The 56313-nt window shown below is 66.8% G+C and carries 50 protein-coding genes and 1 pseudogene (1 of these 51 only partly in view); 23 read left to right on the forward strand and 28 right to left on the reverse strand.

All coding sequences use genetic code 11. From position 1 onward, the window contains the following. A partial coding sequence (locus QGG75_10760; protein MDP6067713.1) for an exodeoxyribonuclease III occupies positions 1 to 343 on the forward strand: 343 nt, incomplete at its 5' end. Here the strand turns inward: QGG75_10760 and QGG75_10765 are convergent. The 6 genes from QGG75_10765 to QGG75_10790 are packed head-to-tail and all read right to left on the reverse strand — an operon-like array spanning position 340 to position 9787. Next, positions 340 to 939 (reverse strand): HAD-IA family hydrolase, encoded by a 600-nt coding sequence (locus QGG75_10765; GenBank protein ID MDP6067714.1) that lies wholly within the window; start codon positions 937 to 939, stop codon positions 340 to 342. The two genes, QGG75_10760 and QGG75_10765, sit on opposite strands and share 4 nt — an antisense overlap. Next, positions 939 to 2783 carry a dihydroxy-acid dehydratase gene (ilvD, locus tag QGG75_10770; protein MDP6067715.1) on the reverse strand — a complete coding sequence of 615 codons (1845 nt, stop codon included), beginning with the start codon at positions 2781 to 2783 and terminating at the stop codon, positions 939 to 941. Before ilvD ends, QGG75_10765 begins: the two co-directional genes overlap by 1 nt. A 29-nt stretch (positions 2784 to 2812) precedes the next feature. Next, positions 2813 to 3706, reverse strand: a complete 894-nt coding sequence (locus QGG75_10775; GenBank protein ID MDP6067716.1) for an alpha/beta hydrolase — start codon at positions 3704 to 3706, stop codon at positions 2813 to 2815. Beyond that, a complete protein-coding gene (locus tag QGG75_10780; protein MDP6067717.1) occupies positions 3703 to 5181 on the reverse strand; it encodes a tetratricopeptide repeat-containing glycosyltransferase family protein in 1479 nt (492 codons plus the stop codon). The genes QGG75_10775 and QGG75_10780 overlap by 4 nt, the downstream gene beginning before the upstream one ends. Further along, positions 5182 to 6273 (reverse strand): histidinol-phosphate transaminase, encoded by a 1092-nt coding sequence (hisC, locus tag QGG75_10785; protein ID MDP6067718.1) that lies wholly within the window; start codon positions 6271 to 6273, stop codon positions 5182 to 5184. A gap of 46 nt (positions 6274 to 6319) precedes the next feature. Further along, positions 6320 to 9787, reverse strand: coding sequence for an indolepyruvate ferredoxin oxidoreductase family protein (locus QGG75_10790; GenBank protein ID MDP6067719.1), 3468 nt, complete (start codon positions 9785 to 9787; stop codon positions 6320 to 6322). A gap of 190 nt (positions 9788 to 9977) precedes the next feature. On the opposite strand from QGG75_10790, the gene QGG75_10795 reads away from it, so the two are divergent. The 6 genes from QGG75_10795 (at position 9978) to QGG75_10820 (ending at position 15674) form a co-directional block, all read left to right on the forward strand. Further along, complete coding sequence (locus QGG75_10795; GenBank protein MDP6067720.1) at positions 9978 to 10460, forward strand: Lrp/AsnC family transcriptional regulator; 483 nt, start codon at positions 9978 to 9980, stop codon at positions 10458 to 10460. 317 nt (positions 10461 to 10777) lie between these two features. After that, positions 10778 to 11506 (forward strand): Crp/Fnr family transcriptional regulator, encoded by a 729-nt coding sequence (locus tag QGG75_10800; GenBank protein ID MDP6067721.1) that lies wholly within the window; start codon positions 10778 to 10780, stop codon positions 11504 to 11506. 195 nt (positions 11507 to 11701) lie between these two features. Beyond that, on the forward strand, positions 11702 to 12451 hold the full coding sequence (locus QGG75_10805) for a putative metalloprotease CJM1_0395 family protein (GenBank protein MDP6067722.1): 750 nt from the start codon (positions 11702 to 11704) through the stop codon (positions 12449 to 12451). A gap of 106 nt (positions 12452 to 12557) precedes the next feature. After that, positions 12558 to 13355, forward strand: coding sequence for a glycosyltransferase family 2 protein (locus QGG75_10810; GenBank protein MDP6067723.1), 798 nt, complete (start codon positions 12558 to 12560; stop codon positions 13353 to 13355). Next, positions 13330 to 14049 (forward strand): VTT domain-containing protein, encoded by a 720-nt coding sequence (locus tag QGG75_10815; GenBank protein MDP6067724.1) that lies wholly within the window; start codon positions 13330 to 13332, stop codon positions 14047 to 14049. Before QGG75_10810 ends, QGG75_10815 begins: the two co-directional genes overlap by 26 nt. Continuing rightward, complete coding sequence (locus tag QGG75_10820; protein ID MDP6067725.1) at positions 14046 to 15674, forward strand: glycosyltransferase family 39 protein; 1629 nt, start codon at positions 14046 to 14048, stop codon at positions 15672 to 15674. The genes QGG75_10815 and QGG75_10820 overlap by 4 nt, the downstream gene beginning before the upstream one ends. A gap of 216 nt (positions 15675 to 15890) precedes the next feature. On the opposite strand, the gene QGG75_10825 is transcribed toward QGG75_10820, so the two are convergent. Then, positions 15891 to 16397 carry a tetratricopeptide repeat protein gene (locus tag QGG75_10825; protein ID MDP6067726.1) on the reverse strand — a complete coding sequence of 169 codons (507 nt, stop codon included), beginning with the start codon at positions 16395 to 16397 and terminating at the stop codon, positions 15891 to 15893. A gap of 176 nt (positions 16398 to 16573) precedes the next feature. Between QGG75_10825 and QGG75_10830 the strand changes: the two genes are divergently transcribed. Further along, positions 16574 to 17260 (forward strand): DUF502 domain-containing protein, encoded by a 687-nt coding sequence (locus QGG75_10830; GenBank protein MDP6067727.1) that lies wholly within the window; start codon positions 16574 to 16576, stop codon positions 17258 to 17260. Here QGG75_10830 and recG read toward each other — a convergent pair. Further along, positions 17242 to 19326 carry an ATP-dependent DNA helicase RecG gene (recG, locus tag QGG75_10835; GenBank protein MDP6067728.1) on the reverse strand — a complete coding sequence of 695 codons (2085 nt, stop codon included), beginning with the start codon at positions 19324 to 19326 and terminating at the stop codon, positions 17242 to 17244. The two genes, QGG75_10830 and recG, sit on opposite strands and share 19 nt — an antisense overlap. 131 nt (positions 19327 to 19457) lie before the next feature. On the opposite strand from recG, the gene QGG75_10840 reads away from it, so the two are divergent. Beyond that, a complete protein-coding gene (locus QGG75_10840) occupies positions 19458 to 19745 on the forward strand; it encodes a succinate dehydrogenase assembly factor 2 (protein MDP6067729.1) in 288 nt (95 codons plus the stop codon). A 74-nt stretch (positions 19746 to 19819) separates the two neighbouring features. Then, complete coding sequence (gene mfd / locus QGG75_10845; GenBank protein MDP6067730.1) at positions 19820 to 23224, forward strand: transcription-repair coupling factor; 3405 nt, start codon at positions 19820 to 19822, stop codon at positions 23222 to 23224. Between the two features lie 30 nt (positions 23225 to 23254). On the opposite strand, the gene QGG75_10850 is transcribed toward mfd, so the two are convergent. Together QGG75_10850 and QGG75_10855 are read right to left on the reverse strand one after the other, a co-directional pair. After that, a complete protein-coding gene (locus tag QGG75_10850; protein ID MDP6067731.1) occupies positions 23255 to 23932 on the reverse strand; it encodes a DsbA family oxidoreductase in 678 nt (225 codons plus the stop codon). A gap of 21 nt (positions 23933 to 23953) precedes the next feature. Continuing rightward, positions 23954 to 25288: a diguanylate cyclase gene (locus tag QGG75_10855; GenBank protein MDP6067732.1), complete on the reverse strand. Its 1335-nt coding sequence runs from the start codon at positions 25286 to 25288 to the stop codon at positions 23954 to 23956. Positions 25289 to 25458: 170 nt separating this feature from the next. On the opposite strand from QGG75_10855, the gene QGG75_10860 reads away from it, so the two are divergent. Then, positions 25459 to 26223 (forward strand): glucose 1-dehydrogenase, encoded by a 765-nt coding sequence (locus QGG75_10860; GenBank protein ID MDP6067733.1) that lies wholly within the window; start codon positions 25459 to 25461, stop codon positions 26221 to 26223. Between the two features lie 28 nt (positions 26224 to 26251). Here the strand turns inward: QGG75_10860 and QGG75_10865 are convergent, their stop codons facing one another. The 3 genes from QGG75_10865 to QGG75_10875 all read right to left on the reverse strand — a co-directional run bounded on the left by QGG75_10865 (position 26252) and on the right by QGG75_10875 (position 29844). Continuing rightward, complete coding sequence (locus QGG75_10865; protein MDP6067734.1) at positions 26252 to 26884, reverse strand: alanine racemase; 633 nt, start codon at positions 26882 to 26884, stop codon at positions 26252 to 26254. A gap of 553 nt (positions 26885 to 27437) precedes the next feature. Next, positions 27438 to 28865, reverse strand: coding sequence for an amidase family protein (locus QGG75_10870; GenBank protein ID MDP6067735.1), 1428 nt, complete (start codon positions 28863 to 28865; stop codon positions 27438 to 27440). 100 nt (positions 28866 to 28965) lie between these two features. Beyond that, positions 28966 to 29844, reverse strand: a complete 879-nt coding sequence (locus QGG75_10875; protein ID MDP6067736.1) for a polysaccharide deacetylase — start codon at positions 29842 to 29844, stop codon at positions 28966 to 28968. 83 nt (positions 29845 to 29927) lie between these two features. Here QGG75_10875 and QGG75_10880 point away from each other — a divergent pair, with 83 nt between their 5' ends. Continuing rightward, positions 29928 to 30155: a hypothetical protein gene (locus QGG75_10880; protein MDP6067737.1), complete on the forward strand. Its 228-nt coding sequence runs from the start codon at positions 29928 to 29930 to the stop codon at positions 30153 to 30155. Positions 30156 to 30162: 7 nt separating this feature from the next. Here QGG75_10880 and QGG75_10885 read toward each other — a convergent pair whose 3' ends face one another. Next, positions 30163 to 31005 (reverse strand): methylated-DNA--[protein]-cysteine S-methyltransferase, encoded by an 843-nt coding sequence (locus QGG75_10885; protein MDP6067738.1) that lies wholly within the window; start codon positions 31003 to 31005, stop codon positions 30163 to 30165. Between the two features lie 137 nt (positions 31006 to 31142). Between QGG75_10885 and QGG75_10890 the strand changes: the two genes are divergently transcribed. The 4 genes from QGG75_10890 (at position 31143) to QGG75_10905 (ending at position 35276) form a co-directional block, all read left to right on the forward strand. Next, on the forward strand, positions 31143 to 31601 hold the full coding sequence (locus QGG75_10890) for a MarR family transcriptional regulator (GenBank protein ID MDP6067739.1): 459 nt from the start codon (positions 31143 to 31145) through the stop codon (positions 31599 to 31601). Between the two features lie 102 nt (positions 31602 to 31703). Continuing rightward, on the forward strand, positions 31704 to 32702 hold the full coding sequence (locus QGG75_10895; protein ID MDP6067740.1) for an HlyD family secretion protein: 999 nt from the start codon (positions 31704 to 31706) through the stop codon (positions 32700 to 32702). Further along, on the forward strand, positions 32699 to 34216 hold the full coding sequence (locus QGG75_10900) for a DHA2 family efflux MFS transporter permease subunit (protein MDP6067741.1): 1518 nt from the start codon (positions 32699 to 32701) through the stop codon (positions 34214 to 34216). The genes QGG75_10895 and QGG75_10900 overlap by 4 nt, the downstream gene beginning before the upstream one ends. A 28-nt stretch (positions 34217 to 34244) precedes the next feature. Then, positions 34245 to 35276, forward strand: coding sequence for an aryldialkylphosphatase (locus QGG75_10905; GenBank protein ID MDP6067742.1), 1032 nt, complete (start codon positions 34245 to 34247; stop codon positions 35274 to 35276). 10 nt (positions 35277 to 35286) lie between these two features. Here QGG75_10905 and QGG75_10910 read toward each other — a convergent pair whose 3' ends face one another. Continuing rightward, positions 35287 to 36138 (reverse strand): LysR family transcriptional regulator, encoded by an 852-nt coding sequence (locus QGG75_10910; protein ID MDP6067743.1) that lies wholly within the window; start codon positions 36136 to 36138, stop codon positions 35287 to 35289. A gap of 144 nt (positions 36139 to 36282) precedes the next feature. Here QGG75_10910 and QGG75_10915 point away from each other — a divergent pair, with 144 nt between their 5' ends. Further along, complete coding sequence (locus QGG75_10915) at positions 36283 to 36591, forward strand: hypothetical protein (protein ID MDP6067744.1); 309 nt, start codon at positions 36283 to 36285, stop codon at positions 36589 to 36591. Between the two features lie 98 nt (positions 36592 to 36689). On the opposite strand, the gene QGG75_10920 is transcribed toward QGG75_10915, so the two are convergent. After that, positions 36690 to 37904, reverse strand: coding sequence for an NADP-dependent isocitrate dehydrogenase (locus QGG75_10920; protein ID MDP6067745.1), 1215 nt, complete (start codon positions 37902 to 37904; stop codon positions 36690 to 36692). A 58-nt stretch (positions 37905 to 37962) separates the two neighbouring features. Next, a complete protein-coding gene (locus tag QGG75_10925; protein MDP6067746.1) occupies positions 37963 to 38544 on the reverse strand; it encodes a TIGR00730 family Rossman fold protein in 582 nt (193 codons plus the stop codon). Between QGG75_10925 and QGG75_10930 the strand changes: the two genes are divergently transcribed. The 5 genes and pseudogenes from QGG75_10930 to pssA all read left to right on the forward strand — a co-directional run bounded on the left by QGG75_10930 (position 38534) and on the right by pssA (position 43706). Beyond that, positions 38534 to 38920, forward strand: coding sequence for a hypothetical protein (locus tag QGG75_10930; GenBank protein MDP6067747.1), 387 nt, complete (start codon positions 38534 to 38536; stop codon positions 38918 to 38920). The two genes, QGG75_10925 and QGG75_10930, sit on opposite strands and share 11 nt — an antisense overlap. 89 nt (positions 38921 to 39009) lie before the next feature. Next, complete coding sequence (locus QGG75_10935) at positions 39010 to 40107, forward strand: Ig-like domain-containing protein (protein MDP6067748.1); 1098 nt, start codon at positions 39010 to 39012, stop codon at positions 40105 to 40107. Positions 40108 to 40256: 149 nt separating this feature from the next. Beyond that, positions 40257 to 42113 carry an ABC transporter ATP-binding protein/permease gene (locus tag QGG75_10940; GenBank protein MDP6067749.1) on the forward strand — a complete coding sequence of 619 codons (1857 nt, stop codon included), beginning with the start codon at positions 40257 to 40259 and terminating at the stop codon, positions 42111 to 42113. A gap of 46 nt (positions 42114 to 42159) precedes the next feature. Beyond that, positions 42160 to 42885, forward strand: a pseudogene (locus QGG75_10945) (phosphatidylserine decarboxylase). A gap of 2 nt (positions 42886 to 42887) precedes the next feature. Beyond that, positions 42888 to 43706, forward strand: a complete 819-nt coding sequence (gene pssA, locus QGG75_10950) for a CDP-diacylglycerol--serine O-phosphatidyltransferase (GenBank protein ID MDP6067750.1) — start codon at positions 42888 to 42890, stop codon at positions 43704 to 43706. Here the strand turns inward: pssA and QGG75_10955 are convergent. The 7 genes from QGG75_10955 to QGG75_10985 all read right to left on the reverse strand — a co-directional run bounded on the left by QGG75_10955 (position 43703) and on the right by QGG75_10985 (position 52152). Then, on the reverse strand, positions 43703 to 46864 hold the full coding sequence (locus QGG75_10955; protein MDP6067751.1) for an efflux RND transporter permease subunit: 3162 nt from the start codon (positions 46862 to 46864) through the stop codon (positions 43703 to 43705). The two genes, pssA and QGG75_10955, sit on opposite strands and share 4 nt — an antisense overlap. After that, the gene (locus tag QGG75_10960) at positions 46861 to 47961 is read right to left on the reverse strand and encodes an efflux RND transporter periplasmic adaptor subunit (GenBank protein ID MDP6067752.1); all 1101 of its coding nucleotides are present in this window, start codon (positions 47959 to 47961) and stop codon (positions 46861 to 46863) included. The genes QGG75_10955 and QGG75_10960 overlap by 4 nt, the downstream gene beginning before the upstream one ends. Positions 47962 to 47995: 34 nt before the next feature. After that, positions 47996 to 48532, reverse strand: a complete 537-nt coding sequence (locus tag QGG75_10965) for a PadR family transcriptional regulator (protein MDP6067753.1) — start codon at positions 48530 to 48532, stop codon at positions 47996 to 47998. Between the two features lie 90 nt (positions 48533 to 48622). Beyond that, positions 48623 to 49438, reverse strand: a complete 816-nt coding sequence (locus tag QGG75_10970) for a methyltransferase domain-containing protein (GenBank protein MDP6067754.1) — start codon at positions 49436 to 49438, stop codon at positions 48623 to 48625. Further along, a complete protein-coding gene (locus tag QGG75_10975) occupies positions 49435 to 50313 on the reverse strand; it encodes a hypothetical protein (GenBank protein ID MDP6067755.1) in 879 nt (292 codons plus the stop codon). Before QGG75_10975 ends, QGG75_10970 begins: the two co-directional genes overlap by 4 nt. 2 nt (positions 50314 to 50315) lie before the next feature. After that, positions 50316 to 51998: a gamma-glutamyltransferase gene (gene ggt / locus QGG75_10980; GenBank protein ID MDP6067756.1), complete on the reverse strand. Its 1683-nt coding sequence runs from the start codon at positions 51996 to 51998 to the stop codon at positions 50316 to 50318. 10 nt (positions 51999 to 52008) lie between these two features. After that, positions 52009 to 52152 carry a hypothetical protein gene (locus tag QGG75_10985; protein ID MDP6067757.1) on the reverse strand — a complete coding sequence of 48 codons (144 nt, stop codon included), beginning with the start codon at positions 52150 to 52152 and terminating at the stop codon, positions 52009 to 52011. Between the two features lie 136 nt (positions 52153 to 52288). Here QGG75_10985 and QGG75_10990 point away from each other — a divergent pair, with 136 nt between their 5' ends. After that, positions 52289 to 53422 (forward strand): uroporphyrinogen decarboxylase family protein, encoded by a 1134-nt coding sequence (locus QGG75_10990; GenBank protein ID MDP6067758.1) that lies wholly within the window; start codon positions 52289 to 52291, stop codon positions 53420 to 53422. A gap of 12 nt (positions 53423 to 53434) precedes the next feature. Here the strand turns inward: QGG75_10990 and QGG75_10995 are convergent, their stop codons facing one another. The 4 genes in view from QGG75_10995 to QGG75_11010 are tightly spaced (at most 3 nt apart) and all read right to left on the reverse strand, a layout consistent with a single transcriptional unit that may run on beyond the window. Then, complete coding sequence (locus tag QGG75_10995) at positions 53435 to 54094, reverse strand: HAD hydrolase-like protein (GenBank protein ID MDP6067759.1); 660 nt, start codon at positions 54092 to 54094, stop codon at positions 53435 to 53437. Beyond that, a complete protein-coding gene (gene aat / locus QGG75_11000; GenBank protein MDP6067760.1) occupies positions 54091 to 54756 on the reverse strand; it encodes a leucyl/phenylalanyl-tRNA--protein transferase in 666 nt (221 codons plus the stop codon). Before aat ends, QGG75_10995 begins: the two co-directional genes overlap by 4 nt. Further along, entirely contained in the window at positions 54753 to 56099 is a 1347-nt protein-coding gene (gene accC, locus QGG75_11005; protein ID MDP6067761.1) for an acetyl-CoA carboxylase biotin carboxylase subunit, read from the reverse strand. Before accC ends, aat begins: the two co-directional genes overlap by 4 nt. A 3-nt stretch (positions 56100 to 56102) precedes the next feature. Next, positions 56103 to 56313: the end of an acetyl-CoA carboxylase biotin carboxyl carrier protein subunit gene (locus QGG75_11010; protein ID MDP6067762.1), read on the reverse strand. The gene runs 227 nt beyond the window's last position; 211 of the gene's 438 nt are visible here — the last part of the coding sequence; the start codon falls outside the window, past its right edge; the stop codon is at positions 56103 to 56105.

Below are 56313 nucleotides of genomic sequence, written 5' to 3' on the forward strand. Positions count from 1 at the left end.
GCTGGGCGGCGACTATAACGTGGCACCCCGCGACGGCGATGTGTGCGAGCCGGCCAACTGGGCTGATGATGCCCTTTGCCGGCCGGACACCAGGGCGGCCTGGCGCAAGATCAAATATCTCGGCCTGACCGACGCCCTGGAGGCGCTGCATCCTGAAGCCGGGCGCTATAGCTGGTGGGATTACCGGGGCGGCGGCTATGCCAGGGACAAGGGACTGCGCATCGATCATTTGCTGCTCTCGCCGCAGGCCGCCGACCGATTGAGCGAGGCAGGCATCGACCGCAACCCAAGGGGCTGGGAGAAGCCGTCCGATCACACGCCGGTCTGGTGCGAGTTGGATTAGATTAGGCCGTATTCCCGGAGCGCGCCCCGCGCCTCCTCCAGCCCTTCCACCTGATGGGCATCGAACCCGGCGGCCCGGGCGCCCTCCACGTTCAGACGGTTGTCATCCAGGAAAAGAATATGCTCCGGCACCATGCCCAGGCTTGCAGCCACATGATCGAAGGCCTCCCGGTCAGGCTTCACCAGGCCCATTTCGAAAGACAGAAAACGGGTCTCGAACATTTCCTCCAAGCCCCAGTCCTGGGCCTGGCGGCGCCAGTGCAGCTCGCAGGTATTGGAGAAACAGCCATAGGGAATGCGCTTTCCCACCTGGGCCAGAAGCTCCGCCGTCCCGGAAGAGAGCTTCTTGGTCCAGCTTTCATAGGTCTTCAGAAATTCATCGGGGGAGACGGAAAGCTTGTGGCTCTCCACCATGCGCCGGCCAAAATCCGCAGTGGAACAAAAGCCCCGTTCGTAATCCCGGATCACCGGCGAGGCCAGCCATTCGGCCCAGATGGCGTCCATATCCGTGCGCCCGGCGAACAGGCCGACTTCCGCCGTGCCGCCCAGTTCGATCAGCACCCCGCCAAGATCGAAGAGCAGAAATTGAGGGGCCACTAATCCTCCACCTGGCTCACATCGCGGACGGCACCCTTGGCCGCCGATGTAGTCAGGGCGGCATATGCCCGGAGCGCCGGGCTGACGGCGCGGGCGCGGGGCTGGGCCGGTTTCCAACCCTTGGCCTCCATGGCGGTCCGGCGTTTGTCCAGCTCGGCTTCGTCCACGGCCAGATTGATTTTTCGGTTGGGGATGTCGATTTCGATCATATCGCCCGCCTCGATCAAACCGATCATACCGCCCTCGGCGGCCTCCGGTGACACATGCCCGATGGACAGGCCCGATGTGCCGCCCGAAAAGCGACCGTCGGTGATCAGGGCGCAGGCCTTGCCCAGCCCCATGGATTTGAGATAGCTGGTGGGATAGAGCATTTCCTGCATGCCGGGGCCGCCCTTGGGTCCTTCATAGCGGATGATCAACACCTCGCCGGCCTTCACGTCACGCCCGAGAATCCCGGCGACCGCATCGTCCTGGTTTTCGTATATGCGCGCCGGGCCGGAAAAGCTGAGCAGGTCTCCATCGACCCCGGCCGTTTTGACGATGCAGCCATCCAGGGCGATATTGCCAAACAGAACCGCCAGCCCCCCATCCTTGGAATAGGCGTGACCCACATCCCGGATGCAGCCTTCCTCCCGGTCCAGATCCAGGCTTTCGTAATGGCGGGACTGGGTGAAAGCCTCGGTCGAGGGCGCGCCCCCCGGCCCGGCCCGGAACAATGTCTGAACATTATCGCCGACGCCCCGCCCCACATCCCAGGCACCAAGTGCTTCGCCCAAGGATGCACTGTGAACGGTGGAGACGCTTGTATCGATCAGCCCTGCCCGGTCCAATTCGCCCAGAATTGAAAAAATACCGCCGGCCCGGTGCACGTCTTCCAGGTGATAGATCGGGGTGGACGGCGCCACCTTGCAGATATTGGGCACCTTGCGCGACAGGCGGTCGATATCCTCCATGGTGAAATCAACGTCCGCTTCCTGGGCGATGGCCAGGAGATGCAAGACGGTGTTGGTCGAGCCGCCCATGGCAATATCCACGGCCATGGCGTTCTCGAAGCCCTTGAAATCTGCTATTGCCCGGGGCAGAACGCTTTCATCTCCATCCCGGTAATAGCGGTTGGCCAAGGTAACAGCACTGCGGCCAGCCTCCAGGAACAATTCACGCCGGGCGCCGTGGGTGGCGACCAGGGTGCCGTTGCCGGGCAATGCCAGACCAAGTGCTTCGGCCAGGCAATTCATTGAATTGGCCGTGAACATGCCGGCGCAGGAGCCGCAGGTGGGGCAGGCGCCGCGTTCCAACTCCAGCAATTCCTCGTCGCTGATGTCGGGGTTGCTGCCAGCCACCAGGGCATCGGCGGCGTCGAAGGTGGTACTTTCGCCGTCGACCACCCTGAGTCCGGCCTCCATGGGCCCGCCCGAAACCATCACCGCCGGGATGTCGAGCCTGAGCATGGCCATCAGCATGCCGGGCGTGATCTTGTCGCAATTCGTGATGCAAATGAGGCCATCCGCGCAGTGCGCGTTGGCCATGTATTCCACCGAATCGGCGATCAGGTCGCGCGACGGCAGGCTGTAGAGCATGCCCTCGTGACCCATGGCCAGGCCGTCGTCGATGGCGATGGTGTTGAATTCCTTGGCGATGCCGCCGGCAGCCTGGATGGCCCGGGCCACCAGCTTGCCGACCGCGTCGAGATTAACGTGGCCGGGCACAAACTGGGTGTAGGAATTGGCCACCGCGATGACCGGTTTGCCGAAGTCCTCCTCGGCCGTGCCGGTGGCGCGCCACAGCGCCCGCTGGGCGGCATTGCCGCGGCCCACTGTGTTGGTGTCGGAGCGATAGGCAGGCATGGCGTTCCTCGGGATTGGGTTGATGGGTTTCAGGCGGCGCTGTGGCAGTGCTCGACGATGGCCGCGACCAGCAGCGGTACCACGTCGGGGCTCTGGATCTCGTGGCTCCAGCCCTCGATAAGGTGAAGTTTAGCACCCCGGATGCGGCGCACCAGATCTTCGGCGTGAGCCAGCGGCAGCACCGGATCGGCGGCGCCGTGCAGCACCAGCGTGGGCTGCTTGATATTGGCCAGGTCGTAGTGAAAGGGCGGCGCCGCGATCATCGCCACCATGTTGCGCAGGTAGCCCTCGATGCCGGGGCTGCGGTCGAAGGCCGCCTCAAGGCCCAGGCGCACGGCCTTGGCGTCGAACTTGAAGCCCGGGCTCTTGAGTGCCCTGGCGATCTTCATGCCGTTGGCCACGTAGCTTTTGCGGCTCGAGGGATCATCGGGCGGCGTCATCAGCGTCGCCATCACCTCGGCGTCACCGGGCGGCAGCTTGGTATCGCCGGACGTCGTCATCATGGCGCACAAGCTGGCCAGGCGGCCGGGCTGGCGCAGCGCCAGGCGCTGGGCGATGCGCCCGCCCATGGACATGCCCACGACGTGGGCCTTCTCGATCCCCAGCCCGGCTATCAGGCCGGCCACGTCGTCGGCCATGTCGTCTTCGTCGTAGGCGTAGTCGAAGGGCAGCCCGGCGGTGCGGGCGGCGAAAACCGAGGCCACGTCGGGCGGGCCGGCGTCGGGGAAACGCTGCGACAGCCCGGTGTCGCGGTTGTCGAAGCGGATGACGCGAAAGCCGGCCTCGACCAGGCCGTCGACCAGGGCCCGGGGCCAGGCGATGAGCTGCAGGCCAAAACCGATGATGAAGACGATGGCGGGGTCGCCGGCACGGCCGGCGGATTGGTATTCCAGTCGGATGCCGTTGGCGGTGATTTCTGTCATGCCCCAGTCATTGCCGAGGGGCGGGGCAAAATCAAGTCCGGCAAAAGCCTGCGAGTTCCCTGCCGACGCGCCCCACCAGTTCCGTCCAGTCGCCGGGCCGGCGCTGGCGGAAGAGCCTGAGTGTTGGGATACCAGGGTGAGGTCTCACCCTCGAGCCGCCAGCGCCAGTCCGGATCCTGGTGCAGCAACAGCCAGGTCGGCCGGCCCAAGGCGCCGGCCAGGTGGGCGACCACGGTGTCGGTGGTGATCACCAGATCGAGGCCGGCCAGCGCCGTGGCGCTCTGCTCGAAATCCTGCCACTCGGCCGCCAAGTCGACGAAGCGTCCGCTCTCGGCAAAAAGCGCCAGATCTTCGCCCGAAGCATCCTTTTTCAGGCCGTAGAACGTCGCACCGGTGCCTTGCAGCAGCGCGGCGAACAGCGCCGCCGGGCAGGAACGGGCCTGGTTGCGCGAAAACTCGGGATTGCCGGCCCAGCAAATGCCGATGGCCGGTTGCCCGGGCAGCGAGGCGGTTTCGCGGGGGTGCAAATAAGGCACCTCGGCCGGCAGTTTTTCCAACGTCGTGCCCAGCAGGCCGGGCAGGCTGAGCAGTGGCACATGGCCATGGGCCGGGGGTAGCGGATCCTCGAAGCCCAGCACCTCGAGGGCCAGGGAGCGGCGAAACAAGCCCAGCAGCGAGCGCTGGCAGAGCAGCGTCACCCGCTCGGCCCGGGCCGCCAGCTGGGGCACGAAACGCACGAACTGGATGGCGTCGCCCAGGCCCTGCTCGGCGTGCACGAGAAGGTGCCTGGCGCCGGCCTCGCTGCCGTCCCAGGGCGTCTCGGCAAAGCGCCGAGCCGGGGCCTCGGGGTGCTGCCAGCGCGCTTCGTAGAGCGGCCAGCCGGCGGCCAGACGGCCCAGACGCAGGTAGTGGAATCCGAGGTTGAAGCGTGCCGAAGCGTTTTCCGGATCCACAGCCAGCAGACGTTCAAGCAGGCCGCAGGCCTCTTCGCTGCGGCCCATCTCGCCCCGCACGGTGGCCAATTGGAAAAGCGTGTCGGTTTGGTCGGGTTGGCGTCTCAGGGCTTCCACGAACGCCGTTTCCGCCGCTTCCAGGCGGCCCAGGCGGCGCAGGCATTCGCCCCAGCGGAAGGCGTTGACGGCGTCTTTCGGGTCAAGCGCCACGGCCTTCGCAAACAGGCCCTCGGCTTCCTCCAGGCGCTCTTGTCGAAGCCGCACCATACCCAGGCTGGAGTGGCCGGCGGCGCTGGCGGGATGGTCGGCGAGCACAACCTCGAGGCAGCCTTCGGCCACATCCAAGGCGCCGCGGGCCCGGGCGCAGGCGGCTCGCGCCAGGTTGGCGGTCAGATGCCGGGGTGCCGCCGCCAGGGCTTCCCGGGCCAGGGCTTCGGCCTCGTCGAAGCGCTGCCGGCCGATCATCTCGACGGCCCGGGCGGCCAGATCGTCGGCTGACGGCGGCTCCGCGTTGCCGCTCATTCAGTCCTGCATGAACTCGGCCAGTGCGGCCAGGGTGGCGCGCATCTCGTCTTCAGTGCCGATGCTGACGCGCAAGCAATCCGACAAGCCGACCGGGTCCTGGGTGCGCACGATAATGCCGCGACTGCGCAAAAAGGCATCGGCCTCGTGGGCCGTGCGGCCGGCTTCGTCGGCAAAGCGCAGCAGCACGAAATTGCCGACGCTGTCGGTCGTTTGCAGTCCCAGCTTGGTGGCCTCGGCGGTCAGCCAGTTGCGCCACTGGATGGTGTGGGCGCGGGTGCGATCCGCATGTTCGCGGTCGGCCAGCGCCGCCAGGCCGGCGGCCTGGGCCGGGCCGGCGACGTTGAAGGGCGCCCGGATGCGGTCGAGCACGTCGGCCACCGCGGTGGGGCAGTAAGCCCAGCCCAGCCGGATCTGGGCCAGGGCGTGGAGTTTCGAGAAGGTCCGCGTCATGACCGCGTTTTCCGCCGCCTCGACCAATTCGGCGCCGTCGGAATACCAGTCGTCTTCGATGTATTCGGCGTAGGCACCGTCCAGCACCAGCAGCACGTCCTCGGGCAGGCCCGCCTGCAGGCGTTCGATTTCCTGGTGCGGGAGCACCGTACCGGTGGGGTTGTTGGGGTTGGCCAGGAAAAGGATACGGCACTTGGGGCCGACGGCCGCCAGCAGGTTGTCGACGTTGGCCGTGAGCTCAACTTCGGGCGCCGCCACCGGTGTGGCGCCGGAGGCGCGCGTCGTCAGGGCGTACCACATGAAGCCGTGGGCGCTATGAACCACCTCGTCGCCGGGGCCGGCAAAGGCGCGGCAGAGCTGGCTCAAGAGCTCGTCCGAGCCGGCGCCGCAGACGATGCGCGCGACATCGAGGCCGTGGTGTTCGGCCAGGGCCTGGCGCATGGCCTTGGCGCCGCCGTCGGGATAGCGGTGCAACTCGGGCCCTATGGCCTCAAGCGCCGCCATGGCTTTGGGACTGGGGCCCAAGGCCCCTTCGTTGGAAGCCAGCCGAATGGGCTCCGCGAAGCCCTCCAGCGTGGCGTCGCCACCCTTGTAGGGACGCAATTCCATGATCCCCTGGCGGGGTTCAGGTGCCGTCATGACGATCCTCCCCGGCTACGCCGTCCGTTTAGCCATTATATACAGTCTATTCGGCGGCGGCAGCCTGGCCGCGCCGGCGGTAGAGGGCCATCAGGCTCTCGTGCTCGGCCTCGAAACGCGCTATGGCGCGCTGCTTGACCGGGCCGAAGCCGCGGATGGCCTGGGGCAGGCGGGCGATGTCGACGGCCTGGGCCAGGTTGGCGCCATCGAGTCCGGCCAGCAACTCCTCGATGGTGGCTTCGAACTCCGCCACCAACTGGCGCTCGCGGCGCCGTTCGGCCTGCCAGGCAAAAACGTCGAGGGGTCCCGCGCGCAGGCCGCGCAAACGGGCCAGCAGGCCAAACAGCGTCAATACCCAGGGGCCGAAGCTAGTCTTCAGTCGGGCCCCGCTATGGCGGTCACGGGGCGCCAGCCAGGGCGGCGAGAGGTGGAAGCGCAGGCGGTAATTGCCGCTGAAGCGGGCCGCCAGTTGCTCCCGGAAGTCACCTTCGGCGTAAAGCCTGGCCACTTCCCATTCGTCCTTCACCGCCAGCAGCTTGAAGTAACTCTCGGCGGCGGCGGCGCCGAGGTGGCGTTCGCCGCCCAGCCCGGCTTCGGCCGCTTCGACGCGGGACACCAGGGCCCGGAAGCGCTCGGCCAGGGCGGCGTTCTGGTAATCCGCGAGGAACGCGGCACGCCGCGCCACCAGATCCGCCAGGCTCTCGCCGGCGCTGTCGCTTGCTTCGTCGGCCAGCCCCACCAGGGTCAGGGCGGCGGCCGGGTCGTGGGCCGCCAGGCGGCCCAGCGCCAGGCAGCGCTTGTTGTCCTCGACGGCGACGCCGTTGAGCTCGATGGCGCGCTCGAGGGCGGCCAACGATAGCGGCATCGCGCCCGACTGCAGGGCATGGCCCAGCAGCACCATGTTGGCGGCCACCGAGTTGCCCGCCATACGTTCCGCGAGACGCGTCGCCGGCAGGGCGGCCAAATTGGCGCTGCCCACCACTTCCTCGATCTGGTGGCGCAGCAGGCTGTCGTCGATCTCGGCCCGAGGGTCGATGACCATGGCGGCGGTCATGGCCACGGTGCTGTCGACCACGGCCCGGCTGGCAGGGCCCAGGCGCGAGCGCACCTCGGGGCCGGTGCTCACCACCAGGTCGCCGCCGAGCAGCAGGTCGGCGCCGCCCAACGGCACGCGGGCGCCAAGGATGTCGGCTGGCTGGGGCGCCAGCCGTACGTGGGTGACGACGCCGCCGCCGCGCTGGGCCAGGCCGGTGAAATCCATCACCGAGACACCGCGTTCGTCGATGTGGGCGGCCATGCCGATGATCTGGCCGGTGGTGATGACGCCGCTGCCGCCGATGCCGGTAACCAGAATGCCGTAGGGTTTCTCGACCAGCGCGGCCGGCGGTGCCGGCAGCTGGGCCGCGAAATCGGCGCCGGTCGAGGCGGCCAGCCGCCTGGGCTCGGCGCCCTCCAGGCTGACCAGGGCGGGGCAGAAACCCTGGAGGCAGGAAAGATCGCTGTTGCAGGTCGACTGGTCGATCTCGCGCTTGCGCCCCAGCGGCGTCTCGAGGGGCACCACCGAGATGCAGTTCGACTGCACCGAACAGTCGCCGCAGCCCTCGCAGACGGCACTGTTGATAAAGACCCGCGTGGTGGCCGGGGCGGCCTCGCCGCGCTTGCGCCGGCGCCGGAGTTCGGTGGCGCAAACCTGGTCGTAGACGATCACCGAGACGCCCGCGAGCTCGCGCATCTCGTGCTGCAGGGCATCAAGCTCGTCGCGGCCATGGACGCTGGTGCCGGGCGCGAAGCCGACGTCGCCGGGGTACTTGTCGGCATCGTCGCTGACCACGGCGATGCGGCGCACGCCCTCGTGATAGACCTGCTGGGTGATCTGCGGCACCGTCAGGCCGCCCTCGAAGGGCTGGCCGCCGGTCATGGCCACGGCGTCGTTGTAGAGGATCTTGTAGGTGATGTTGACGCCGGCGGCCAGGGCCTGGCGGATGGCCAGGCTGCCCGAATGGTTGTAGGTGCCGTCGCCCAGGTTCTGGAAGATGTGCGGCGCCGCCACGTAGGGGCTGTGACCGATCCAGTTGCAGCCCTCGGCGCCCATGTGCAAAAAGCTCGAGGTCTCGCGGTTCATCAGCGCCGCCATCAGATGGCAACCGGTGCCGGCCAGCGCCCGACTGCCCTCGGGCACCCGGGTCGAGGTGTTGTGCGGGCAGCCGGAGCAGAAAAAGGGCGTGCGAACCGTGTCGCTGGGGCTTTGGCTGAGGCCGCGTAGCTGCTGCTGGCCCTCCAGTTGGGCCGCGGCGCGGCGTTCGAGCTCGGCATCGCCCAGCCGCGCCACCAGGGCCCGGGCCAAAAGGTCGGCATCCAACTCGCCGTTGCTGGGCAGCAGCGGCCGGCCCTCGGGGTCGGTCTTGCCACTGACCCTGGGGCGGCGCTCGGCGGCCAGATTGTAGAGCGCCTCCTTGAGCTGGGTTTCCACGAAGGGGCGTTTCTCCTCGATCACCAGGACTTCCTCGAAACCGGCGGCAAAGTCGGTCGCGCCGATGCTTTCGAGGGGGTAGGACATCACCACCTTGTAGACCCCCAGGCCCAGCGCGAAGGCCTGCTTGTCGTCGATGCCGAGAGCGAAAAGCGCCTGCATCAGATCGAGGTGCGACTTGCCGGTGCTGATTATCCCCAAGCGACCGCGTTCGGGCCCCAGGACGCGGCGGTCGAGCCGATTGGCCCGGGCGAAGGCGCGGGCCGCCGGTAAGCGGTGGTATTGCAGCCGCTCCTCCTGGGCCAGTTGGGGATCGGGCCAACGGATGTGCAGGCCGTCCGGCGGCATCTCGAAATCCTCGGGCAGGACGATCTCCGGCAACCCCGGCGTGACCTGTATCGAGGCTGCCGATTCCACCGTTTCCGAGACCGCCTTGAAGCCGACGTAGCAGCCCGAGAAGCGCGAGAGCGCAAAGCCATAGAGGCCGAGGTCGAGGTATTCCAGCAGGCTCGATGGATTGAAGACCGGCATCATCCACGACTGCATGAGCTGCTCGCACTGATGTGCCATGCTCGACGAAACCGCGCCGTGATCGTCGCCCACCACCACCAGGGCGCCGCCGTGGCGCGAGGAGCCATAGGAGTTGCAGTGCTTGAGCGCATCGCCGGCGCGGTCGAGGCCGGGTCCCTTGCCGTACCAGATGGCGAAGACGCCGTCGTATTGGAAATCCGGGTAGACCGAGGCCTGCTGCGTGCCCAGCACCGCCGTCGCCGCCAGTTCCTCGTTGAGGCCGGGGTGGAAGCGGATGTCGTGCTCGTCGAGCAGGGTCTTGGCGCTCCACAGCGCCCGGTCGTAGCCGCCGAGCGGCGAGCCGCGGTAGCCCGAAATGAAGCCGCCGGTCTTGAGGCCGGCGGCCCGGTCGCGGCGGCGCTGCTCAATGGGCAGGCGTACCAGGGCCTGGACGCCGGTGAGATAGATGCGGCCGACGGTGGCGCTGTAGGCGTCGTCCAACGAGATGTCGCTGAGGATCTTGTTGCCAGTCATGCCGGATCTCCCTGGGCCGGTTTCCCGGATTTGGAGCGCGGTGCCCAAAACTCCCACCTCGCCAGGCGCGCTCCGGCTGGATTGGATGATACACCCAGAAAAATGAGAAGATCATTGCCATTTGGCCGCGGTATTTGTAGAAACATAAAAAATTCATCTAAAATTTTGTGAATTCAGAGAAAGAAAGCCTATGGAAAGTCTGGATACACAGGATTGCCGCATCCTCGACGAGCTGCAGCGCGACGGCCGCTTGTCGATCGCCGAGTTGGCCGAGCGCATCGGCCTCTCGACGACGCCGTGTTGGCGCCGCGTGCGCCGCTTGCAAGAGGCGGGCGTCATCCGGCGCTACGTGGCGCAGCTCGATCCCCAGCAGCTCGGCATCGGCCTCGACGTCTTCGTCAACGTCACCATCGACATGCACCGGGCTCAGGAATTCGAAAGCGAAATCCGCCGCCGCGACGAAGTGGTGGAGGGCTACGCCATCACCGGTGAACGCGACTACTTGCTGCACATCATGGTGGCCGACATCCGGGCTTTCGAGGTTTTCGTGCAAAACGACCTGATTCGCATGCCGGGTGTCGACCGGGTCACCACCAGCCTGGTTCTCAAGACGGTCAAGGACGGCGCGGCGGTTCCGCTGCGCTATGCCCGAGAGCGGGCCGGGCAGGTTTGAGGATGTCACGATAACAGAAAAAACAATCATTGTCAGTCATTTAGCAATTATTTTTAATAAAATAGGTGGGGTTTGACGATTAATGACGAAGGCTGCTTGGAATGAGGTGGTTCCGCTTCGTTGGACAGCTCGGCGGCCTTGCCAGGGTGTATTCCTCGGCCCTGTCATGCGGGCTAGAAGCCAACTGGATTTGCTCGTTGTCGCCCCTGTACCGGGCCGATAAATCCGCTATCATGGGTACCAAGACCGGGCTCGACCGGCGCTCGCCGCTGCAACTCGCTGTCGAGTGATAGGTGGGCAAAATCTGGGGGGTGACGATGACGGCGGATTGGCAACCCGATAACTTGCAGACGGAGATCCCGCCGGACCGGGAGAAGAGCCTCCGTGGCACGGCCTTGTTGCTGGAGATGCCGCCGGCGACGATAGCCGAGCTGGAAAACCTCAGCACCTGGTACTGGTTTCCCGAGGGCGTGCAGATCTTCGATCGCAGCGACAATCACACCGACGTTTTTTTCATTGCCGAAGGCACGGTGCGGGTGGTCGACCATGCCGCCTCGGGCCAGGAGGTGGCGTTCTCCGACCTCGAGGCCGGAGCCGTGCTGGGCGAGTTATCGGCCATCGACGGCGAGGCCCGCTCGGCCACCGTCTTTGCCGCCGAAGATACCTTGCTGGCCAAGGTCGAAGCGGCCGCGTTCGTTGACTTTCTGGCCCGCCATCCCGACGTTGGCAGGCGCCTGATGCTTTATTTCGTCAGCACCATCCGGGGGCTCAATTCCCGCGTCGTCGGTCTTTCCTCGATGTCCAGTGTGCAGCGCGTCTACGGCGAGCTGTTGCAGATGTCGGAGCCCGATCCCGAGGGCGAGGGCCGCTGGAAGATCAATTCCATGCCGCAACACAAGGAGATCGCGGTGTGGGCCGGCACGACGCCCGAGACCGTGGCTCGGGCCATTGGCGAGCTGCTCAAGGCGGAAGTCGTCAAGCGCCGCCACAAGACGCTGCTCATCCTCGACCGTCAGCGCCTGCATGAGTTGGCGACGGCCAGCTAGTAACCACTGGGGCAGCCTGGAATCGCTTGAAATTTTATGGTGTTTGTTGTAATATCAAGGCCTTAGCTCAGTCCCGCCGTTTACCGTTTGTTAGCGGCACGGGGCTAGGATTAGAGCCGGGTCCAGAAGGCCCGCTTCAAGCTCCCGACAGACGATAGAATTTCGCTCTCCGGGACGGCAGTCAGGGGTCACGATGTGACGACCGTTGATACCGTCACCGCGGCAAATAGCTTTTTCGCCAGCGCCGGCAAGCCGTCCGCGCCGGCCTCCACTCAGGCTGCGGCCGTCGAAGGCGCGGTTACCCCCACTGCCATTACCCCGCCAGCCCGGGCCGCGCGGGGCGATTCCCACCCCAAACACGGCAATCCCGGTGCCCACCGCCAGGGCGCCTCGCTGATTGATTTCGCGACCTTGCGGGCGGCCCAAGAATCTGCCAGCGACGGCAAGACCGGCAAATCCGCCAGCAATCCCGGGGGCCTCAGCGAGGCCGAGCTGAAACTGGTGGCCGAGCTCAAAGCCCGCGATGCCGAGGTGAGGCGCCATGAACAAGCCCACGCCAACGCCGGCGGGCAATATTCCGGTCAACCCAGCTATAGCTACCAGCGCGGCCCCGACGGCCGCAACTACGCCGTCGACGGCTCGACGCCCATCGATGTCAGTCCGGTAGCCGGCAATCCCGAAGCCACGGTGCGCAAGATGGAGGTCGTAAAGCGGGCCGCCATGGCACCGGCCGAACCTTCGGGCCAGGATCGCGCCGTGGCCTCGCGGGCCCAGGCCGAACAGTCGAAGGCCCGGGCCGAGGCCGCGGCCCAGCGGGGCGAGGAGGCCGCCGCCGCGGCCGAGGACTCCAGCCCCAGCCAGCCCGGCGACGCCGGCAACGCCGCCGCCACGGCCTATGGCCATGAATCCGCTGGCCAGCCGCCGACCTTGCTGGCCGTCGCCTGACATAGCAAACTCTTCTTGTGAGGGCCGGCCCGCGGTATTACCTTCGGGCACCTCCGCGCTGGCGCCGCGAGCCGCCGCGGCACCACCACCGCCACTGCGATACGGCATGGGCCACGATCCGATCGATAGCGCCGCCGCAGCGACCGACAAGCAGCACGATCTGCCGCTTTCGGTCGTTATCCCGGTGCACGACGAAGCGGCCAACATCGGGTCGCTGATCGACGAGGTGGCGGCGGCTCTCGATGGTCTGCTGGCTTTCGAGCTTGTCGTGGTCGACGATTGCAGCGCCGACGACACCGCCGCGGTACTGGCCGCCGCGGCCGCCTCACGACCCTGGCTCAGGCGCTTCCGGCACCAGAGCAACGCCGGTCAAAGCGCGGCCTTGCGCAGCGGTATCGAGGCGGCGCGCGGGCGCTGGATAGCCACCCTCGATGGCGATGGCCAAAACGATCCCGCCGATCTGCCTAAGCTGCTGGCCCTGGTCGATCTCGAGGCCCCGGTGCCGGTTCGGGAGCTCATCACCGGCCATCGCCGCCGCCGCCACGACAGCTGGCTGAAAAGGTTTTCCTCGAAAGTGGCCAACGCCGTGCGCCGGCGCCTGCTGCGCGACGGTACCCCGGACACCGGCTGCGGCCTCAAGCTTTTCGAACGCCGGCTTTTTCTCAGCCTGCCGCTTTTCGATCACTTCCATCGCTTCCTGCCGGCCCTGGTGCGCCTGCGTGGCGCCAAAGTGACCTCGGTCGAGGTCAACCACCGGCCGCGCCGTGGGGGGCGCTCGCACTATGGCGTCGGCGATCGCTTGTGGGTCGGCATCGTCGATATCTGCGGCGTCATGTGGCTGGCCCGGCGCAGCCGCTTGCCGGTCGTCGAAGAACTGCATGACGGTCCACGAGATGGCGGCTAAGAAGGATCTTCGGGGGCTCGCGCGCGGTGGTTTGCTGCTGCTGGCGCTGCTTGCCATCGGCTTTGCCGTCAAGGAAAGCGGCCTGGCGGCGGCTTTCAGCACCGACTGGATCGACAGTCAGGTGCGTGGTCAGGGCTTGCTTGGCGAGGCTATTTTCGTGGCCGCCGCGGCACTTTTTACCACCTTCGGGCTGCCCCGTCAGATCGTCGGCTTCCTCGCCGGCTATGCCTTCGGCGTCGTCGTGGGCACGGCGCTGGCGCTGTTGGCCACCGTCATCGGCTGCGTCGTGACTTTCTCGTATGCCCGGCTTGCGGGCCGGTCCGTGGTGCTGGCCCGGGCGCCGGCGCGGCTGCGTCGCATCGATGCTTTTCTGGCCCAGAACCCCTTCGCCATGGCCCTGGTGATCCGGCTGTTGCCGGTGGGCAGCAACCTGTTGACCAACCTGGCGGCCGGTGTCTCCACCATCGGCGGCTTGGCTTTCGTGCTGGGCTCGGCGCTCGGCTACCTGCCCCAGACCATCATCTTCGCCCTTGTTGGCTCGGGCGTCTCCATCGCTTCGGAGACTCAGATCGCCATCAGCGTCGGCCTTTTCGCGCTCTCGGCCGGGCTCGGCGTATGGCTCTTCCGGCGCTACGGCCGCTCCAGCGGTTTGGCTGGCGAGGAGGAGGGCGAGGAGGGGGGCAGCGGCTCATGAGGCGCGCCATCGTCCCGGCTCTGCCTTGGCTGGCCGCCTGGTTGTTATTGGTCGGCCTGGCGCTCGGGGCCCGGCCGCTGACGCCGGTCGACGAGACGCGCTATCTGGCGGTGGCCTGGGAGATGTGGGTCAGTGGCGATGCCCTGGTGCCGCACCTCAACGGCGAGCCCTACAGCCACAAGCCGCCGCTGCTGTTTTGGCTGATCAATCTGGGCTGGGCGGTGGCTGGCGTCAGCGAGTGGTGGGCCCGGCTGGTGGCGCCGCTCTGTGGCCTGGGGGCGCTCTTTGCCGCCAGGGCGCTGGCCGCCAAGCTCTGGCCCGAGCGCCCGGAAATCTCCGAACTCGTGCCTTGGCTGCTGCTGGGCAGTCTGTTTTGGGCCGCTTTCGCCAGCCTCACCATGTTCGACATGCTGCTGACGCTGATCAGCACGGTCGGCCTCTTGGCCCTGGTCGTGGCCTGGCGCGGCCGGTTGGTGACGGGTTTCGCCGGCCTGGCCCTGGCGCTCGGGCTCGGCGTGCTGGCCAAGGGGCCGGTGATCGCGCTCTACCTCTTGCCGCCGGCCCTGCTGGCACCCTGGTGGGCCTCGGCCCAGCCACCGGCTCAGGCGGTTTCTTGGCGGCGCTGGTATGGCGGCCTGGCGTTGGCGGTGTTGGTTGCCGCGGCGGCGGCGCTGGCCTGGGCTCTGCCGGCGGCGCGGGCTGGCGGACCGACCTATGGCGACGCCATCCTGTGGGGCCAGACGGCGGGCCGCATGAGCCAGTCCTTTGCCCATGACCGGCCTTTCTGGTGGTACCTGCCGCTGCTGCCGTTGCTGCTCTTTCCCTGGTTTTTTTGGCCGCCGCTGTGGCGCGGTGCCTGGCGCAATCGGGCCGGGATGTGGGGCGAAACTGGCCCGCGCCTGGCCCTCGCCACCATGGTGCCGGCCTTTGTTGTGTTTTCGCTGATCAGCGGCAAGCAGCCCCACTACATGTTGCCGCTGTTCCCGCCGCTGATGCTGATCGCCGCCCGGGCCTTGCCGCAAATCCCGGAGGGGCGATGGTCGCTGCTGCCGCCGGCGCTGATAGTGCTGCTGGCCGGGCTGGCTCTGGTGCTGTTCGGCGGCCTGGGCCAGGGCCCGCCGGAAGGCCATCCGGGATCGTTGCCGAGCTGGCTGGGGGCGGCGGAGCCATTGGGTTTCGCCATGATCCTGCTGGGCGCCCTGGTGGCTGTCTGGCGGGGCCCTGGCCTGGCCGGCCGGGTGCGGACCTTGGCCTTACAGACGCTGGCCCTGGTGCTGCTGGTCCACGCCACGCTGGTGCCGGCGCTGAGGCCGGCCTTCGACCTACAGCGCGCTGCCGCCCACGTCGGCGAAATTCTGGCGCGCGGCCACGCCGTGGCGGTGGTCAACAAGTACCAGGGGCAACTGCAGTTCCCCGGCCGCCTGCGGCGCGCGCTGGAGGTGGTACCGGGCCGCCAACTGGAGAGCTGGCTGGCCGCCCACCCGGACGGCCATGTCGTCACGCTGCACCTGAAAAATCTACCCCAGAGCGCCGGCCTGCCGCTCTACGTGCAGCCCTATCGCGGCCGGCAGTTGGCCATCTGGACGCGGGACAACGTTCTCGCCGAGCCGTTGGCGTTTTATTAGCCCCTCACCGGGCGGGCGCCTCCGCGCCCTTGGCCTCCGCCCCCCAAGGGGAGGCGGCTTAGCGCCGACACCAAGTGTGGTTTTTTCTGCTTGGTCTTGGTGCAACGGAAGCAACGCGACCCGCCGCTACTGCGGCGCGCCCGCGCAGGCTGCGGGCCGAAGGGCCGCCGCCGTGAGCGACAAGAACGTTAAGCTGCCCCCCCGGGGGGGGGCAGCTTAACGCCGCCAGCGTGTCAGTCCGGTCGGCGTCGGGCTCCAGTCGGCGGCTCGCCGCCGGGCGGTTTCGGTTTCCTGGGGCGTCATCAGCCGCGCCGCCTCGTCGCGCAGCAGCGTCGCCTGATGCACCAGGGTGGGAACGGCGCTGCGCAAGACCAGGCTGAGCCAAACATAGGCCGAGACCAGATCCTGGCGCACGCCGATGCCGCGGATGTGCATCGAGCCGAAGGCCAGCTGGGCCCCGGGATGGCCCTGGTTGGCGGCCTTGAAGAACCAGATGGCGGCCAGGCCGTCGTTGCGCGCCACGCCGCGGCCCCAGAAGTGCATGGCGCCGAGCATGAACTCGGCGCCGGCATGGCCGCTCTCGCTGAGCGGCCGGAATTCCCGCAACGCCACGTCGTAGCGGCCGTTGTTGTAGCTCAGAACAGCCGATTCGTAATCGGCGCGAGCTGCTGACGGCAGTGCCAGAAGCAGGCAGGGAAGCAGGGCGAGCAGCTTTTTGCGCATCACGACGTTCTGACCTTACTGCAATTGGCACCGCCCGGCCAAGTCCGCATCCAGCCCTTGGTGCGCATCGCGACCAGAGTACTTTTCCCTGTCTTAATAAGGGGTTAGGAAAGATCTGTCAGGATACGCCCAGGATATTCGTGGACCTTTCCGGAACAGCCAGGGAAAGAGATGGCATGGCCCAGAGGCCGAGGTTGCTGCGCCGCCTGAGGTATTACTTTCTCGCCGGCTTCATCGTCAGCGCGCCCCTCGGCATCACGGTGCTGATCGCCTGGGAATTCATCGCCTTCGTCGACAACCAGATCACGCCGCTGATCCCGCCCGCCTACAACCCGGAAAGCTACCTGCCTTTCAGCATTCCCGGGCTCGGCCTGGTGGTCATCTTTCTGGTCGTCACGCTGATCGGTTTCCTGACCGCCAGCATCCTGGGCCGCACCATCGTCGGCCTGGGCGAGCAACTGGTCGAGCGCATGCCGGTGGTACGCACCGTCTACGGGGCGCTCAAGCAGATCTTCGAAACCGTGCTGGCCCAGTCGTCGAAATCCTTCCGCCAGGTGGTGCTGGTCGAGTATCCCCGCCGCGGCCTGTGGGCGGTGGCCTTCGTGACCAGCACAACCGAGGGCGAGATCGCCCATCTCAGCGCCGATGAACTGGTCAACATCTTCCTGCCGACGACGCCCAACCCGACCTCCGGGTTCCTGCTCTTCGTGCCGCGCCGCGACCTGGTGGGGCTGGAGATGACGGTGGAGGAGGGCTTCAAGCTGATCATCTCGGGCGGCATCGTGACGCCCCCCGACCCGCGCCCGGAAGCGCAGCAGGGGGTCAAGAAACTTTTTGTCGGCGCTCAACCAGATACCAGGTAAGCCACCGCGGCATCGCGTTCGAAAAGATAAAGCAGCACCCGAAGGGCCTGGCCCCGCGGGCTCGTAAGATCGCCGTCGCGCTCCAGGATCAGCCGCGCATCGTCGCGCGCCGTGGCCAGCAGCTCGCCATGCGCCCCCAGATCGGCCAGGCGGAAGGCCGGCAGGCCGCTTTGGCGGGTGCCCAGAACCTCGCCGGCACCGCGCAGCTTGAGGTCTTCCTCGGCAATCAGGAAGCCGTCCTCGGTTTGGCGCATGATTTCGAGGCGCTGGCGGGCCACCGGGCCCAGCGGCGGGGCGTAGAGCATGAGGCAGCTCGAGGCGGCGGCGCCGCGCCCCACCCGGCCGCGCAACTGGTGCAACTGGGAGAGACCAAAGCGTTCGGCGTGCTCGATCACCATGACCGTCGCCTCGGGTACGTCGACGCCGACCTCGATCACCGTGGTGGCGACCAGAATATCCACCTCGCCGGCGGCGAAGCGGGCCATGACCTCGTCCTTCGGGCCGCTCTTCATGCGGCCGTGCACCAGCGCCACGCGCTGGCCGAAGCGCTGGGCGAGATGGGCCTGGCGCTGCTCGGCGGCGGCCAGGTCGCTGAGCTCCGATTCGGCCACCAACGGGCATACCCAATAGACCCGGGCGCCGCTGGCGACGTGGCGCTCGAGCGCCCCCACCACCTCGTCCAGGCGCTCCAGCGGCAGTGCCCGGGTTTCCACCGGCAACCGGCCCGGCGGCTTTTCGTCGAGCCGCGAGGTTTCCATGTCGCCAAACGCCGTCAACGCCAGCGTGCGCGGGATCGGCGTCGCCGTCATCACCAGAAGATCGCAGCGCCCGGCGCCCTTGGCGCTCAGCGCCAGGCGCTGGTGGACGCCGAAGCGGTGCTGCTCGTCGATCACGGCGAAAGCCAGGTCGGCGAATTCGACCTCTTGCTGGAAAATCGCGTGGGTGCCCACCAGGATATCGATCTCGCCCGCCGCCAGGGCCCTGAGCGTCGCCGCCCGGCCCTTCTGGCGGCCGCGGCCGAGCAGCAGCCCGAGTTCGACCCCGGCGCTCCGGGCTAACGGCTCGAGGCTGGCGAAGTGCTGCCGGGCCAGGATCTCGGTCGGTGCCATCAGGGTGGCCTGGGCGCCGGCCTCGACGGCCGTCAGCATGGCCAGAAGCGCGACGATGGTCTTGCCGCTGCCGACGTCGCCCTGCAACAGCCGCAGCATGCGGTGCTGGGCCGCCAGGTCGGCGTCGATCTCGCCTAGCGTGCGTTCCTGGGCGGCGGTGAGCTGGTAGTCGAGCACAGCGATGACGCGCTGGCGCAAGCGACCCTCCGCCCGGGTGGCCCGGCCGGCCCGGCGGCGCAGGCTGCGGCGCATCAGGGCCAGAGCCAATTGATTGGCCAGCAGCTCGTCATAGGCCAGCCGCGCCCGGGCCGGAGCCAAGGGCTCCAGCTCCTCGGCCTCGGCCGGGGCGTGGACGGTTTGCACGGCGGCTCGCCAATGCGGCCAGGTTTGCGCCGTTTGCTGTGCCGGATCGAGCCAAACCGGCAGCTCGGGCAGCTCGGCCAGGGCATCGTTCATGGCGCGCTGCAAGGCTTTGGCGGTGAGCCCGGCGGTCAGCGGATAGACCGGCTCGATGGTCTGGATGCGCTCCAGCTCGGCCGACTCGCCGATGTGGTCGGGATGGCTCATCTGCAATTCGCCGCGAAAGCGCTCGAGCCGGCCCGAGACCACGCGGCTGGCCCCTTCGGGCAGCACGCGCAGCAGGTAATCGGGGCGGGCGTGGAAGAACACCAGCGTGATCTCGCCGCTTTCGTTGTGGCACATCACACGGTAGGGCAGGCGCCGGTTGGCTGCCGGCAGGTGGGAACCTACCTCGATGGTGAGGGTGGCCACGACACCATCGGGGGCGCTGTCGAGCGGCGGTGAGAAACGCCGGTCCAGCAGGCCGCTGGGCAGGTGCCAAAGCAGATCGAGCGGTCGTTCCAGATCCAGGCGGGCGGCGGCCTTGGCAATGCGCGGCCCGACGCCGGCCAGGGCGGTCAGGGGACGGAACAGCGGAAACAGGATCTCCGGTCGCATGATCAGCCGGTCACGACGGGGCGTGGGCGAAAAACCATTTTATCCCATCGACAGGGCACCGCCAATGGCTATACCGTCGCCTTCCTCCCGGTTCCCCCCCCTCCCACCGATTCAGCGCCCCCGATCCCGGCATGAGCGACAGCGATCCCAGCCCCCATATCGAGACTCTGCGCAAGCGCTTGCGCTATCAGAGCTGGCACCGCGGCCGGCGCGAAACCGACCTCATGCTGGGCCGTTTCGCGGATCGCCACCTGGCCCATTTCGATGCCGCGCAGCTCCAGCGCTACGCCGCCCTGCTGGAACTCGACGACGCCGATCTATTCGACTGGGTGAGCCGCAAGAAGGAGCTGCCGGAGAATCTGAAAAGCGACGTCATGATGTTGCTGTTGAACTTTAAATTTCACGAAATAACGCCTTGATATTAAAAGAAATAAATATCTCTGAATCTGGTCGCTGCACGATCTCCGGCGCCCCCGACGGCCGGGACTGCCAGGTGCTGGCGGAACTGGTCCGGGAGGCTCGCCAGGCTTCCGGCCAGGGTCTGCTCCACATTGCCCGCGATGAGGCCCGCATGGCGGCCTTGGCCGAATCCCTGGCCTTTTTCGCGCCCGAGCTCGAGCTCGTTTCGCTGCCGGCCTGGGACTGCCTGCCCTACGACCGCGTATCGCCCAACGCCGAGGTGGCAAGCCGGCGCATGGACACGCTTTGCCGTCTGGCCGAGGGCGCGGCGCCGGACCTGGTGCTGACCACGGTCAATGCCGCCGGTCAGCGCCTGCCGACCGGCGACACGGTGCGCGCCGCCACCTTCAGTGCCGGTGTCGGCGACGACATCGACAGCCAGGCGCTGCTGGCCTACCTGGCGCGGAACGGCTACGGCCGCACCGGCACGGTGCGCGAGCCGGGCGAGTTTGCCGTGCGCGGCGGCATCATCGATATCTTTCCGCCGGGCCGGGCCGAGCCGCTCAGGCTCGATCTTTTCGGTGACACCCTTGACGGCGTGCGGCTGTTTGATCCCTTGAGCCAGTTGACCAGTGACCGCATCCAGGAGTTTCGTCTGGAGCCGGTCTCCGAGGTGCAGCTCGATACCGCCTCCATCGCCCGCTACCGGGCCGGCTACGGCGCCCGCTTCGGGGCCGCGGTGGGCGAGAATGATCCCCTCTACCAGGCCGTCACGGCGGGCCGGCGCCAGCTCGGCATGGAGCACTGGCTGCCACTCTTTCATGAGCACCTGGAGACGCTCTTCGACTATCTGCCGGGGGCGCCGGTCAGCCTCGACCATTTGGCCGACGAGGCGCGCCTGAGCCGCCTCGAGACCATCGCTGATTACTACCAGGCGCGCCAGGCGGCCCGGGCCGGGGGCGAGGAGGGCGTCGTCTACCGGCCGCTGGAGCCCGAAGCGCTCTATTTGGGTGAGGCCGAGTGGCAGACCCTGCTGGCCGGGCGCCCGGTGTTGACGCTGGCGCCTTTCGACGAGCCCGACGGGCTCCGGGTGTTTACCGCCGGCGGCCGTCGCGGCCGCGATTTCGCCCCCGAGCGCCAGCGCCAGGAGGCCAATCTTTTCGATGCCTTGGCGGCCCATATCGCGGCCCAGCAGGCGGCCGGCCGGCGCGTCATGATGGCCTGCTTCAGCGATGGCTCGCGCCAGCGCCTGGCCGGCCTCTTGGCCGACCACGGCATCGCCGGCGGCCAGGCGGTCGACGACTGGGCCGGCTGCCTGGCCCTGCCGGCTGACGTGCTGGGCCTGGCGGTGCTGGGGCTGGAACACGGTTTCGAGAGTGCCGAGCTTTGCATCATCGGCGAGCAGGACGTGCTCGGCGACCGCCTGGCCAGGCCGCCCAAGCGCAGCCGGCGGGCCGAGAACTTCATCACCGAGGCGGCCAGCCTGACGCCCGGCGACTTTGTCGTCCACGTCGACCACGGCATCGGCCGCTTCGAGGGTCTGAGCGCCGTCGAGGTTTCCGGCGCGCCCCACGATTGCCTGCTGTTGATCTACGAGGGCGGCGACCGCCTGTTCATCCCGGTGGTCAATATCGAGGTTATCTCGCGCTACGGCTCCGAAAGTGCCGAGGTGGCGCTCGATCGCCTGGGCGGCAGCGCCTGGCAGGCGCGAAAAGCACGCGCCAAGAAGCGCATTCGCGACATCGCCGATCAGTTGATCGCCATCGCCGCTGCCCGGCAGCTCCGCCAGGTCGAGGCTATCGAGCCGCCGGCCGGGCTCTACGAGGAATTTTGCGCCCGCTTCCCCTACCACGAGACCGAGGACCAGCGAACCTCTATCGCCGACGTGCTGGCCGATCTCGCCTCGGGCCGGCCGATGGACCGGCTGGTCTGCGGCGACGTCGGCTTCGGCAAGACCGAGGTGGCCCTGAGGGCCGCCTTCATCAGCGTCATGAACGGCCGCCAGGTCGCCATCGTGGCGCCCACCACGCTGCTGGTGCGTCAGCACTACCAGACCATCCGCGAGCGTTTCAAAGGCTGGCCCGTCGAGGTTGGCCGGCTGTCGCGCATGGTCAAGGGAAAGGAAGCTTCGGCAACCCGGGAGGGCCTCGAGGCGGGCCGTATCGAGATCGTCGTCGGAACTCACGCCCTTTTAGGGAAAAACATCAAATTCAAAGACTTGGGCCTGGTCGTGGTGGATGAGGAGCAGCATTTCGGGGTCACCCACAAGGAGCGCCTGAAGGAGCTTCGCTCGAACGTCCACGTGCTGACGCTGAGCGCCACGCCGATCCCGCGGACGCTGCATCTGGCGCTTTCCGGGGTGCGTGAGCTCAGCCTCATCGCCTCGCCCCCGGTCGACCGCCTGGCCATCCGCACCTTCACGCTGCCCTTCGACGCCGTGGTGGTGCGCGAGGCCATCATGCGCGAGCACTACCGCGGCGGCCAGACCTTCTACATCTGCCCGCGCATCTCCGACATCGACGAGGTTCTGGGCTTTCTCAAGCGCCAGATCCCCGAGGTCAGCGTCGCCGTGGCCCATGGCCGCCAGAAGGCCAGCGACCTCGACCGCGTCATGAATGGCTTTTACGAAGGCGCTTTCGATGTCCTGGTGGCCACCAACATCGTCGAATCGGGCCTCGATATCCCCACCGCCAACACCATGATCGTGCATCGCGCTGACATGTTCGGCTTGTCCCAGCTCTACCAGCTGCGCGGCCGCATCGGGCGCTCGAAACTCAGGGCCTATGCCTATCTGACGCTGCCGGCGCGCCGTCTGCCGACGCCGGCGGCGGAGAAACGGCTGGCCGTCATGCAGGCGCTGGACGGTTTGGGTGCCGGCTTCAGCCTGGCCAGCCACGACCTCGACATTCGCGGTGCCGGCAACGTTTTGGGCCAGGAGCAGTCGGGCCACATCCGTGAGGTCGGCTTCGAGCTCTACCAGGAGATGCTGGAAGAGGCGGTGGCGGCGGCGCGCCATGACGGCGGTGACGGCGAGGGCGAAGAGGAGCGCTGGTCGCCGCAGATCAACATCGGCACTTCCGAGCTCATACCCGAGGCTTACGTGGCCGATCTCGATGTCCGGCTGGGGCTTTACCGGCGCCTCTCACGGCTCGAGGAAAGGGCCGAGATCGACGCCTTCGCGGCCGAGTTGATCGACCGTTTCGGCAACCTGCCAGAGGAGGTCGAGCACCTCTTGCGCATCGTTGCCATCAAGCAGCTCTGCCGCGCCGCCGGTGTCGAGAAGCTGGAGGCCGGCCCCCGCGGCGCCACGCTCAACTTCCGCGCCAACGAGTTTGCCAATCCGGCCGGCCTGGTGGCCTTCATCGAAGACCAGGTCGGCACGGTCAAACTGCGGCCCGACCACAAGCTGGTCTACATGCGCTCCTGGCCCGCCGCCGACGAGCGCTTGACCGGGGCCCAGCGCCTGCTGGTGCAACTGGCCGAGATCGCCCAGGAATAGAGCGGGGATCTGCCGGGGAGGGGGCTTTGTCTAGACGGTGGCCGGTTCGCTCGCCGCCGCCTCGGCGTTCTCGCGGGCCATCAGGTCGAAAAGTTGCAGGAAAGTTTCCGGCTCCTGGGCGCCGAACACCACGTAGCGCTGGGCCACGATGAAGCAGGGCACGGCGTTGACCCCCATCTCTCGGGCCGTGGCGTCCTCGCGGGCCACCAGGTCGCGATCGTCACCGCGCTCGAGCAACTCGGCCACCAGCTTGGCATCCATGCCAGCGCTCTCGGCGATGTCGGTGAGCACGGCGTGATCGCCGATGTCGGCGCCGGCCAGGAAGTAGCGGGCGAACAGATCCTCGACCACGGCATCCTGACAGCCGGCCGAACCGGCCCAGCGGATCAGGCGGTGACTGTCGGTGGTGTTGGGGGTGCGCTGGATGGCATCGAAGGCGAAGTCGAGGCCCTCGCCCAGGCCGGCCTGGCGGATGTTTTCGAATACCGCCTGGGCCTGCTCGGGGCCGCCGAATTTGCCTTCCACGTAGTCCTTGCGATCGAGACCGCCCGGGGGCATGTCGGGGTTGAGCTGAAAGGGCCGCCAATTGAGCACGGCCTTGACGTCGAGCCCTGGGGGCAGGCCCGCCAGGGCGCGTTCGAAGCGCCGCTTGCCGATCAGGCACCAGGGACAGACGGTATCGGAGACGACATCGATCTGCAGTTCCATGGTGGGTTCCTGTTGGCTGCTCTAGCGCATGCCTTCGCGGGCGCGGGCGATCAGGCTTTCGGCATCGTCGCCGGCCTCGAAGGCGGTGACACCCAGCGACAGCGCGACAGTGATCGGTTCTTCGGCTGCGGCGATGGCCAATTCGGTAAAGCGCACCACCGCGGCGATGCGCTGGAGCGCAATCTCGGCCACCTGCAAGGGGGTTTCCGGCAGCACCACCACGAAGGAGCCGCCGGCGTACCGCGCCGACAGGTCCTCGGCCCGCAACAGGCCCGAGATCATCGTGCCGATCTGGCGCAGCAGCAAATCGCCGGCCACGTAGCCGAATTCGGCGTTGATGTCGGCAAACAGGTCGATGTCGAAGAAACCCACGGCTAGGTGCTTTTGCCATTCCTCGGCGTCGGCGATCTGGCTGGCCAGGTGCTCGTGCAGGAAACCGTGGCTGTAGAGGCCGGTCAGGCCGTCGCTGGTGACCGGGCGCAGGGACTGCATGAAGACCTTGCGCACGGCGAAGCGGTAGCGCTGCTGGATGATCAGCAATTCCAGCCGGGTCTTGAGATCGTCGGCCAGGATGGGCCGCTGGATTGGTTCGGTGGCGCCGCGCGCCAATTGCATCTCGTCGGCCTCGAAGACGCCCTCGTCGACGATCACCAGAATGGGCAGGTTAAAGAGACGGGAATTGTGGCGCACATCGGAGCAGAAGCCGAAAAAATCCTGGTCCTCGCCCTGGGATGCCACGATCAGGCCGTCGACGCCCTTCTCGGTCAGGGCCGCCATGGTGGCGAAGGGGTCGTCGAGGCGGGCTACCACGCGCTGGCTGCCCAGCGCCTCCTGCAGTTCGTCGAGTTCGGCCGCGTCGCGGCCCAGCAGTACCACGCGGGCGTCCTCGACCTCGACTTCGGGCGATACCGCCTCGATGTCCTTGATGCCGTATTTTTCCACCGTGAAGATGCGCCTGAGCAGTTCCTCGTGCATGGTGTTGATGCGCAACAGGGCCTGGAGACGGGCGAAGAGCTGCTGATCGTGGAAATTGGCCGGCAAATAGTCGGCTACTTTGCTGCGGAAGCTTGCCACCTTTTTTTCGATACCGGCGCTCTCGCCGATCAAGATCACCGGCGCCTGGCGGTTGCGCCAGGTCGTGTGGACAGCATCGGAAAGCGCGCTCCAGGAACTCTCGGCGGGCAGCGTGTTGACGATGACGACGTCGGGGTGGGCCTTGACGACGGCCTCGACGGCATCGGCTTCGTTCTCCACCTGAATGCAGAAATAGTCGTGCTGTTCGAGTTTTGCGGGAAGATCGAAGGGGTGTTCCAGATCGGCATCGTAGACCAGGACCCGGGCCGAATAGCTGGGCATGAAATCACCGTTTCTTGAGCTCGACACGCCTGGTGCCGGCCACCGGCGCTTAGCGATAGTCGGGCGGCTGCCGCCCTGCCTGTCAACCGGCATCTCGGCTTCTCTCGGCCGATTTCCTTGCCGCCTGTTTTGTTCTAAGGTCGGGGCGCCAACAGCAACGGAGATTTGCGGTGACGGAACCTTTTGCCCTCGAGGGCGTAACCGCCCTGGTGACCGGGGCATCCAGCGGCCTGGGCCGGCATTTCGCCCTGACGCTGGCACGCAGCGGCGCCCGCGTGGCGGTGTGCGCGCGGCGCACCGATCGGCTGGCCGCCCTGGTCGAGGAAATCGAGGACTTCGACGGCCGCGCCATGGCCTTTGCCCTCGACGTCACCGATTCAGCCAGCGTTCACGCCACCGTCGATGCCGCTGAGACCGAATTGGGGGCGCTGGGCGTGGTGGTCAACAACGCCGGCGTCGAGGTTACCAAGCCGATCATCGAGATGACCGAGGAGGATTACGACCGGGTGCTCGATACCAACACCAAGGGCGTCTTCATGATGGCCCAGGAGAGCGCCAAGCGCATGATCCAGCACGGCCACGGCGGCTCCATCATCAACGTCGCTTCGGTGGCTTCGTTCCGGCCCATCAAGCAACTTTCGACCTATTGCATCTCGAAAGCCGCGGTGGCCCAGATGACCAAGGTCATGGCCCTCGAGTGGGCCCGCCACGGCATTCGCGTCAACGCCATCGCGCCGGGCTACGTCGAGACAGAGATGAACAGAGAGTTTTTCGCCAGCGAACCCGGCCAGAAGATGATCGCAAGCTTTCCCCGCCGCCGCCTGGGCCGGCCCCAGGACATGGACGGCATGTTGCTGCTGATGGCCTCGGCGGCCGGCGATTTCATGACCGGCAGCGTGGTCCTGGTCGACGACGCCATGAGCCTGGCTCTCTAACCTCGGATTGAAGGCGCAAGGAATCCTCTTACCAGCCGCCGGTGCGCTCCCAGACGGCGACGACCTGGCGGTCGCCCTCGACCACGTGATAGCGCTGGTACATGGCCGCCGTCAGGCAGGCGTGGATGGGCCTTAGGCGCACCCGGGCGCCGATCTCCAGGTCAGGCAGCCGCGGGCCGCGGGCCAGGCCGTGCTCCTGGTGGGTGTCGCTGACGGAAAGGCCTTGGAAGAGCCGGTTATCGAGGTCGAAAACCCAACCAAACCCGGCTTCGGGGTTGAATTCGTCGGCGCCCCGGTCCTTCGAAAGCGCCAGGGCGCCGGCGTCGAGCAGCAGCTGTTCGCTTCCCAGCGGGCCGCCCTGGCCGCGGCGGCCGATCACGCTGGCCAGCACCGTGACGGCGATGTCGGCGCCGCCGCAGCTGCCGATCTCTTGTTGCATGACGTCGCCGAACATATAGACGCCGGGGCGCATCTCGCTGACGCCATCGAGATGCTTGGCAAATACCGCGGTCGGGGTCGAGCCGCCGCTGACCACCGGGCAGGGGAAGCCGGCCGCGGCCAGGCACTCGGCGGCCCAAACCAGGCCGGCGCGTTCCTGCTCGGCCACGCTTTCGATCTCGGCCCGGCCTCGGCAGTGGTAGCTGTGGCCGGCATGGGTCAAGCACCCCGCGCAGGGTCAGGCCCGCGTCCTGCAGGCCGCCGGCCACGGCCAGCAGGCGCTCGGCCTCGCCGACCGGCACGCCGGCCCGGTCGCCGCCGCAGTCGAGCTCGATCAAGACCTCGAAGTGGCTGCCCAGCGACTGGGCCCGGGCGGCCGCGGCCCGGGCCACCCCGGGATCGTCGAGAATCACCGAAATTCGTGCGTTGTCGCCGCTTTTGCCCTGTAATTCGGCGACAAAGTCGAGTTTTGCCGGGACGATGCCGACGCCATAGACGATGTCGGTGATGCCATGGCGGGCAAAATAGCGGGCCTCTTCGAGGGTTGAGACGGTGATGCCGCCGAAATTGCCGGCCACCGCGAGGTGCGCCACCTCGATCGATTTGGCGGTTTTCATGTGCGGCCTGAGCGCCACGCCGTGAGCTTTCAGGCGCGCCGTCATGGCTTCGGTGTTGTGCCGCAGGCAGCCGCGGTCGAGAATCAGCGAGGGTGTCGGGAGATCGTCGAGGGTCATGGGATCCACTTTTTTCTACAGAATCTACAGAATCTACAGAATCTAAGGAATCGCGTTTCCGGGGCGATGATGGCTCCAGGGGCGGGCGGTTTCGATCATCGCGGCCAGTTCCAAGACCTGGCGGTCGGCTTGCCAGGGGCCGACGATCTGCAAGCCCACGGGCAGGCCGGTGGCGGTGAAACCGCAGGGAATGCTGATGGCCGGATGGCCGCTGAGGTTGAAGGGGAAGGTATAAGGATACCAGCCGGCGCGGATGCTGCCCGGCGCCACGGCCTGGCCGGCGATGCTCAGGCCGCCCAGCGGATCCTGGTCCACAGCCAGGGCGGGGGCGCTGAGGGTGGGCGACAAAATAAAGTCGAAATCCGTGAACCGTTCCTGGATATGACGGAAAAATTCGCTACGCCGGTTCTGGGCGGCGACCAGGTCGCTGGCGCTCAGGGCCTGGCCCTGGCGGATGAGATTGACCAACGAGCGGTCCAGGCGGCTCTCCGTTTGTTCGTCTTCTGGCAGGTGGTGGCCCAGGCGGCCGGCAAAGCTGCCCCGCATGAGGGTCAGGTAATCGGCCTCCAGGGCGGCGAAATCCTCTTCGATCTCGCTCACTTGGGCACCCATGGCGGCCAGCATGTCGATGCTTTCGCGGCCGAGCCCGGCGACCTCGGGGTCGAGGGCCGGGCCGGCCTGGGCCAGCCAGGCCAGGCGCAGGCCGGAGGCGCTTTCCAGCCGTGGAATTTCGGGGGCCACGTTAAGGGCGTAGGGATCGCGTCGGTCAGGGCCGCTGATGATATCGAAAGCCAGGCAGGTGTCGGCTACGGAGCGGCACATGGGGCCGATATATGAATTGTTGCCGAAGGCATCGGGGGCGTGGATGTGGGGCACGCGGCCCAGTGTCGGCTTGAGCCCGACGATGCCGCAACAGGCCGCCGGAATACGCACCGAACCGCCGCCGTCGGTGCCCAGCGCCAGTGGCGCGATGCCGGCCGCCACGGCGGCCGCCGAGCCGCCGCTGGAGCCGCCCGAGGTGCGGCTCAAGTCCCAGGGGTTGGCGGTGCGGCCGAACAGCGGCGCATCGGTCAGGGCCTTGTGGCCAAACTCGGGCGTCGTCGTCTTGCCGATGAGGATGGCTCCGGCGGCTTTGAGCCGCGCCACCGGCACGGCGTCCTCGCTGGGTATGAAGTCATCGAACAGGTAGGAGCCCATGGTCGTGCGCACGCCCTCGGTATAGGTGAGGTCCTTGACGGCGAAGGGCAGGCCGTGCAGCGGCCCCAGTTGGGCCCCCTCCATCAGCGCCTGTTCGGCCCGGGCGGCGGCGGCCTGGGCGGTCTCGGCGGTTACCGTGATGAAGGCGTTGAGGCTGGATTGACTTTCCTCGAGGCGCTCCAGTACCGCCGCCATCAGTTCCACGGGCGAGAGTTGCTTGGCGCGGATGGCGGCACAAAGCTCGGTTGCGGAGCGATAATGCAGGTCGTTCATGGCGTTTCCTGAAGTTCCCGGTGGAAGGTGCGTCCGCCGTCGCTGGCCAAGGCGATGCCCAAGGCGGCACCGGTTATCAAGATGCGACGGCCGGCCAATTTCATGTTTCGTTCCGCAATAGGGGCCGCACCGCCTCGGCCACCTCGTCGCAGCGCGCGAACCACACGTTAGGCTGAGCGGAAATGTGTTCGATCAAGGCTTCGAGAACCTTGAGCCGTGAAGGCCGGCCGATGATCTGCGGGTGCATGGCCAGGCTAAAAGCGCCGTTTTCGGCGTAAATCATGTCAAATTCCGCCTTCCAGGCCTGAAAAACGGCCTCGGGTGCCTGCATGGTGCGGCCGGGCAGCGAGATGGCGTACTGAAAGAAAGGCGCGTCGTCGAGCACCCAGGCGAAGGGGAACTCGACCAGATCGGTCTCAATGCCGTTGACGACGTGCAGATAGGGTCGGTCGCAGTCGAAATAATTCGACGAATAGGAAAATCCGAATTCCTGCAGGAGGCCCATGGTAAGGGGACTGAATTCGGCGGCCGGCGAGCGGTAGCCGGCCGGCGGCCGGCCCGTCAGGCGCTCGATGATGTCGCAGCCCTTGGCCATCTCCTCACGTTCCTCGGCCTCAGACAGGTTGACGATCCAGCGGTGCGACCAACTGTGGTGGGCGATCTCGTGGCCGCGTTCGAGGATCTCCTCGGCCAGTGCCTGGCGCTCCTGGATGACCAGGCCGGGGACGAAAAAGGTCGATTTGATGGCATAGCGATCCAAGAGGTCGAGCACCCGGGGGGTGCCCGTTTTCCAGCCATAAGCGCCCTGCGACATGACGATGGGCCGTTCGGCGTTTTGGGCGTCGCGGGCCGTCCACATGGTTTCGGCGTCGAGATCGAAACTGAGCATGACCGGGAAGCCCCGCGGCGGCAGCGGCATGGTTTTCTCCTTTTTGACGCCAGCGAGCATAACGCCGCCGCCGGGGCTGCTGCCAGCCATATCGCCGGGCGCCGTGCCGGGCGATTTGCCTGGCCCGCGAATTGCGCCGATATGGGGGTGGCAATCTCGGTGGAGGAGACAGCGTGAAGATCTACGTCGGCGACAACGACGAGCTCATCATCGGCCTGATGACGGAGCTGTTGCGCGCCACCGGGCACCCAGTGTCCTCGAACACGGTCGGCGAGCTGGCGCCGTCATACGAAATCCAAATCAAGCATTCAATTGAATCATTCAGCGAGCCGCTCCCCTTGCCAACGGATACCGTTGATGAGTGGTTGGGAAGGGCAGCGGATGGCCTGGTTCTATATTGATGTGCTTCTAGGCCGCCTGGCGCTGCTCGCTGCGAACCGCTTCCCAGGCCAGCAGCGCGCGCTTGCGCTCATCGCCCCAGCGATAGCCTTCGATGGCACCGTTTTGCTTGAGTACGCGATGGCAAGGCACCAGCAGGGCCAAGGGATTGTGGGCCACCGCCTGGCCCACGGCCCGGGCCGCCCCGGGGGCGCCGATGGCGCCGGCCAGGCCGCCATAGCTCACGGCCTGCCCGGGCTCGTGGTGCAACAGAGCGCTCCAGACCTTGGTCTGAAAGCGGCTGCCGCGCAGCAGCAGCGCCGGCCCCGCCGCATCGGGCGTGAACAACCGGGCGACCAGGGCAGCCGTCTCGTCTTGATCGGCGACGAAGCCGCCGAGCGGCCATTCCGCCCGGGCCGCGGCCAGGGCCTGGTCGGCGCTGCCGTCGACGAATTCGAAGCCGCAGACGCCGCGCTCGGTGAGCACCACCAGGGCATCGCCAAAGGGCGTCGGCTGCAGGCCGTGGCGGATCGTCAGGTCGGCGCCTTGGCGCTTGTAGTCGCCGGGTGTCATGGCCTCGCTGCCGAGGAAAAGATCATGCAGCCGGCCGGGGCCCGAGAGGCCGGCATCGAGGGCGGCGTGCAGCACGCTCTCGCCCTGGCGCAAAAGCTCCTTGGCGTGGCCCACCGTGAGGTGGGCCAGGAACTGCTTGGGACTGACGCCGGCCCAGCGCACGAAAAGGCGCTGGAAATGATATTTGCTCAGGCCCACGGCGGCCGCCACGCTGGCCAAGTCGGGTTGCTCGAGGCGGTTCTCGGCGATGAAGCGGATGGCGGCGGCGATGCGCCGGTAATCCTCGCTGGGGTTTTCCATGATCGTTCTCCTGGCTCGACCGTGTCCATGGTTTAGCAGCCCCGGCGGCCAGCCGGCGACCCGATTGTTGCGACTTCAATTCCTTCGCGATAAATTAATAAGCTTGCTTATATTATACAAGCTCATAAAATAACCTCATGGAGCCTGAGGATTTCGAACGCAGCTTCGGCTTTCTCGTTGGCGACGTCGGCCGCCTGTTGCGCAAGCGCTTCGATCGCAAGGCTCGCCATCTGGGGCTGACGCGGGCCCAGTGGCGGGTGCTGGCGCAGCTTTTGCGCCGCGACGGGCTGAGCCAAAGCGCGCTGGCCGAATTGCTCGACGTCGAGCCCATAACCCTGACGCGTCATGTCGAGCGACTGGAGCAGGAGGGCTGGATCGAGCGCCGCGGCGATCCCCGCGACCGCCGCTTGAAAAGGGTATATCTGGCGGCCCGCACCGCCCCCGTGGTCGAGGAGATGCTGGCCATCGGCCTGGCCACGCGGGAGGAGGCGCTGGCCGGGCTGGACGAGGCCCAGCGCGAGGCCCTGGTCGATTCGCTGACCGCCATCAAGGCCAACCTGGCGGCCAACGGCAACCGCAGGGCAGAGCATGACTGAAGCGGGCAATCCCTCGCCACTTCCGGTCCGGCGGGGCGCGCCGCTGCGGGCCTTGTTCAAGTTCGTGCTGCTGCTGTTGGGGCCCCTGGCCATCGCCCTCTGGTGGGCGGCTACTTCTACGCCACCTCCGGCCGTTACGTGACCACCGAGAACGCCTACGTCAAGACCGCCGTGATCTTGGTCAGCGCCGAGGTCTCAGGCCGCGTGGCCGCCGTGGCGGTGCGCGAGAACCAACGGATCGAAGCCGGTGCCATGTTGTTCCGCCTGGACGACGAGCCCTTCCGCCTGGCACTCAAGCGGGCCGAGGCGCGGCTGGCCGGCGTTGGCCAGGAGATCGAGGCCTACCGCGCCACCTGGCGGCGCCAGCGGGCCGAATTGCGCCTGGCCCAGGACGACGTGGCCTATCTCGAACGCGAAACCGAGCGCCAACGCCGGCTGCGCGACAAGCGCGTACTCTCGGAAGCCAAGTTCGACGAGGTACGTCACCGCCTGGGCACGGCCCGGCGGCGTATCGCCGCCATCCGCGAAACCATCGCCCTGGCGCTGACCAAGCTGGGCGGTGATCCCCAGCTGCCGGCCAGCCGCCATCCCCACTACCGCCAGGTGCTGGTCGAACGGGACCAGGCCCGCATGGCGCTCGATGACGCCGAGGTGCGGGCGCCGATTGCCGGCATCGTCAGCAATCTTGAGCTGCAGGCCGGCGAATACGTCAAGGCTGGTGCGGCGCTCTTTGGCCTGGTGGCGCCGGCGCCGCTGTGGATCGAGGTCAACCTCAAGGAAACCGAGCTCACCCATGTGCGCCCAGGGCAGCCGGCCCGGGTGCGCTTCGACGCCTACCCGGAGCGGGAATGGCCGGCCCGAGTGGCCAGCCTGGGCGCCGCCACGGGCGCCGAGTTCGCCCTGCTGCCACCGCAGAACGCCACCGGCAACTGGGTCAAGGTGGTGCAGCGCTTGCCGCTGCGTCTGAGCCTGGAAGCCCAGCCCCGCGAGACGCCCTTGCGGGCCGGCATGAGCGTGGAGGTCAGCATCGACACCGGCTTCGAGAGGCCGCTTCCCGATATCGTCAAGTCGGCCCTGGCCTGGGTGCACGGGCGCAAATGAGCTTCAGCGGCGCCGCCGTCACGCCAGTCTCGGCGCCGCGCCGCGCCATGATCACCCTGACCTTGATGCTGGCGACCATCATCTACGCGCTCGACATGACCATCGCCAACGTCGCGCTGCCGCATATGCAGGGCAGCTTCTCGACCACCCAGGATCAGATCTCCTGGGTCATCACCTCATACATCGTGGCCACCGCCATCACCACGTTGGTGGTCGGGCGGCTGGCCGAGCTGATGGGCCGGCGGCGTTTGCAATTGCTGGCGGTGGCCGGCTTTGCCCTCACCTCGGTGCTCTGCGGTCTCACCGAAACCTTGCCCCAGATGGTGGCGGCGCGCATCCTGCAGGGCGTCTTCGGCGCGCCCCTGATCCCGCTCTCGCAAGCTATCCTGCTCGACATCAACCCGCGCCACAAACACGGCTCCGCGATGGCCATCTGGGGCATGGGGGTGATGCTGGGCCCCATTCTCGGCCCCACCCTGGGCGGCTACCTCACCGATCTCTATCATTGGCGCCTGATCTTTCTCATCAACGTGCCGGTCTGTGCCGTGGCGCTGCTCGGGGCCTACGCCTTCGTGCCCGAGGCCGAGGCCACGAGCAAACGCCATTTCGACTGGCTCGGCTTTGCCAGCCTGGCGCTGGTCATCGGCACGCTGCAAACCATGCTCGATCGAGGCGAGCGGCTGGACTGGCTCGAATCCCCCGAGGTGCTGATCGAGCTGGCCATAATTGCCGCCGCGCTCTGGGTCTTTTTCGTGCACAGCGCCAGCACCCGCCACCCCTACATCAGCCCGCTGATCTGGCGTGACAAGAATTTCGCGCTGGGCATCTGCTTCGCCCTGATCATCGGCGTCGTGCTGGTGGCGACGATGATCCTGTTGCCCCCCTTCATGCAGCAGCTCAGGGGCTTTCCCGTGCTCACCGCCGGCCTGGTGCTGTCGCCGCGCGGCCTGGGCACCATGCTGGCCATGGTCGTGGTGGGCCGCCTGGTCGATCGCTTCGATCCGCGGCTTTTGATCGCCAGCGGCTTTCTCATGATCGCCTATTCGGGCTGGGACATGGCGGGCTTCAACCTCGAGGTGGCGGTGGCCGACCTGGTGCGCACCGGCTTTGTCCAGGGCGTCGGGTTGGGCTTCGTCTTCGTGCCGCTCAGTACCATCACCTTCGCCACCCTGGAGCCCCGTTTCCGTACCGAGGCGGCGGGCTTTTTCAGCCTTTGCCGCAACCTCGGGAGTTCCATTGGCGTCTCCATCGTGATCACCGTGCTGACCCGTTCGCTACGCATCAACCAAGCCGAGCTGGCCGAACACCTGACGCCCTTCGCCGCGGCGGCCAGGCTGCCGGGCAGCCCGGCCGCCCTCGAGGGTTTGCCGGCGCTGGCGCTTTGGCAGCACGAAGTGGGGCGCCAAGCCGCCATGATCGCCTACAATAACGACTTCCTGCTGCTGGCCTTCGGGGCGTTGGGTGTGGTGCCGCTATGCTTTCTGTTGCGCCGCCCCCACCCGCTTCCGGCCTGAGGCCGCCAACGATAACGAGAGGTCCATCATGAGCGCCTACCCCAAAGGCCAAATCCAGACCGTCAGCGGCCCCATCGCGCCCCAGGCTTTGGGCCCCACCCTGATGCACGAGCACATCTTTCTCGACATCGTGCCGCCGGAGCTGGCCGCCGAAGAGCGCGACTGGCCGGAACTGACGCTCGATAACCTCTGGGAGATCGCCCACTCGAGCCTCGACTACGCCCCCAAATTCCGCCTCGATGAGCCCGATGTGGCGCGGGCCGAAGTGGCGCGGGTGGGGGCGGTCGGCGGCGCCATGGTCGAGCTCACCAACACCGGCATCAAACCCCAGCCCGAGGCCGTGCGCCTAGTTTCGGAGCAAACCGGGGTGCCCATCGTGATGGGTTCGGGCAACTACGTCGAGGCCTACCAGGACGCAAGCTTCGCCAGCGCCACGGTCGACCAACTGGCGGCCGAGATCATGACCCAGCTTGCTGAGGGCGCCTGGGGCTCGGACGTGCGTTCCGGCATCATCGGCGAGATCGGCTGCCAGTCGCCCTGGACCGAGAACGAACAGCGCGCCATGTGCGCCGCCGTGGTGGCGCAGCGCGAAAGCGGCGCCGCCATCACCGTTCATCCCGGCCGCCACGCCGACCAGCCCATGGAGGTGATGGACCTGATCCGACGCGAGGGCGGCGACGCGGAGCGCACCATCATCTGCCACATCGACCGCACCATCTTCGATAGCGAGCGCCTCTACGCCCTGGCCGATACCGGCTGCGTGCTGGAATTCGACCTCTTCGGCATGGAGCAGACGCATTATCCCCTGGCCGACATCGACCTGCCCAACGATGGCGCCCGGCTGGGCCTGATCCGTGGTCTATTCGACCGCGGCCACCGTGACCAGGTGGTGATCTCGCACGATATCTGTTTTCGCACCCGGCTCAGGCGCTACGGCGGGCACGGCTACGACCACATTTTTCTCAGCGTGCTGCCGCTCATGCTGCGGCGTGGTTTTTCGCAGGCCGACGTCGACACCATCATGATCGAGACGCCGCGCCGCTTGCTGACCTTTCAGTAGGGGCTCTCGCTCAAGATCCTCCGCTCTCCTCGGCCGCCGCCTGGCGCAGGCCGCCGAGCGCGCGGTTCAAAAGCGCGGCATCGCTGCGTCGGTACATAACGTAGGCGGGGCGCGAAAAGGCTGGCGCCGAGAGGCGGTGGAGCCGACCGGCATCGAGTTCGGGGCGCACCAGACGCAGGGGAAAATACCCGGCCCCGCCGCGATCCAGCAGATACTCCAGCGCCACGTTGCCCAGGCCGAAGGAGAGGCCCGGCGGGGCGGCGTCGGGAAAGGCCAGGCCGTGTTGGCCGGCGAATTCCTCGCCCCAGTCGACGAAGACGTAGTCGGCCTCGGCGACGCCGCCGTGCTCGGGCCGGTCGGCCACCAGCACCAGGCTCTCGTCGACCAGCTTTTCCACCACCAATCCCGGTCGGCCCTGCGGGGCATAAAGGATTGCCAGGTCGAGCATGCCGTCGACGAGCTGGTGGATGAGCCAGTCGGAGGGGCCGATCTCGGCCTGCAGCGCCACCTCGGGGGCGCTTTCGCGCATCCAGTCGATCCAGCGCAACAAGAGCCGCTGCCATAGGCTGTATTGCCCGCCCACCGTCAGGATGGTGTGGTACTGGGGCGGCAGCGCAACCTCCTGCCGGGCGCGCCGCCAGACCCGCACCAGCGTGGTGGCGAAGCGGCGGAACTTTTCGCCCGCCGCGGTCAGGGTAATGCCGCCGCGGCCACGCAGGAAAAGCGGCCGCCCCAATTCCCCCTCCAGCGCCTTGATGCGCATGCTGACCGTCGACTGGGTGACGTTGAGGCGCTGAGCGGCGGCGCTGAAGGTGCCGGATTCGCTGATTTCCAGGAAAGTTCGGGCTAGTTCGATATCCATGTTGGGCCTGCGATTCAGTAGTTATATCAAAAATTTTGATAATAACTATATATGATATTTGTTTGAATGATCAATGGCTAGAACCCATATCCACTTCAGGCACTCCTGCCACAAAGACGAAGATCAGTTGAAAAGGGGAACGTCATGTTCAACTGGGTCGGAGCAATGATGCTGGTCCTGGCGCTGGTGGCGCCGGCCGCTGCTCAGACCCTGTGCACCCACGAACGCACGGCGGTTATCGAGCAGCTCAAGTCGCGCTACCAGGAGGCCCCGGTGGCCATGGGCTTGGTGGGTAACGGCAGCGTTCTCGAAGTCCTGGCTTCCAAAACGGGTTCGTGGACCATCTTGGTGACGCAACCCAGCGGCCTGCTCTGCGTGGTCGCTTCGGGCGAAGCCTGGGAGAATTTCCCCGAGACCGCCGCCGACAAGCTGGTCAAGGGCCCCGGCCTCTAGGGTGCAAGCGGCGTAGCCGCCGCCAGATCGACAAAGGGGGAGAAAGAAAACCCCGGGCGAGGGGATCGCCCGGGGTTTGCCGTGTCGTTAAGTGATCCTCAGCCCATTTTGGCCTGCAGGCCGGCATCCAGGGTGTCGAGGAACTGGTTGGTGGTCTGCCAGCCCTGGTCGCCGCCTACCAGGAGCGCCAGGTCCTTGGTCATGGAGCCGCCTTCGATGGCTTCGACGCAGACGCTTTCCAGGGTTTCGGCGAAGCGCCCGAGTTCGGCGTTCTGATCGAGCTTGGCGCGGTGCTTGAGGCCGCGGGTCCAGGCGAAGATCGAGGCCACGGGATTGGTCGAGGTCTCGTTGCCCTTCTGGTGTTCGCGAAAGTGGCGCGTCACCGTACCGTGGGCCGCCTCGGCCTCGACGGTCTTGCCGTCTGGCGTCATCAGCACCGAGCTCATCATGCCCAGCGAGCCGAAACCTTGGGCCACGATATCGCTCTGTACGTCGCCGTCGTAATTCTTGCAGGCCCAGACGATGGCGCCCTGCCACTTCAGCACCTGGGCCACCATGTCGTCGATCAGGCGGTGCTCGTAGCTGATCTTTTGGGCCTTGAACTGGTCCTCGAACTCGGCCTCGAAGACTTCCTGGAAGAGGTCCTTGAAGCGGCCGTCATAGGCCTTGAGGATGGTATTCTTGGTCGAGAGATAGACCGGCCAGCCGCGCTCAAGGCCATAGTTCATGCAGGCCCGGGCGAAGCCGCGGATGGATTCGTCGTGGTTGTACATGCCCATGGCGACGCCGCCCTCGGGAAAGTCGTGGACCACGCGCTCCTCGGCCGGGCCGCCGTCGGCCGGGGTGAAGGTCATGGTCAGCTTGCCCGGCCCCTTGACCACGAAATCGGTGGCCCGGTACTGGTCGCCGAAGGCGTGGCGGCCGATGACGATGGGCTTGGTCCAGCCCGGCACCAGGCGCGGGATGTTCTGGCAGATGATGGGCTCGCGGAAGACCGTGCCGCCTAAGATGTTGCGGATGGTGCCGTTGGGCGAGCGCCACATCTGCTTGAGATCGAACTCCGCGACGCGATCCTCGTCGGGCGTGATGGTGGCGCACTTGACGCCGACGCCGTGCTCCTGGATGGCGTGGGTGGCGTCGATGGTGATCTGGTCGTCGCTGGCATCGCGGGCCTCGACGCTGAGGTCGAAGTATTTCAGCTCGATGTCCAGGTAGGGCAGGATCAGCTTGTTCTTGATGAAATCCCAGATGATACGGGTCATCTCGTCGCCGTCGAGTTCGACGACGGGGTGGTCGACTTTTATCTTGGCCATGATTTTCCTTCTCGGGAACACGCCGGGAGCGCTTGCTCCGACCCCCGCGGGGCACTGGTTACAGGAGGTGCGCGTCGGCTGTCAAGCGCGGCTCGGGGGCCGCTTCCAGGGCCGGCCAAAGCCTCGCCACGCCGGCCACCACGAGGTAGAGATCGGCCACCGCCGGGCGGGCGAAACCCTCCGCCACGACATGGTTCATGAGGCTCTGGAAGGGCTCCCAATAGCCCTCGATGTCGAGCAATACCAGCGGCTTGTCGTGCAGCCGTAGCTGCTTCCAGGTGATGATCTCGATGCTCTCATCGAGGGTGCCGGCGCCGCCCGGCAGCGCCACGAAGGCGTCGGCCAACTCGAACATGCGCTGTTTGCGGGCATGCATGCTGGGCACCACCTCCAGGCGCACGCCGCCGTGGCCCACCTCGAGCTCTTCCAGATGTCCGGGGATGATGCCCGTGACCCGGCCGCCGGCCGCCAGCGCGGCGTCGGCCACCAGGCCCATGAGGCCGATGCCGCCGCCGCCGTAGACCAGCTCGATGCCGCGTTCACCTAATTGTGTTCCCAGCTCGCGGGCCGCTTGCTGGTAAGCTGGCCGGGCCCCCGGGCTGGAGCCGCAATAGACGCAGAGGGAAGTGATGCGCGCCATATGGAAGCCCTTCGTGTTGCTGGCGGTGACAGCCGCGGTACTCGCCGTCGACCGGCCCGCGGCGGCTGGCGAAGTCGACGTGGTCGGCGTCAATGTGGTGAAAAGCCAAGCCGGCGTCTACCGTTTTGAGGTCACGCTCAGCCACGCCGACGAAGGCTGGTCCCATTATGCCGATCGCTGGCAGGTGGTTGACGACCAGGGCCGCGCGCTGGGTACCCGGGTGCTGCTCCATCCCCACGTCAACGAGCAGCCCTTTACCCGCGGCAAACGGATAACGCTGCCCGACGGTGCCGCTCCAGCCACGGTCACGGTGCGTGCGCACGACAAAGTTCATGGCTGGGGTGGGCGGGAGCTGGTGGTGGAACTGCCTGAGTGACATCTACTTTCGGCGGCGCCAGGGCAGGCATTGCACGGCGCCGGGCCGCGTATTAGGGTAACTACCCCGATAGCCGACGGGGACGGCGAGTGCGCACGATCATTCTCATCAGTGCCGTGGTCGCGGTGGTGGCGGCAGCCGTCATCGCCAGGACGGTCTTTTTCAGCGACCACGAAACGGCGGCGCGGCGCCCGGCGTCCGCGCCGGCAGAGCAAGCGGCAACTGCGCCCGCCAGCCCCGCCACGCCAGCGCCGCCGGGCCGCGAAAAAGTGCCGGCGCTCAAGGCGCCGAGCTTCGATGTGGTACGCGTCAACCGGCACGGCAATGCCGTCATCGCCGGCCGCGGCACGCCGGGCTCCGAGGTCACGGTGCGGGCCCAGGACGAGGTGGTGGGCACGGCCAGCGTCGACGACCGCGGCGAATGGGTACTGGTGCCGGAAAAACCGCTCAAGCCGGGCTCGCGCCAGCTCAGCCTCGAGGCGCGCTCCAAGTCGGGTGAAGTCAAGCAATCCGAGAATGTCGTCGTGCTGGCGGTTCCCGAGCCCGAAAAAGCCGTGGCGGCGGGGTCGGAGCCGAAAGCCAAGCCAGGCGCCGAAGCCGGCGCCGACGACGCCAAACCGAGCCAGGTCATCGCCGTGCTGACGCCGCGCCAAGGCGGCGGCCCCAGCCGTGTCCTGCAGGGTGGCGGGCAGGGGGCGGGCGACAAACCGGCGGCCGTGAAGGACTCCCCCGATCCCACGGTCGACACCGTCGATTATGACAAGCAGGGCAAGTTGGTGCTTTCGGGCAAGGGCAAGCCCGGGGCCAAGTTACAGGCCTATATCGACGACAAGCCGGCGGGCCAGGTCGAGGCCGACAAGAGTGGTACCTGGACGCTCAAGCCCGAAGCCCGTGTGGCCGCCGGGCGTCACCGCCTGCGCGTCGAGCGCGTCGGGCCCGGCGGCATCGTGCTGGGCCGCGTGGTGGTGCCCTTCCGCCGCAGCGCACCGGGCGAGTTGCGCCTGGCGGCCGGCGAAGTCCGCGTCACGGTGCAGCCCGGCAACAGTCTCTGGCGCATCGCCCGAGCCACCTATGGCGACGGCGTTCTCTACACTCTGATTTTCAATGCCAACGTGCGCCAGATCGGCGATCCCCACCTGATCTTTCCGGGCCAGGTCTTGACGGTGCCGCGGCCGACGACGAACTAACCCGGAATTCCTGTCATCCCTGTCGTCCCTGTCGCCGCCTCCTGGACAAGGAAATGGGCCGCAGGTTCGAACATGTTGGGATTTGGCGACCATCGCACCTATCTAAAGGAATCACGTTGGGCGCTATCTATCCTTAGCTGATTTGCACCATGACAACTCTCAGCAGTAATGCCCAGGCGCCCCAGGCGCAGTCAGAGGCCAGCCGGCCCGAGCGGCGCGGCCACTTTGGGACGCTGCGGTCGCTGCTGCCCTATCTCTGGCCCGCCGGCCGCCCGGGGCTCAGGCTGCGGGTGGTGGTGGCGCTTTGCCTGCTGGCGGCGGCCAAATTCGCCAACGTCTACGTGCCGTTCCTCTATAAGGCGGCGGTCGATGCCTTGTCGCTGGAGAACCTTGCCCTGATCGTTGTGCCGGTGGGCGCCATCGTCGCTTACGGCTTGGCCCGGGTATTGGCCCAGGCCTTTGGCGAGTTGCGCGACGCCGTGTTCATCAAGGTGGGGCAGCACGCCATCCGCTCGGTGGCGCTGCGGACTTTCGAGCAATTGCACAGGCTGGCGCTGCGCTTTCACCTGGAGCGCCAGACCGGCGGCCTCAGCCGCGCCATCGAACGTGGCACCAAGGGCATCCAGTTTCTGCTCACCTTTTCGCTCTTCAACATCTTGCCGACGCTATTTGAGATCCTGCTGGTGGTGGGCATCCTGCTTTACAACTACACACCCTGGTTCGGCCTGCTGACGCTTGGCACCATCTCGGGCTACATCGCCTTCACGCTGGCCATCACCGAATGGCGCACCAAGTTCCGGCGCCAGATGAACGACATGGACAGCGAGGCCAACACCAAGGCCATCGACAGTCTGCTCAACTACGAGACCGTCAAGTACTTCGGCAACGAGAGCCACGAGGCGCGGCGTTACGATGCCTCGCTGGCGCGCTACGAACAGGCCGCCATCCGCAGCCAGACCACGCTTTCCTATCTCAATATCGGCCAGGGAATGATCGTCTCGGCCGGCCTCATCGCGGTGATGCTGCTGGCCGCGGAGCAGGTCAAGGAAGGCATCATGACGCTGGGCGACTTCGTGCTGATCAACACTTTCCTGATCCAGCTTTATCTGCCGCTCAACTTCCTCGGCTTCGTCTACCGCGAGATCAAGCAGTCCCTGGTCGACATGGAGGAGATGTTCAAGCTCAACCGGGTCAACGCCGAGATCAACGACCGGCCCGGCGCCAAGGCCCTGAAGGCGGGCGGCGGCGAGGTCGAGTTCGAGAACGTCGACTTTTCCTACGAGGCCCAGCGCGGCATCCTGCGGGACGTTTCGTTCCGCGTGCCGGCCGGCCAGACGGTGGCCATCGTCGGACCCTCGGGCGCCGGCAAGTCGACCATCTCGCGCATTCTCTTTCGCTTCTACGACGTAAGCTCCGGCAGCGTGCGCATCGACGGCCAGGACATCCGCGAGGTGACGCAGGCCAGCCTGCGTGATGCCATCGGTATCGTGCCGCAGGACACCGTGCTCTTTAACGACAGCATCGAATACAACATCCGCTACGGCAATCCCGGGGCCAGCGACGCAGAAGTCGTCGAGGCCGCCCGCCTGGCCGCCATCCACGACTTCATCGAGGGCCTGCCCGAGGGTTACCGCACCCCGGTCGGCGAGCGCGGCCTCAAGCTTTCGGGCGGCGAAAAGCAGCGCGTGGCGATCGCCCGCACCATCCTCAAGGGGCCCCGGATATTGCTTTTCGACGAGGCCACCTCGGCGCTGGATTCGCACACCGAGCGTGAGATCCAGGCGGCGCTGCGAGAGGTTTCGGCCGACCGCACCACACTGGTCATCGCCCATCGTTTGTCGACCGTCGTCGAGGCGCACGAGATCCTGGTGCTCGACCAGGGCCGCATCGTCGAACGTGGCCGCCATAGCGATTTGCTGGCGCTGGAAGGTCATTACGCCGCCATGTGGGCGCGCCAACAGGAGGCCGCGGTCTACCAGGAACGTCTGGCGGCGGCCTTGGGATAGGCTTGATTCTCGCCCTTACCTTGCTCGCAGGGGGGCGCTAAACTTCGCGCCGACCAACTATTGCCGCCAGGAGCGCCCCTTGTCCGTTTTCGATTCGATCCTGATTCCCATCCACCGCGAGGGCCATCGCTTCGTCGCGCTCTTTGCCCTGGCCAGCGCGCTCTTGTTCCTGCTGGCCGAGCCGCTGGGTTGGATCGGCGCGGTGCTGACGCTGGGCTGTGCCTATTTCTTCCGCGACCCGGCCCGCGTGACGCCGCAGCGCGAAGGCCTGATCATCAGCCCGGCCGACGGCCTGGTGCAGTCCATCGAACGGGCGCTGCCGCCGCCGGGCCTGGGCATGGGGGATGATCCGCGTCTGCGCATCAGCATTTTCATGAACGTCTTCGACGTGCACGTGAACCGGGCGCCGGCAGCGGGCAAGGTGACGGCGCTGGTTTACACCTCAGGTGCCTTCTTCAATGCCTCGCTGGACAAGGCCAGCGAACAAAACGAGCGCCAAGCGGTACGCCTGACCACCAGCGGCGGCAAGGATATCGCCTTCGTGCAGATCGCCGGTCTGGTGGCGCGGCGCATTGTTTGCGAACTGGCCGAGGGGCAGACGCTGAAGGCCGGCGAGCGCTTCGGCATGATCCGCTTTGGCAGCCGCCTCGACGTCTACCTCGACGAGGGCATGAACTCGCTGGTGCTGGCCGGGCAGCGCGCCGTGGCCGGCGAGACGGTGCTGGCCGATCAGCGTTCCAAGGAGGCGCCGCGCAAAGGGGAGGTGCAGTAGCCATGGTGCTGCGCTCTAGGACCCAAAGGCTGCGCTCGCTGCCGGTCAACAGCCTGATTCCCAACATCCTGACCATCCTGGCGCTGTGCGCCGGGCTGACGGCGATGCGCTTCGCGCTGGCCGAGAAATGGGAACTGGCGGTGGTCGCCATCATCGTCGCCGGCATTCTCGACGGCCTCGACGGGCGCCTGGCGCGGCTCTTGAAGGGCACCTCGAAGTTCGGTGCAGAGCTCGATTCGCTTTCGGACTTCGTCTCCTTCGGAGTGGCGCCGGGCTTCGTGCTCTACCGCTGGAACCTGGCCGAGCTGGGCGGTGTGGGCTGGATCGTGGTGCTGGCCTTCGCGGTTTGCATGGCGCTCAGGCTGGCGCGTTTCAACACGGCGCTCGACGATCCCAACAAGCCCCCGTGGGCGGCCAACTTTTTCACCGGCATACCGGCCCCGGCGGCCGGCGGACTGGCGCTGTTGCCGCTGGCGCTGAGCTTCCAGTACGGCGGCGTCTTCTTCCGCATGCCGGTGGTGGCCGCCGTCTTCACCATTTTTCTCTCGTTCATGATGGTCAGCCAGATTCCCACCTATTCCTTCAAGAAGCTCAGGGTGCGGCGCGAATACGTGCTGCCGGTGCTGCTGGTGGTGGGCCTGGCGGCAGCGGTGCTGGTCAGCTATCCCTGGCTGACGCTAACGGTGCTGGCGCTGGTCTATCTCGCCTCCATTCCCTTGAGCGTGCGTAGCTTCCGCCGCCAGGTGGCGGCGGCCGAGGGCGGCGAGGGGGAGGCAGCCGACAAAGCCGACAAGGCGGAAAAGGCCGACAAGAAAACCTAACCCGCCGCTTGCGCCCCCGCGATGGCCCGAGCGGCGCGCCGTGCGCGGCGGTCCTCGAGCCGTTTCGAGGTGTTGGCGCCGATCACCAACAGACATGGCGTCACCACCAGCGTCAGCACGGTGGCGAAGGAGAGGCCGGCGACCACGGCGGTGGCCAATTGCACCCACCACTGGGTCGACGGCGCGCCCATCGAGATCTCGCGCGAAAACATGTCGATATTGACTTGCAGCACCATGGGCATCAGGCCGAGCACCGTGGTAACGGCCGTCAGCATCACCGGCCTGAGGCGCTGGGCGCCGGTTCGCACCACCGCTTCGAGGGCCGGCATGCCCGATTTCTTGAGCCGGTCGTAGGTGTCGATCAGCACGATGTTGTTGTTGACCACGATGCCGGCCAGGGTGATGACGCCGACGCCGGTCATGACGATGCCGAAGGGCTGGCCGGTGACGATCAGGCCGAGCATGACGCCGATGGTCGACATGATCACGGCGGTGAGAATGAGGAAGGCGTGGTAGAAGCTGTTGAACTGGGTGACCAGGATGATGGCCATGACGAAAAGGGCCACGCCGAAGGCCTTCTTGAGGAAGGCTTCGGCCTTTTTCTGCTCCTCGTCCTCGCCCTTGAAGGCGATCTCGACGCGGGGATCGAGCTCTTGGCCGGCCAGCCAGGCGCGCACCTCGCGCATCTTGTTGTCGGGCAGCACGCCCTCGGCGACGCCGGCCTTGATGGTCATGATGCGGCGCCCGTCGGTGCGCTTGACGGTGCCGGTCTTGGCCTTGGGCGAGCGCGTGACGAAATTGGAGATCGGCACCAGGCCGTCGGGGGTGCGGATGCGCAACTGGTCGAGCTGGTTGATGTTGCGCTCGTCCAGGGGGTAGCGCACCCGGATTTCGACCTCTTCGTCGGAATCGTCGGGCCGGTATTCGTCGACCTTGATGCCGTTGGTCACCAGCTTGACCATGTTGCCCACCGTGGCGATGTCGGCCGAGAAGCGGCCGGCCTGGGCGCGGTCGACCTCGAGTTGCCACTCGACGCCGGGCACGGCGCGGCTGTCCTCGATGTCGATCAGGCCCTCGATCCGGCGCACGCCGGCCAGCACCTCGACCAGCACCGGCTCGATGGCCTCGGGGTAGCGCGAGCTCAGATGAAGCTGGATCGGCTTGCCGGTGGGCGGCCCCACCACGGGTTTGCGGACCTCGACGCCGATGCCGGCCAGGCCCTTGGTGCGCCGGCGAATCTCGTCCATGATCTGGGCCGCCGGCTGGCGGGTGTCCCAGTCCTCGAGCTCGAGCTGGATGGTGCCGATGACGTCCTCGGCCATGTTCGATCCCTGGCTCGACGTGCCGACCCGGGCGTAGGCGGTTTCGATACCCGGCACCTGAAGCACCTCGGCCTCGACCTCGCGCACCAGGGCGTCGCGTTCATCGATCGACATGTTGCCCCGGGCGTGGATCATGATGACGGCTTGATTGGGCTCGACGTCGGGGAAGAACTCGATGCCGTTGCCCCGGTTGGCATAGTAGGCCTGCGTTCCGACCAGTAGCGCCACGGCCAGCGCCACCACCTTCAGGGGATGGCGCAGCAGCACCTGCAGCGTGCGCACGTAGGTTCCCGTCAACCCCGGCACCTGGTCCAGCGAGCCGCTCTCCGAGCCCGCCAGCGCCGCCCTGATCTCGGGGTTGGCGCTGCCCGGCTTGCCCACGTAGGCGCCCAGCGTCGGCACGAAGACCAGCGCCATGAGCAGCGAGCCCGAGAGCGTGGCCATCAGGGTGATGGGCAGAAAAAGCATGAACTCGCCGACCACGCCGGGCCAAAAGAGGAGCGGCATGAAGGCCGCCAGCGTGGTCGCCGTCGAGGCCGTGATGGGCCAGGCCATACGCTTGGCGGCGAGCGCGTAGGCGTCGCGCCTGTGCACCCCTTCGGCCATCTTGCGGTCGGCGAATTCGGTCACCACGATGGCGCCGTCGACCAGCATGCCGACGGCCAGGATGAGGCTGAAGAGCACCACCATGTTCATGGTCAGGCCCAGCATCGACAACACCAAAATGCCGAACAGGAACGAGGACGGAATGGCCAGGCCGACCAGGCCGGCGCTCCTCAGCCCCAGCGCGCCCACCACCACCACCATGACCAGGATGATGGCGCTGATGACGTTGTTCTGCAGCTCGTTCAGCATCATGCGGATCTCGTCCGCCTTGTCCTGGCTGAAAGCGACCTCCACGCCTGGCGGCCAATTGGCGCTTTCCTGGGCCACGATGCGGCGCACGTCGTCGATGGTGACGATGACGTTCTCGCCCAAGCGCTTTTTGATCTCCAGCACCACGGCCGGCTTGCCGTTGAGACGGGCGTAGGTGGTGGCGTCCTTGAAGGTGCGGCGCACCGAGGTGATGTCGGCCAGCGTCACGACGCCGTCGCCATTGACCTTGATGGGCACCTCGAGCACGTCCTTGGCGGTCTGGAAAAGGCCCGGCACCTTGACCGAAAAGCGGCCTTGGCCGGTGTCCAGGGCGCCGGCCGCGACCAGGCGGTTGTTCATGGTCATGGCCCGCACCAGCTCGCCGTGGCTGATGTTGTAGCTCTCCATGCGCAGGGGATCGACGATGACCTCGAGCACCTCGTCGCGGTCGCCGGCGATCTCGGCCTCGAGCACGCCCGGCAGGCCTTCCAGCTCGTCGCGCAGGTCGCGGGCCAGCTTGAACATGGTGCGTTCCGGCACCTCGCCCGAAAGCGTCACGATGAGCACCGGAAAGAGCCCGACGTTGACCTCGTTGACGGTCGGCTCCTCGGTATCGCCAGGCAGCTCGTTCTTGGCGATGTCGACCTTTTCGCTGACGTCGTTGAAGGCCTGGTCGGCGTCGAAACCGGCCTCGAATTCGAGCAGCACCGAAGCGTGTCCCTCGGCCGCCGTCGAGCGCATCTCCTTGACGCCCTCGATGGCGCGCAGCTCTTTCTCCATGGGCCGTACCAGCAGGCGCTCGGCGTCCTCGGGCGATATGCCTTCGTGGCTCATGGAGACGTAGATGATGGGAATGTCGATATCGGGATCGGATTCCTTGGGAATGTTGACGTAGGCGACGACGCCGCTGACCAGGATCAGCACCAGCGTCAGCAGCACCGTGCGCGAGCGGTCGAGGGCGGCGTTGATGATGGTGTTCATGAGTTCGAGCCGGCCTCGTCCACCGCTGTCACGCGCTCGCCCGGGCGCACGAATTCCTGACCCACGGTGATGGCCCGGACGCTCTCGGGCAGGCCGGCCAGCCAGACGCCCATGGCGCCGGCGCTGAAGATGCGCACCGGGTGAAACTCGACGACGCCCTCGGAATTGACCGTCTTGAGACCGATGACGCCGCCATCATCGAGCGTCAAAAGGGCCGGCGAGACGAAATGGGCGGACAGGGTTTCGACGGCGATGCGCAACTCGGCTGTGAGGCCGTCGCGCAACAGGCGCTTGGCGTTGGGCACACGCAACTCGACGCGGAAGGTGCGGGTCAGGGGATCGGCCTTGGTGGCGATGAAACGCAGCTTGCCGCTCATCTCCTGGCCGCCCGGCAGCCGCGCCGTGCCCGGCATACCGCGGCGCAGGTAGCTGACCTCGCGCTCCGATACCTGGCCCACCACCAGGTAGGGATCCTGGTCGACGATGGTGGCGACCACCGAGCCCACCTTTAGGAAGTCACCAAGTTCCACCGGGCGGCGCTCGACGATGCCGGCGAAGGGCGCGCGGATCTCGGTGTGGTCGATATTGACCTCGATGCGGGCAACGTAAGCCGAGGCCGCCTCCAGATTGGCCGTCGCCGCCGCCAGTTGGGTTTCGGCGCGGAAGCCTTTTTTCCTGAGTTTGGCCGCCGCGTCGTATTCCATCTGGCGCTGGCTGACCAGGGCCTTGGCCTCGATCAGCTTTTCCTGGCGATCCTCCATGGCCAGGTGAACGATGGTGTCGCCGCGCCGCACCTTTTGGCCCTTGACGGCGATGATCTTGCTGATGCGGCCGGGGATCTCGGCCTTCAGGTCGACGCTGCGGATGGCCTCGGTGCGGCCGCGCAGCACGATGTCACGGCTGCGTTGCTCGGCCCTCAGCGTGCGCACCCGCACGTGCGTCGGCTCGGCCGCCGCGGTCTGCGTCTCCGTCGCCCCCGCCGTCGTCGGCGCGGTGGCCGGAGCCGGCCCCTCCTTGGCGCCATTCATCTGTCCCGAAATCACCCAGCCGGCGGCAACCAGAGCGATGGCCAGGGCCAGCAGATAGGAGCGGTTCATGCTCGGTTTCTCCTGCGAAGGAAGCGGCGCGGGGTCATTCGGCGACCTCGGCCTGGGCGCGCAACGATTCACCGACGATGCGGTGGCGGTTTTCCTCGAGATAACGCAGCGCCGCAGCGTAGACGGCGCAGCCGAAGCCGCGCACGAAGTCGGCGCTGGCGGAATCGTTTTCGCGGCTGCAGCAAAGCTCGTCGAGCGAGCTGCGATAGTCCTCGATGCGGTGGCCGACAAGTTCGTCGACGTGGGCCGCCGGCAGCAGTTCGGCAAACAGCATGGTGACCAGGAAATCCGAGCGGATGCGATCCCGGCTAGGCGGCTCGTGCAACTGCTGCACCAGTTCGAGCCGGCCGCCAGGCGTGATGTGGTAGACCTTCTTGTCGGGCCTGCCCCGTTGCGTCAGTTCGGTGCACTCGACCAGGCTCTCTTCGGTCAATTTGCCCAGCGCCGGGTAGATCGAGCCGAAGCTGGCGTCATAGAAATGGCGGAACGGTCCCTCGAGCTGCTTCTTGATCTCGTAGCCCGAGGCGTCGCCGAAGGAGAGGATTCCGAGGCAAAGCGTCTTGATGTTCATGGCACCCGGTAATTTCCCTAAGTACAAAACGACATATATCGAATTGCTATATAGGGGTTGCCGGCGTCAGTGCAAGGTTAAATTCGTTGCCTAAAGCGGCGCCAGGGCGCAGGCCAGGCGGATGTGGACCTGGAGGTGGTAGGCGCCTTCCTTGAGATAGGGCGCGAAAGCGGCCACCACGGCTGTCTCGATGGCCTGGCGTTCGTCCGCCGACAGGCTCTCGAGCTTGGCGCCGAAGGCCATTTCCAGGTTGGGCCGCCAGAAGGGCTTGGAGGGATCGAGGCGGGGCGAGAAGCGCAGCTCGCGCTCCTCGATCCGGTCGAGGCCGGCGGCCGCCATCAGCGGCGCCACGCTGCCCTCGTCGGCGAAGCGGAATTGGGCGCTGTCGGGGCCGCTGTCGTCCTCGCCCAAAAGCTCCGGCACCACCGTTTTCATGACGTCGTGGAGGGTGTTTTCGTGTCGCTGCCCCCAGACCATGAAGGCCAGCCGGCTGCCCGGGCGCAATACCCGCCGGGCCTCGCTTAGCGCCTTGATAGGCTCGTCGATGAACATCAGGCCGAAGCGGCAGGTCAAGGCGTCGAAGGTGTTGTCCGGGAAGGGCAGGGCCTGCATGTCGGCGACTTCGAAGGAAATATTCGCAAGCCCTGCCTTTTGTGCCCGACGGGCGGCGCCGGCGAACATCTCGGATGAGAGGTCGGTGGCCGTGACGTGGCCCTCGGGGCCGACCAAGGTGGCGGCGCTGAGCGCCGGCTCGCCGACACCGCAGGCTAGGTCGAGAACCTGCCGACCGGGGCCGACGCCGGCCGCTTCGAGCAGCGGCTGGTTGAAACGATGTGACTGGCGGGCCAGCGTCTCGGCCCACTTTTCCCAATATTCGGCCTTGTCGTCGTAGGCGGCTGCGGTCATAGCCCGTATCGGCTCCAGGTTTTGCCGCCGTCACGGCTCTCGAAGATCTTCATGTACTGGCTGACGACGAAAAGGTGCTTGGCATTCCGGGGATCGACGACCAGGCGCATGAGCATGCCGTCGAAGGCCTTGGCCGCCACCAGCCGGCGCCAGGCACCGGCGCCCTGGCGCACCACCAGGCCCTGCTTGCGGATATAGCTGAAAACCCGACCCTCGAGCGTGGTGGTAATCAGGGTGGCGACGATTTTTTTCTTGCTGTCTCCGCCATAGGCCGGCGTCCAGGCTTTGCCGCCGTCGCTACTGCCCAGCAAACCTCGCGGCGAAGCTATGTAAAGCACGGCTTCGTCGCCGGCTGCCAGAGCCATACCCAGCACGCTCTTGGGCGCCGGGCCGACCACGGCCCAGGTCGCACCGCCATCACGGCTGACCTGCAGGTTCAGGCTCAGGCCATAGAGCAGGCGCGGGTCGCTGGGGCTGACGGCCATGCGGCGAAAGGCCACCGGGCCAGCCGCGCCGTCGGCGATTTTGCGCCAACTCGCACCGGCGTCGTCGGAACGCTGGATGCCGAGCTTTTCTTTGCCGCGGTAAACCTTGCCGCTGGCGAACAGGCGCCGGTTGCCGGTCGCCGCGGCAAAGCCCGTGAATTCGCGCCCGCCGGCCGACAGCAGTGTCGCCAGGCCGTCCGGCGCCAGCCGGTAAAACCCCCTTTGGGTGGCCAGCAAAAGATGATCGGCCGCCGCCGGGTCGACGGCCAGGCCGTGGATATGGGTAATCCGGGTGAGGCGCTTGCTGTCGGCGGCGCCCTCCGCGGTCGCAGTCGCCACCAGCGCCACCGCCAGCAGCGCCAGGAGGAAGGGTCGTATCCTCGTGTTCATGGTCAATCTCCTGCCACCAGGCCCTCGCGGCGCGGATCGGCGGCACCGGCCAGGCCGTTGGGTGAAAGCGAAATGGCGTGCAGGCCGCTGTTCAGACCGCGCAGGCGAACCTTGTGGCCCAGTTTCTCGAGCCCGGCCACCAGGCCGACCAGGGCCGTGCTTTGCTCGAGATCGGTGCCGCCGTTGCGGTTGACGTGGTGGGGCAGGCTGACGGCGGTCTGCACGTCGAGGCCCCAGTCGAGCACGGCGATCAGGGTTTTCGCCACGTAGCCGATGATGCGGCTGCCGCCCGGCGAGCCCAGCGCCAGGACCAATCGCCGCCCCTCGAAGACCAGGGTCGGCGACATCGAGGAGCGCGGCCGCTTGCCGGGCTCGACCCGGTTGGCCACCGGCCGGCCGTCGCGCTGGGGACGGAAGGAAAAATCAGTAAGCTGATTGTTGAGCAGGAAACCTCGCACCAGCAGCCGCGAGCCGAAGGCGTTCTCGATGCTCGAGGTCATGGCCACGGCGTTGCCCCGCTCGTCGACGATGCTGAAGTGGCTGGTCGAGGGCTGGCTTGGCGATGGCGCGGGGGCGAAATTTCGGCCCTGGCGGCCTGGCGGCTCACCCGCCGTGGCCTGGCCCAGGCTGCTTCCTGGGTCGATCAATGCCGCCCGCCCGGCCAGATAGTCGGGCCTGAGCAGCCCGGCCGTCGGCACGGCCACGAAATCGGCATCGGCCAGGTAGCGCGCCCGGTCGGCGTAGGCCAGTCGGCTGGCTTCCGAGATCAGGTGCACGGCTTGCAGCGAGCCAGGCGCCAGCTCGGCGAGGTCGAACGACCTCAGGATTCCCAGAATCTGCAGCGTCGTGATGCCGCCCGAGGTCGGCGGCGGCATGCCGCAGACGCGAAATTTCCGGTAGGGCGCGCAGACCGGCTGGCGGACGATGGCGCGATAGCCGGACAGGTCGGCCAGCGTGAGCCCGCCCGGGTTGGCCGCGCCCGCCACCGCCGCCACCATGTCGCGGGCGATGGCGCCCTGGTAGAAGGCCTCGGCGCCGCCTTCGGCGATGGCCTCGAGGGTCTCGGCCAAGGCCGGGTTCTTGAGCCGATGGCCGACCGGCCAGGCCTGGCCTTGGGCGTCGTAGAAGAATCCGCCGGCCGCCGCCTGGCGGGCCAGGAACTTGTCGCGGGCCAGCAGCATGTGCAGGCGCGGCGATAGCGCGAAGCCCTCGCGGGCCAATTGGATGGCCGGCTGGAAGAGCTGGCGCCAGGGCAGGCGGCCATGCCGCCGGTGCGCTGTCTCGAGCAGGCGCAGCACCCCGGGCGCGCCCACCGAACGGCCGCCGACCACGGCTTCGAAGAACTTCATGGGGCTGGCATCGGGGCGCAGGAAGAGGCTTTCCGTGGCGGCGGCGGGTGCCGTTTCGCGGCCGTCGTAGGCCTCGACCCGGTCCCCATCGGCCTGGTAATGCAGCATGAAGGCGCCGCCGCCGATGCCCGAGGATTGCGGTTCGACCACGTTCAGCACCAGTTGCACGGCGACGGCGGCATCGGCGGCACTGCCGCCTTTTCGCAGGATCTCGAGGCCGGCCCGGGCGGCGTGGCTGTTGGCGGCGGCGACCATGCGCTTTTGCGACCGGGCCGCCGAGGGCAGGGCCAGCGCCAGGCAAAGGCCGGCCAAGACAACGGCGCGCCAGGCCGACATGGCCGTCACCCTAGTTGCCGGCTTTCTTGAGCACACCGATGGGTATCAGCGACTGGTTGATGTCGCGGAACATCTCGGTCCACTGATTCATGTTCTCGCAGCCCCCCAGCAGGAGGGCAAAACCCATGAGCACGGCTGCCAGACGGATTTTCATGCCACGACCCTATCAAATCGCGACGCCGCCGCACAACGCAGGCAGTGACCAGGTGGGAAATGCAGGCTAGAATCGGCCCGGGGGTATTGCCGGCCGAATCAAACGATGGCGCGGCCCATTCGAGGACGAAAAGACCATGACGATGAGCCGCAGGGAACGCGTACTCGCCGCCCTCAACCGCCAACAACCCGACCGGGTGCCGCTCGATCTTGGCGGCACCTATGCCTCCACGGTCTATTGGACGGCCTACGAAAAGCTCAAGCGCCACATGAAGCTGGACCACGAGACCGAGCTCGGCATGCGCCGGGCCCGCGTCGCCATTCCCGATGCCTCGATGCTCGACTATTTCGACGTCGATACCCGGCTGCTCTCGCTCAGCCCCTATGAAGGCGGCTACCAGCGCGACATCGACGAGGACAACTTCGTCGATGAATGGGGCGCCGTCTGGGGCAAGTCCGGCGACGGCCCCTACCTCAACGTCGGCGGCCCCTTCCAAAAGCCCGACGTCACGCTGGCGGACGTGGAAAACCACAACTGGCCCGATGCCGACAACCCCGGCCTCTACCGCGGTTTCCGCGAACGCGCCCAGGCGCTGCGCCAGGCCGGCGACCACGCCATCATCCTGAACATCAGATTGGGCGTGGTGCATGAGGCGCAGTTCGTGCGCGGCTATTCGGAATGGCTGGTCGATCTATACCGCCGTCCAGAGATCGCCAGCCGATTGATGGAGCTGGGCAGCGAATACTGTGCTCGCGTCGCCGAAAACGCCCTGGCCGAGGCCGGCGAGTTCATCGATATCGTGTTTTTCGGCGACGACATGTCGACCCAGCAATCGACCGTCTTCAGCCCCGACATCTATCGCCGGATGATCAAGCCTCACCAGGCCATGGTCATCGGCCGGGTGAAAAAGGCCGCCCCCGTGAAAGTCGTGTTCCACTGCTGCGGCGCCATCGCCGATTTGATCGACGACCTGGCCGAGATCGGCGTCGACGCCATCAACCCGGTGCAGGTGGCGGCCAAGGGCATGGACCCTGAACGCCTGAAGCGCGATTTCGGCGACAAGATGGCGTTCTGGGGCGGCGTCGACACCCAGCGCATCATGCCCCAGGGCGACGAAGACGAGGTGCGCGCCGCCACCCGCCACATCATCGATACCCTGGGCACCGGCGGCGGCCTGGTGCTGACGGCCGTCCACAACATCCAGCCCGACGTGCCGCCGGCCAACGTGCTGGCCATGTACGACGAGGCCCGGCGCTACGGCGGAGCGTAGTCAAAGGCGGATTCAAACGCCAAGAAAAGCGCGGACAGCCGCCGCCAGCTCGCCCGGCCCATGGCACAGCGCCGCCGGCCGGGCGGCGGCGAGTTCGTCGCTCTCGGCGAAGCCCCAGCTCGCGGCGATGCAGGGCAGCCCCACATCACGGGCGCCTTCGATGTCGTATTTGCGGTCACCGACCATGACGGAGCGTGAAAGGTCGGGGTCCTGCTCGGCGATGAGCTTGGCCAGGATGTCTTGTTTATGGCTGAGCGTGCCATCAAGGCTGGCCCCATAGAGCTCCACGAAATAGGGCCCGAGACCCTGCTCATTGATGATCGGCCGGGCGTAATCGAGCAGCTTGGAGGTGGCGACGAACATGCGGACGCCTGCTTTTTGTAGCTCCGCCAGGGCCTCCGGGATGCCGTCATAGACCCGGTTTTCGCGATAGCCCACACCGGCGTAACGCTGGCGATAGATAGCAACGCCAGCCTGGATCAGATCTTCGTCGTCGCTTTGCAGCAACTCGCCGAGCACCAGGTGGAGGGGCGGGCCGATGCAGTGATCGAGGGCGGCCTCGTCGGGCAGCGGCCGCTCCAGCTCGGCCAGCGCATGGCGCAGCGAGCGCACGATGCCCTCGCGCGAATCGGTCAGCGTGCCGTCGAGGTCGAAGATGGCGCAGGCGGTCATGCTTGATCCGCCAGCGCCAGGCGCAGCACCACGTCGGGCGGCGTATCCTCGGGCAGCGCAAAAAAGTCGCCGCTGACCGCGACGGCCTCGGCCAGCAGCGCGTGGTACTTGGCACGGGCGATTTCGATGGCCCCGAAGGTGCTCAGGTGTTCGGTCACGAACTGGGTGTCGAGCAGCCGGTAGCCGCCGTGTTTGAGGCGCGCCACCAGGTGGACCAGGGCGATCTTGCTGGCGTCGGCCCCGAGGCTGAACATGCTCTCGCCGAAAAAAGCGGCGCCCACGGCCAGGCCGTAGAGGCCGCCGATCAGCTCTTGGCCCTGCCAGACCTCGAGGCTGTGGGCGAAGCCGCGCCGGTGCAGGCTAGCGTAGAGCCGGATGATTTCGTCGTTGATCCAGGTGGTGCGCCGGCCCGGGGCGGGCTTGGCGCAGTTCTCGATGACAGCGGCGAAATCCCGATCGGCGGTGACCTGCAGACCGTCCTGGCGCAGCTTCCTCCCCAACCGCTTGGGCACGTGAAAGCTGGCCAGCGGGATGATGCCGCGCAGCTCGGGATCGACCCAAAAAAGCGTCGGGTCACGGCGCCCCTCGGCCATGGGAAAGATGCCCCGGGCGTAGGCTTGCAGCAGGATCTCCGGCGTCAGGTGGCTCATCAGGCTGCTCATCGCCGGGGTGGGTCGATGAAGGACTCCAACCAATGGATGTCGTAGCTGCCGTTGACGAAGTCGCCGTTCGTCACCAGCGCCTGGTGCAGCGGGATGGTGGTTTCCAGGCCGCCGATGACGTATTCCTCCAGCGCCCGCCTGAGCCGCATCAGGCATTCGTTGCGCGTCGAGCCGTGGACGATCAGCTTGGAGATCAGCGAATCATAGTGCGGCGGCACGGCGTAGCCTGAGTAAAGCCCCGAATCGACCCGCACGCCCAGGCCGCCGGGCGGGTGATAGTCGCTGATGCGGCCGGGCGCCGGCACGAAGGTCTGCGGGTTTTCGGCGTTGATGCGGCATTCGATGGCATGGCCGGAAAAGCTCACGTCGGACTGGGCGAAGTCGAGCGGCGAGCCGTGGGCGATGCGCAACTGGGCCCGCACGATGTCGATGCCGGTGATCATCTCGGTGATGGGATGCTCGACCTGCAGGCGCGTATTCATCTCGATGAAATAAAAGGCGCCGTCCTCGTAGAGGAATTCGATGGTGCCGGCGTTGAGGTAGCCGAGCTCGCCGACGGCGGCACAGACGGTGGCGCCCAGGCGGTCGCGGGCGTCGGCGTTGAGGGCCGGCGAGGGCGCCTCTTCGAGCACCTTCTGGTGGCGCCGCTGCAACGAGCAGTCGCGCTCGCCCAGATGAACGACGTTGCCGGCGGCGTCGGCCAGCACCTGCATCTCGATGTGGCGCGGGCGCTGCAACAGCTTTTCCAGGTAAAGCGCATCGTCGCCGAAGGAGGCCTTGGCTTCGGCCCGGGCCGTGGCCATGGCCTCGATGAGATCGCCCTCCGCCAAGGCCACCTTCATGCCCCGGCCGCCGCCCCCGGCCGAGGCCTTGACCAGCACCGGATAGCCGATCTCGCGGGCCAGGCGCTGGCCCTCGGCGTCGCTGCCCAGTGCGCCCTCCGAGCCCGGCACCACCGGCACGCCGTGATCGCGCATGGCTTTCTTGGCCGCGATCTTGTCGCCCATCAGGCGAATGTGGTCGGCCGTCGGGCCGATGAAGGTGATGCCATGGGCCGTTACGATCTCGGCGAAATGGGCGTTTTCCGAAAGAAACCCATAGCCCGGGTGGATGGCGTCGGCGTCGGTGATCTCGGCCGCCGAGATGACGGCCGGGATGTTGAGGTAGCTTTGGCTGGCCGCCGGCGGGCCGATGCAGACGGCCTCGTCGGCCAGGCGCACGTGCATGGCGTCGGCGTCGGCGGTGGAATGCACGGCCGCGGTCTTGATGCCCATCTCGCGGCAGGCCCGGTGGATGCGAAGCGCGACCTCTCCGCGGCAGGCGATCAGGACTTTCTCGAACATGATCTATTCGATGATCAACAGGATCTCGCCGTATTCCACCGGCGCGCCGTCGGAAAACAGGATTTGGCGAACCGTGCCGCCGCGCGGCGCCGGAATCGGGTTCATGGTCTTCATGGCCTCGATGATCAGTAGCGTCTGGCCTTCGCTGACGCTGTCGCCGATCTGGACGAAGGGATCGGCACCAGGTTCAGGCGCCACATAAGCGGTGCCAACG

The sequence above is a fragment of the Alphaproteobacteria bacterium genome (genome assembly GCA_030740435.1).
Lineage (GTDB): Bacteria > Pseudomonadota > Alphaproteobacteria > UBA2966 > UBA2966.

Bases quoted from the DNA above. Each gene is read 5' to 3' on its own strand.
- ilvD (MDP6067715.1), bottom strand. From the start codon at position 2,783: ATGCCTGCCTATCGCTCCGACACCAACACAGTGGGCCGCGGCAATGCC.
- QGG75_10775 (MDP6067716.1), bottom strand. From the start codon at position 3,706: ATGACAGAAATCACCGCCAACGGCATCCGACTGGAATACCAATCCGCC.
- QGG75_10780 (MDP6067717.1), bottom strand. From the start codon at position 5,181: ATGAGCGGCAACGCGGAGCCGCCGTCAGCCGACGATCTGGCCGCCCGG.
- hisC (MDP6067718.1), bottom strand. From the start codon at position 6,273: ATGACGGCACCTGAACCCCGCCAGGGGATCATGGAATTGCGTCCCTAC.
- QGG75_10790 (MDP6067719.1), bottom strand. From the start codon at position 9,787: ATGACTGGCAACAAGATCCTCAGCGACATCTCGTTGGACGACGCCTAC.
- QGG75_10795 (MDP6067720.1), top strand. From the start codon at position 9,978: ATGGAAAGTCTGGATACACAGGATTGCCGCATCCTCGACGAGCTGCAG.
- QGG75_10800 (MDP6067721.1), top strand. From the start codon at position 10,778: ATGACGGCGGATTGGCAACCCGATAACTTGCAGACGGAGATCCCGCCG.
- QGG75_10810 (MDP6067723.1), top strand. From the start codon at position 12,558: ATGGGCCACGATCCGATCGATAGCGCCGCCGCAGCGACCGACAAGCAG.
- QGG75_10815 (MDP6067724.1), top strand. From the start codon at position 13,330: ATGACGGTCCACGAGATGGCGGCTAAGAAGGATCTTCGGGGGCTCGCG.
- QGG75_10820 (MDP6067725.1), top strand. From the start codon at position 14,046: ATGAGGCGCGCCATCGTCCCGGCTCTGCCTTGGCTGGCCGCCTGGTTG.
- QGG75_10825 (MDP6067726.1), bottom strand. From the start codon at position 16,397: ATGCGCAAAAAGCTGCTCGCCCTGCTTCCCTGCCTGCTTCTGGCACTG.
- QGG75_10830 (MDP6067727.1), top strand. From the start codon at position 16,574: ATGGCCCAGAGGCCGAGGTTGCTGCGCCGCCTGAGGTATTACTTTCTC.
- recG (MDP6067728.1), bottom strand. From the start codon at position 19,326: ATGCGACCGGAGATCCTGTTTCCGCTGTTCCGTCCCCTGACCGCCCTG.
- QGG75_10840 (MDP6067729.1), top strand. From the start codon at position 19,458: ATGAGCGACAGCGATCCCAGCCCCCATATCGAGACTCTGCGCAAGCGC.
- QGG75_10850 (MDP6067731.1), bottom strand. From the start codon at position 23,932: ATGGAACTGCAGATCGATGTCGTCTCCGATACCGTCTGTCCCTGGTGC.
- QGG75_10855 (MDP6067732.1), bottom strand. From the start codon at position 25,288: ATGCCCAGCTATTCGGCCCGGGTCCTGGTCTACGATGCCGATCTGGAA.
- QGG75_10870 (MDP6067735.1), bottom strand. From the start codon at position 28,865: ATGAACGACCTGCATTATCGCTCCGCAACCGAGCTTTGTGCCGCCATC.
- QGG75_10875 (MDP6067736.1), bottom strand. From the start codon at position 29,844: ATGGCTGGCAGCAGCCCCGGCGGCGGCGTTATGCTCGCTGGCGTCAAA.
- QGG75_10885 (MDP6067738.1), bottom strand. From the start codon at position 31,005: ATGGAAAACCCCAGCGAGGATTACCGGCGCATCGCCGCCGCCATCCGC.
- QGG75_10890 (MDP6067739.1), top strand. From the start codon at position 31,143: ATGGAGCCTGAGGATTTCGAACGCAGCTTCGGCTTTCTCGTTGGCGAC.
- QGG75_10900 (MDP6067741.1), top strand. From the start codon at position 32,699: ATGAGCTTCAGCGGCGCCGCCGTCACGCCAGTCTCGGCGCCGCGCCGC.
- QGG75_10905 (MDP6067742.1), top strand. From the start codon at position 34,245: ATGAGCGCCTACCCCAAAGGCCAAATCCAGACCGTCAGCGGCCCCATC.
- QGG75_10910 (MDP6067743.1), bottom strand. From the start codon at position 36,138: ATGGATATCGAACTAGCCCGAACTTTCCTGGAAATCAGCGAATCCGGC.
- QGG75_10915 (MDP6067744.1), top strand. From the start codon at position 36,283: ATGTTCAACTGGGTCGGAGCAATGATGCTGGTCCTGGCGCTGGTGGCG.
- QGG75_10920 (MDP6067745.1), bottom strand. From the start codon at position 37,904: ATGGCCAAGATAAAAGTCGACCACCCCGTCGTCGAACTCGACGGCGAC.
- QGG75_10930 (MDP6067747.1), top strand. From the start codon at position 38,534: ATGCGCGCCATATGGAAGCCCTTCGTGTTGCTGGCGGTGACAGCCGCG.
- QGG75_10925 (MDP6067746.1), bottom strand. From the start codon at position 38,544: ATGGCGCGCATCACTTCCCTCTGCGTCTATTGCGGCTCCAGCCCGGGG.
- QGG75_10940 (MDP6067749.1), top strand. From the start codon at position 40,257: ATGACAACTCTCAGCAGTAATGCCCAGGCGCCCCAGGCGCAGTCAGAG.
- pssA (MDP6067750.1), top strand. From the start codon at position 42,888: ATGGTGCTGCGCTCTAGGACCCAAAGGCTGCGCTCGCTGCCGGTCAAC.
- QGG75_10955 (MDP6067751.1), bottom strand. From the start codon at position 46,864: ATGAACACCATCATCAACGCCGCCCTCGACCGCTCGCGCACGGTGCTG.
- QGG75_10960 (MDP6067752.1), bottom strand. From the start codon at position 47,961: ATGAACCGCTCCTATCTGCTGGCCCTGGCCATCGCTCTGGTTGCCGCC.
- QGG75_10965 (MDP6067753.1), bottom strand. From the start codon at position 48,532: ATGAACATCAAGACGCTTTGCCTCGGAATCCTCTCCTTCGGCGACGCC.
- QGG75_10970 (MDP6067754.1), bottom strand. From the start codon at position 49,438: ATGACCGCAGCCGCCTACGACGACAAGGCCGAATATTGGGAAAAGTGG.
- QGG75_10975 (MDP6067755.1), bottom strand. From the start codon at position 50,313: ATGAACACGAGGATACGACCCTTCCTCCTGGCGCTGCTGGCGGTGGCG.
- ggt (MDP6067756.1), bottom strand. From the start codon at position 51,998: ATGTCGGCCTGGCGCGCCGTTGTCTTGGCCGGCCTTTGCCTGGCGCTG.
- QGG75_10985 (MDP6067757.1), bottom strand. From the start codon at position 52,152: ATGAAAATCCGTCTGGCAGCCGTGCTCATGGGTTTTGCCCTCCTGCTG.
- QGG75_10990 (MDP6067758.1), top strand. From the start codon at position 52,289: ATGACGATGAGCCGCAGGGAACGCGTACTCGCCGCCCTCAACCGCCAA.
- QGG75_10995 (MDP6067759.1), bottom strand. From the start codon at position 54,094: ATGACCGCCTGCGCCATCTTCGACCTCGACGGCACGCTGACCGATTCG.
- aat (MDP6067760.1), bottom strand. From the start codon at position 54,756: ATGAGCAGCCTGATGAGCCACCTGACGCCGGAGATCCTGCTGCAAGCC.
- accC (MDP6067761.1), bottom strand. From the start codon at position 56,099: ATGTTCGAGAAAGTCCTGATCGCCTGCCGCGGAGAGGTCGCGCTTCGC.